This window comes from Roseateles noduli (assembly GCF_050626985.1).
In the GTDB taxonomy this organism is placed as follows: Bacteria; Pseudomonadota; Gammaproteobacteria; order Burkholderiales; family Burkholderiaceae_C; genus Roseateles; species Roseateles noduli_A.
This window is the reverse complement of the sequence record NZ_CP192463.1, coordinates 168,336-222,983: the sequence shown is the minus strand read 5'-3', so window position 1 is coordinate 222,983 and position 54,648 is coordinate 168,336. Positions and strand designations below refer to the sequence as shown.

Genomic DNA, 54,648 nt, shown 5'->3' with positions numbered 1-54,648 from the left:
TCTGCACCTGTGCGTTGAACCACGCGCGCACCTTGGCCTTGCTGCGCTGGCTCTGCAGATAACCGAGCTCCGGGTTCAGCCAGTCCATCGACGGGCCGCCCTCCTTGAGCGCGACGATCTCCACCGTCTGGCCGCTCTGCAGCGGCGTGTTCAGCGGCACCATCTGGCCGTCGACCTTCGCGCCGCGGCAGCGGTGCCCCAGGTCGGTGTGCACCGCGTAGGCGAAGTCGATCGCGGTCGCGCCCGCGCAGAGCTCGACCACATTCGCCTGCGGCGTGAACACATAGATGCGGTCGTCGAAGTTCGAGTCGGTCTCGGCGACGTAGTCGCGTTCCCACGCCAGCAGTTGCCGCAGCACCGCCTTGCGGGCCTGCGCGACCTGCTCCTCGAACTCGCCCGCCGCGCTCACGCCGGCGTAGCCCTTGGTGCCCGCTTCCTTGTAGGCCCAGTGCGCGGCGACGCCGTGCTCCGCATGCTCGTGCATGGCACGCGTGCGGATCTGCACTTCCATCGGCCGGCCGTCCGCCGCGATCACCACCGTGTGCAGCGACTGGTAGCCGTTGGGCTTCGGACGCGCGATGTAGTCGTCGAACTCGCCGTCCACCGGCAGGTAGCGCTCGTGCAGTTGCGCCAGCACCGCGTAGCAGTCCGCGACCTCCGGCACGACGACGCGCAGCGCGCGCAGGTCGAAGACGCGTTCCAGCGTCAGGCCCTTGCCGCGCATCTTCTTCCAGATGCTGTACAGGTGCTTGGGCCGGCCCTGCACCTGCGCGTCGATGCCATGCGCCTGCAGTTCGCGCTCGAGCGCGGCCCGCACCGTCTCCACCGACTGCTCGCGCTCGACGCGCTTCTCGTGCAGGCCCTTGGCGAGCTGGTGGTAGTGCTCAGGCTCCAGGAAGCGGAACGCCAGGTCCTCCAGCTCCCACTTGATCTGCCAGATGCCGAGCCGGTTGGCCAGCGGCGCGAAGACCTGCAGCGACTCCGCCGCCAGCTCGCGCGGACACGGCGTCTTGCTCGCCGCGAACCAGCGCAGCGATTGCAGCCGCGACGCCAGCCGCAGCAGCACCACGCGCAGGTCGCGTGAGAACGCCAGCAGCATCTTGCGCACGAGCTCGGTCTGCTCCTGCCGGCGTTGCTCCTCGACGCGCGCCTCGCGCGCCGCGCGCTGGATCTGCACCAGCCGGCGCGTGTGCGCGACCAGGCTCGCATCGCTCTCGCCGAAGGCCTTGGCGACGATCTCTTCGGGCTTGTTCAGGTAGTCGCCGGCGTACACCAGGTAGGAGGCCGCCTGCATGGACGGCGCCGCGCCGACCCCGGCCAGGATCGCCGCCACGCCGTCCGCGTGGTCGAGCGCCGGCTCCCCGGTGCCCAGCAGGTGATCGGCCAGCAGCGGCTCCGCGAACGCGCGGGCACGTCGCACCGGATCCGCCGTCTCTTCGGCGCGCGGCTGCGCCGCGGGCAACCGGTGAGGCAGGTCCCCGTCCAGCAGGGCCACGATGGGCGCCGCCTGGTCCTGCCGCAGCCCCAATTCCGTCTTCATTCGTCGTTCATCCGTGTCGTCGGCGGCGCGTGCGCCGCCGCGACGTCATCCGCGGTCGAGGAATTGCTCCACCACGCGGATCTGTTCTTCATGCACCAGCGTCGGCGCATGGCCGACTCCTGGGAACTCGTGCAGCTCGGCGCGCGGGCCGCGCTGCGTCATCAGCTCGGCGGTCGTGCGCGTCAGCAGGTCCGAATCGCCGCCGCGCAGCAGCAGCGTCGGACAGCGCACCGCGTCGTAGGCCGCCCAGAGCTGCGCCTCGCCGGCTTTCGCCAGCTCCGGCGTCAGCCCGGCCAGGCCCTGGCCGATGCGCGGGTCGTAATGCAGCCGGCAGCGATCGCCGTCCGGTTTGAACATCGCCCGCGACAGCGCCAGCCACTGGTCGTCCGTGTGCGGCCCGAAACCTTGCGAGATGCCGCGCAGGTAGTCCGCGCCCTGCTGGCAGTTCTCGAACTGCGGCGCCCGGCCGAGGTAGCTCGCGATGCGCTGCAAGGCGACGAACTCGATCGTCGGTCCCACGTCGTTGAGGATCAGCCGCTTGATCGGGCTGGCCGGCATCGCCGCCAGCGCCAGGCCGATCAGCCCGCCCATCGAGGTCCCCAGCCAGTCCACCTGCGCGGGCCCCAGGCGCGCCAGCAGCGTGACCATGTCCGAGACATATTGGGGGAGCTGGTAGTTGCGAGGATCGCCCAGCCATTCCGACTCCCCGCGACCGACGACATCCGGGCAGATCACCCGGAAACGGTTGCTCAGGCGTCGCGCGATCACGTCGAAGTCGCGACCCTGCCGCGACAGCCCGTGCACACAGACCAGCACCCGAGGGTTGTCGGCCTGCCCCCACTCCCAATACGCGACCCGGTGAAGGCCACAAGGGCTCAGCGCCTGGACTTTTTTCAACAAGGGTTCAGACATCGCTCGTATCCTTTGTCCCCATCCTAACAACCCTGAAGAGGACGCGGCATGTTGAAAGGCAAGACGGCGCTGGTCACCGGCTCCACGAGCGGCATCGGATTGGGGATCGCCCTGACCCTGGCCAAGGAAGGCGCGAACATCGTCCTGAACGGCTTCGGCGACCACGCCGGCCCGAAGGCGGAGGTCGAGGCGCTGGGCGTGAAGGTCGGCTACCACGGTGCCGACATGAGCAAACCCGCCGAGATCGAGGCCATGATGGCCTACATCGACCAGGAGTTCGGCGGCTGCGACATCCTGGTGAACAACGCCGGCATCCAGCACGTGGCCAACGTCGACGAGTTCCCGCCGGAGAAGTGGGACGCGATCATCGCGATCAACCTCAGCTCCGCCTTCCACACGATGCGCCTGGCGCTGCCCGGCATGAAGAAGAAGAACTGGGGACGCGTCGTGAACATCGCGTCGACGCACGGGCTGGTGGCGTCGGCGGGCAAGTCGGCCTACGTGGCCGCCAAGCACGGCCTGGTCGGCCTGACGAAGTCGGCGGCGCTGGAGACCGCCCTCCTCCCCGTCACCGTGAACGCGATCTGCCCCGGCTGGGTGCTGACCCCGCTGGTACAGAAGCAGATCGACGACCGCTCGGCCAAGGAGAAGCTCGATCCCGCCGAGGCCAAACGTCAGCTGCTGGCCGAGAAGCAGCCCTCGCTGCAGTTCACGACGCCTGAGGAACTCGGCGCGCTGACCGTGTTCCTGTGCTCGGACGCCGCGGTCAACGTGCGCGGCCAGGCCTGGGCGATGGACGGCGGCTGGACCGCGCAGTAGCGATCCCTGCGCAGCTCGCGCCATGAACAACGCCCGGTCGACGCCGGGCGTTGTTCATTCAGGCATGCGAGCCTGTCGCGTGATCAGCGCGTGATCAGCACGTGATCAACGTGTCATCACGACGTTGCCGTTCACGTTCACCGTGACGGTGGCCTTGCCGGATTCGACCGGCAGGGCTTCATCGGCCGACGAGGCCATCGTCTTGAAGCGCGCCTGGGCCGCCATCATGACGGGCGCCGGCTGGTCGGCGTTCACGCTGACCTCGCCGATGCGGTAGCCCGAATAACCGAACTGCTTCGCGTACAGGGCCGCCTTGGCTTTGTAGCTGGCGATCGCCTGCGCGACCACGTCGTCCTCGGCCTTCTCGCGCGCCTCGCGCGACAGCCCGTAGCTGACGTTGGCGATGGCCAGCGAGTTGATGCGGCCGCTGAGCTTGGAGATCGCCTCGATGTCGCGGCCCTGCACCAGCAGCTCGACACTGCCTTGCCAGCCGGTGATCTGCGGCGCGGCGCTCGAGCTGCCCTTGGGCTGGCCGTAGCGCGGATAGACCGACAGGTTGCCCGCCTGCAGATCGACCTGCCCCGGCTTGGCGACCTTGCGCGCCTCGGTCAGCGCGGCCTCGAGCGCCTGCTTGAGCTCGTTCTGGACGGCGCCCGCCTCCTTGCCCTCGCGGGTGGTGGAGAAGCGCAGCTGCAGCAGGTCGCGGGTCACTTCGGTGGTGGCCGAGGCATTCAGCGCGAGCACGTCGGTCCGGGCGGCCTGGGCCTGCGCCATCGCGGGCAGGACCGCCACCGCACCGGCGGCGATCAGGGTGCGGGCAAGGATCTTGGAGCTTCGGATCATTCGGGTTCCTACGGAGAGTCCAGGTGGGAACCAGCATAACGCGTGAGGAAAGCGTCACGGTTGACCACCACGGCGCGCCGTCCATCCGCCTTTTTGGGTCATTCATCGACCTCCGGTAGGGATATGGACAGCCCTGTTACAAAAGATGTAACCATCCGGTAAGGACTGATGCATCCCGCAAACAGGTCGAAAAACAGCCCTTACAGTCCCGCTGTTACAAATTCCGGAGTGGCCGCCATGCAAACCACAACCCGCCCCAACCGTGTCCTGGTCGTGGATGACGACGCCCGCATCCGCGACCTCCTTCGCCGCTATCTGGCCCAGGAGGGCTTCGAAGTCCTGCTGGCCGAAGACAGCAAGGCGCTCAACAAGCAGCTGACGCGCGAGACCGTGGACCTCATCGTCCTGGACCTGATGCTGCCCGGCGAGGACGGCCTGTCCATCTGCCGACGGCTGCGCGCCGCGGGCGACAGCACGCCCATCATCATGCTGACCGCCAAGGTCGAGGAAGTGGACCGGATCGTCGGCCTCGAGGTCGGCGCCGACGACTACCTGGCCAAGCCCTTCAACCCGCGCGAACTGCTGGCCCGCATCAACGCGGTGCTGCGCCGCCGTCCGCCGCCGGAAGCGCCGGGCGCGCCGTCCAAGGAACCGATGACGGTCCAGTTCGGCCCGTTCGAGTTCGACCTGGCGCTGCGCCGCCTGGCCAAGAACGGCGATCCCGTGCCGCTGACCACCGGCGAGTTCTCGATGCTGAAGGCCCTGGTGCGCCACCCGCGCCAGCCGCTGTCGCGCGACAAGCTGGCCATGCTGGCCCGCGGCCGCGAGTTCGAGCCCTTCGACCGCAGCCTGGACGTGCAGGTCTCGCGCCTGCGCAAGCTGTTGGAAGAAGATCCGGCGCAGCCGCGCTTCATCCAGACCGTGTGGGGGGTAGGCTACGTGTTCGTTCCGGACGAGGCGGCCTGATCCCGTGGCTCCCCCGCGTCTGGCGCTGAACCTGTTCTGGCGCACCTTCGCGCTGCTGGCGCTGCTGCTGGCGGCCGGTGTGCTGGCGTGGCAGCAGACCTTCAAGGCCCTGGAGGCCGAACCCAAGGCCCTCGAAGCGGCGCAGCAGCTGGCCGGCCTGGTCAACCTCTCGCGCGTGGCGCTGTCCAGCACCGACGCGATCAACCGCGTGGCGGTGGTCAAGTCGCTGGCGCGCAGCGAGGCGGTGTCGGTCGAGGTCGCCGAAGCGACCGACCGCTGGCTGCCCTACGAGAACTCGCCCTTCGCGCAGCGTCTGCGCAAGGAGCTGGTCTCGCGGCTCGGACCGCAGACGGTGCTCGCGAGCGGGCTGAACGGCGTGCCGGGGTTGTGGGTGAGATTCGATGTCGGCCCGGACCAGTTCTGGCTGCAGACCAATCCGGCGCCGCTGCAGGCCAACATCTCCAGCAACTGGTGGTGGATCGCGATCGCGCTGGGCGCGTCGCTGCTGGGCGCCGCGGCCATCGCGCGGCTGATCAACCAGCCGCTGCGCGAGCTGTCGATCGCCGCGAGCCGCATCCGCGAGGGCGAGTACGACTCGCGCCTGGACGAAAGCACGCTGACCAGCGAGATCCGCGAGGTCAACATGGGCTTCAACCGGATGGCGCGCGAGCTGGCCAAGATGGAAGAAGACCGCAGCGTGATGCTGGCGGGCATCTCGCACGACCTGCGCACGCCGCTGGCGCGACTGCGGCTGGAAGCGGAGATGAGCGTCAACGACGAGCAGGCGCGGACCTACATCGCGCAGGACATCGACCAGCTCGACGCGATCATCAACAAGTTCATGGACTACGCGCGGCCGAGCGAACTGCAGCTGCAGGCGCTCAACCTGCGCGAGCTGGTGGAGCGCGAGGCGCAGGGCTTCCGCGACCCGCAGCAGATCCAGATCAGCGTGCGGCTGTCCGCGGCGCTGCGCATCTGGACCGACCCGACCGAGCTGGGCCGCATCCTGCTGAACCTGTTCGAGAACGCGCGCCGCTACGGCCACCACGGGGACGAGCCGACGCGCGTCGAGGTGACCGCCGAGGCCGACAGCGCCTGGGTGCTGCTGACGGTGCGCGACCACGGGCCCGGCGTGCCGCCGGACAAGCTCGCGAAGCTGACGACGCCCTTCTACCGCGGCGACACGGCGCGCACGGCGGCGACCGGCGCGGGCCTGGGCCTGGCGATCGTCGAGAAGTCGGTGCAGCGCCTGGGCGCGCAACTGCGGCTCGCGAATGCCGACGACAGCGGCTTCGTCGCGCAGCTGAGACTCAAGCGCGCGAGCGTCTGACCGCGGTCAACATCCCCGCGGTCAACGTGCCTCACTGGGCCCGGAACAGGGCTTGAGGGTCCTGGAGGGAGCCCTCATGCCCTGTGATGGGCCGCGCTCGGCGGTGATGGGGAGTCAGTCTCCGCGCACCAGCAGGCAGACGGCGCGTGCCTCGATCGCCTTGAGTTCGCCGACCGGCCCCATCTTCTCGGCCGTCTTGGCCTTCACGTTGATCTGGCCGGGGTCGATGCCCAGCACTTCGGCGAGCCGCTGGCGCATCGCCGGGATATGCGGCGCCATCTTGGGCTGCTGCGCAATGATGGTGCTGTCGAGGTTGCCGATCACCCAGCCCAGGTCCTTCACGCGCCGGTAGGCCTCTTCGAGCAGCACCATCGAATCGGCGCCCTTGAACTCGGCGGCGGTGTCGGGGAACAGCTTGCCGATGTCGCCCAGCGCGGCCGCGCCGAGCAGCGCGTCGGTGATCGCGTGCGCGAGCGCGTCCGCGTCCGAGTGGCCCAGCAGGCCGTGCGTGTGCGGGACCGTGATGCCGCCGAGGATCAGCGGGCGGCCGGTGACGAGCTGGTGGGTGTCCCACCCCTCGCCGATGCGGAAATTCAGGACCATGAGGATGTGGCGTTGACTGCGGTGAACAAGCGGGTCGGCGGTCGAAAAAGCAGACGCGACGGAAGGAGCGGACGATGCCGCGCCCAGTGCGGAAGGGCCCAGTGCGGCAGCGCTCAGTGCGCAAGCACTCAGTGCGGCAACGCGTTGGTGACGACGAGCGGACCGTTGCGGGTGACGATCATCGTGTGCTCGAACTGCGCGGACAGGTTGCCCTTGACGCCGGAGAGGGTCCAGCCGTCGGCCTCCTCGTCGACCCAGCGGCTCTTGGTCGACAGGAAGGGCTCGATGGTGATGACCATGCCTTCGGTCAGCACGCGCGTGTCGTTCGCGTCGTAGTAGCCGGGGATGCTCTTGGGCTCCTCGTGCAGCGAGCGGCCGACGCCGTGGCTGCAGAGGTTCTCGATGATCTTGAACTTGTGCGCCTTGGCCACGCGTTCGATCGCGTGACCGATGCGGTTGATCTTCGCCCCGGGTCTCACTTCCTTCATCGCCTGCTCCAGCGCGTACTGCGCGGCGAAGACCAGCTGCGTCTTCGTCGGCGTCGTCGGCGGGACGATGCGCGTGCCGCCGGTGTCGCCGAAGTAGCCGTCCAGCTCGGCCGAGACGTCGACGTTGACGACGTCGCCCTTCTGGATCACGCGGTCGCCGGGGATGCCATGCGCGGCCTGCTCGTTGATCGAGATGCAGGTGGCGCCGGGGAAGTTGTACATCACGCGCGGCGCGGACTTCGCGCCGAATTCCGTCAGCCAGCGCTCGCCCATCTGGTCGAGCTCGAGCGTGGTCATGCCGGGCCGGATCGCGTCCAGCATGCGGCGCAGCACGGTGGCGACGGCTTCGCCGGCGGCCTTCAGGCCCTGGATATCGTCATCGGATTCGACAGTCATGCGCGGCTCCTGAGCAGGCGTTCGGCCAACGCGAAGTCGGCGGGATAGGTGACCTTGAAGTTTTCCATGGAAGCTTCGACCAGACGCGGCGAATGGCCCAGCGCCTCGACGGCGCTGGCCTCGTCGGTGATGCCTTCCATCGGGCCGGCCAGCGCGGGCATCAGCAGGCCGAGGCGGAACATCTGCGGCGTCTGCGCGGCCCACTTGCCGCGGCGGTCGACGGTGGCGGCGACGCGCGTCGACGGCGCCGCGCCGGGATCGGTGCCCGGGCTCGCGACCACCGCGTCCTTGAGCGTGTCGGCCACGGGCAACGCGAGCAGACCGCCGACCTCGTCGTCGTCGCAGGCGTCGATCAGCGCATCGACCCATTCGGGACGGAGCAGGCAACGGGCGGCGTCGTGGACGAGCACCCAGTCGTGCGGCTGGGCACCGCGTTCGCGCAAGGCCTGCAGGCCGGCGGCGACGGTGTCGGCGCGTGTCGCGCCGCCGGTGCGTGCGATCCAGCCGTGCTCGCCTTCGAAGCCGGGGACGGCGGATTCGAACTGGTCGTCGTCCGGCGAGAGCACGACCAGCGTGGCCTCGACCCGCGCGACGGCGCCGAGCGCCGCCAGCGTGTGCGCGATCAGGGCGCGGCCGGCGAGCGGGACGTACTGCTTGGGGCGGTCGGCGCCGGAGCGGCTGCCGACGCCCGCGGCCGGCACCAGCGCGAAGCAGCGCGGCGTCAGGCCGATGGGAAAGGAACTCATGGGGTCGATTGTAGGGAGCGCCTTGCAGGGAGCGCCAACCTCGGCATGAACGCCCTCTCCCGCACGGCGGGAGAGGGCGGGGGGAGAGGGCGGGGGCTGAGGGCCAGCGGCGGTGGACGTGCGGCCCGACGCGGGGACGCCGATTCGATCGGCGAAAATCCCGTCTCCTGCCCTCCCCTGTTCCGAATGCCGTGTTCGCCATCGCCGACATCCACCGCCGCCTGACCGCGCTCGGCGCCAACGAGGCGCACGCGGGACGCGTGCTGCGGCACTGGGTCCAGGCCCGGCCGCTGACCGAGGGCCGGCGCCAGCTGGTGCACTACCTGCCGCTGGCGGTGCGCGACGCGCTGCCGGCGCTGATGGACGAGCTGCACGGGCTGGCGACGCTGGTCGAGCGGCATCCGGGCGAGGACGGCTCCGCGCGACTGCTGGTGCGGCTGCAGGACGGCCAGACGGTCGAGAGCGTGCTGCTGCCGCGCGACGGCCTGTGCGTGTCGAGCCAGGTCGGCTGCGCCGTGGGTTGCCGCTTCTGCATGACCGGCAAGGACGGGCTGCTGCGGCAGGTCACCAGCGCCGAGATCGTCGCGCAGGTGGCGCTGGCGCGGCGCGAGCGGGCGGTGAAGAAGGTCGTGTTCATGGGCATGGGCGAGCCGTCGCACAACCTGGAGGCCGTCATGGAAGCGATCGAGCTGCTCGGACTCGAAGGCAACATCGGCCACAAGAACCTGGTGTTCTCGACGGTCGGCGACCTGCGCGCGTTCGAGCGGCTCGCCTCAGGTCCCGTCAAGCCGGCACTGGCCCTGTCGCTGCACACGACCAAGCCCGACCTGCGCCGCGAGCTGCTGCCGCGTGCACCGCGGCTCACGCCGCGCGAACTGGTCGAGGCCGGCGAGCGCTACGCCCGCCAGACCGGCTATCCGATCCAGTACCAGTGGACGCTGCTGGCGGGCATCAACGACGGCGAGGACGAACTCGACGGCATCGTCGACCTGCTCAAGGGCCGGTACGGCGTGCTGAACATGATCCCGTACAACAGCGTGCCCGAGCTGCCCTACGTGCGGCCCGACTGGGACAAGGCGCGCGACATCGCCCGCCGGCTGCATCAGCGCGGCGTGCTGACGAAGCTGCGCGACTCCGCCGGGCAGGATGTGGACGGCGGCTGCGGGCAGTTGCGGGCGCGCAGCCTCGATGTCCAGCCGACGTCGATGCGCGAGGCCCGCCGGTCGATTCCCATCGCCTCGGCGGACTGAGCATCAGCGCGCCTCGACCTCGACCTCGACGTCCGTCGGCGGCGGTTGGCGCCTCTCAGCGGACGTCGGCGGACGTCGGCGCACGTCAGCGCGCCTCGACGCGCAACAACGTGCATCAACGCGCCTCGCTCACAACGCATAGGCGACGCTCACCCACAGCTGCGGCATCCGCGCCTTCGGCGCCGACAAGGACCGCCGATGCATCGCCGTGCCGAGGCGCCATCCCGCCGCGCCGTCCGCGCTCCAGGGTCCGTGCTGCCAGCGCAAGCCGACGCCAGCGCCGGCAAGCGTGCGACCCTGGGGCAGGACGCGCGCACGAGCGCTCGTCTCCCACGGCGTGTGGCTGAACCTCACCCGCCCGGCGTCGACGAACCCGAACGGCTCCAGGGCCTTCCACCGGTATCGCAGCTCCATCTGCGCCAGGACACCGTGGTCGCCCGAGGCCTCGCCCAGCGGCCACGCCCGCACGCCGTGCGCGCCGCCCAGGGGGAACTTCTTCGAGGCATCCAGGTTCTTGTTCGCGATCTGCCCGCTCCCGCGCAGCAGCAGTCCCCACGCGTTCCACTGCTTGAGCAGCGCCAGGTCGCTCGACAGCAGCAGGTATTCACCCGCCGAGCGCGCGCTCGCGGCATCAGCCACCGCCGCCGCCGCATCGCGCAGGCGCACATCGCCGACCTCCATCCACACGCCGCCCCAGGCGGCACTGCCCGCCGACGGAACCATCGCCGCCTGCAAGCCCGTGGTCACCGCCACCGCCCGTCGCGAATCGGTGAACGCCATCGCCTTGCGCGCGTAGGACGCGTTGGAGGCGTTGGAGGCGTTGGAGGCGTTGGAGGCGTTGGACATGGTGGATGCCTTGGACGTATTGGGCGCGTGGCCCATGCGCCGCAGCTCCACGCCGATCTGCCAGCTCAACCGCCCGTTCCCCGTCGTGGTCAGCGGAACGTCCACCGCCGCCCCCAACGCGTCGACCTGCCCCTGCGCGCCGGACCGCGCGAGCGCCCTGCCCAGCCCGTAGTGGTGATGGCTGGCCGCCACCGCGCCCCGCGTGCCACGCGAGCCCAGCGGGAACCGGTAGGCCGCGATGCCATCCCAGCCCTTGGCGCCCGGCCCCGCACCCGAGGCGATCGAGACACCCGGCGGGCTTGACAACGCCTGCACCTGTGATCCCGTCGACAGCGACGCGGGTGATCCAGTCGGCGCCGACGAGGGCGTCGGGGCCTGACCGAGGACCGGCGCCACGCCCGCCAGACAGGCGAGGCCAACCGCAACGGACATCGCGTGCCGCCAGGCACCGGGAGAACACACGGATCGCCGCGACGACCGTCCGGTCGCTGGCGCCCCTTCGATGAATGAACTCTGCATGCTGGAGAAATGCTCAATGAGAGACCTCCATTCTTCGAAGCGCGGGCGTTCTCACCAATCGCCGCGGATCACCAACGCGGCGTCACCACCAGCCTCATCGCGGCACCTCGACCCTGGAATGCATCAGGAACCGCGCGCCGGGTACGCCGACTGCTCCCGGGATGGTCCGCACAACGCCCCTGCGCCTCCTTGCACCTCCGCCTTCTTGCGTCCCCTTGCGTCCCTTCGCGCCCCCTTGCGCCCACTTGCGTCCCTCTTGCTTCCCTCTTGCTTCCCCCCTTCCGCGCCCCTTGTCGCTCCTGTCACGCCGTGTCGCGGCGGGCTCCCTACAATTCCCCCGAGCCCCTTCCCGGGGCTGTTCTCATTTGTGCGCCATGCAGCTGTCCACGATCTCCCCCGGCAAACGCTTCACCCTGCCCCGCCCCACCGGCTCCGCCGACGCGCTGCTGCTTGCCCGCTTCGCGCGGCAGCAGCAGGCCGCCGGCCGGCTGACGCTGATCGTCACCGCCGAACCCGGCGACACGCAGCGCCTGGAGGACGAGCTCAAGTTCTTCGCGCCCGAGCTGCGCGTCGCCGTCTTCCCCGACTGGGAGACCCTGCCCTATGACAGCTTCAGCCCGCACCAGGACCTGATCTCCGAACGGCTGGCCACGCTGTGGCGGCTGCTGCAGGCCAACGGGAAGCCGGTCGCCGAGCGCGACCTCGACGTCGTGCTCCTGCCCGCGACCACCGCGCTGACGCGGCTGGCGCCGCCGTCCTTCCTCGCCGCGACGACCTTCAACTTCCGCCAGAAGCAGCGCCTGGACGAGGCCGGCCTGAAGCGCCAGCTGACGCTGGGCGGCTACCAGCACGTCAGCCAGGTCGTCTCGCCCGGCGAATACGCCGTGCGCGGCGGCCTGATCGACCTCTACCCGATGGGCTCGCTGGTGCCCTACCGCGTCGACCTGTTCGGCGACGAGGTGGACTCGATCCGCGTCTTCGATCCGGACTCGCAGCGCTCGCTGTACCCGGTGCCCGAGGTCCGCCTGCTGCCCGGGCGCGAGTTCCCGATGGACGAGGCCTCGCGCAAGGCCTTCCGCGCCCGCTGGCGGGAGAAGATGGACGGCGATCCGACCAAGTCCCGCATCTACAAGGACATCGACACGGGCCTGGCCACCGGCGGCATCGAGTACTACCTGCCGCTGTTCTTCGACGAGGTCGCCAGCGTGTTCGATTACGTGCCGGCGGAGGCGGGCCTCGTGCTGCACGGCGAAGTGGACGAGGCGCTGCAGCGCTACTGGACCGACACGCGCGAACGCCACCGTTTCCTGCAGCACGACCCGGACCGGCCGATCCTGGCGCCCGAGGAGATCTTCCTGCGGCCCGAGGAGTTCTTCACCGCGACGCATCGCCACGCGGTGCTGGCGGTGCGGGGCCACGAGGCCGTCGACTACGCGCGTCCGCTGCCCGACGTCAGCGTCGAGCGCGGCGCGCAGGAGCCGCTCGCGCGCCTGGCCGCGCACCTGAAGTCCACCGACTTCCGCGTGCTGCTGCTCGCCGAGAGCGAAGGCCGCCGCGAGAGCCTGCTCGAGCTGCTGCGCGACAACAAGATCGATCCGCCGTCGGTGAAGGACCTCGCCGAATTCGAGGCGAACAAGCACGAGCGCTTCGCGATCACCGCCGCGCCGCTGGCGGCGGGCTTCTTCTGGTTCGAACCGGACGAGGGGCGCCAGATCCAGCTCTTCACCGAGACCGAGCTCTTCGCGACCACGCCCACCACGCGCCGGCGCCGCAAGCAGGAGCAGGTCAGCGACGTCAACGCGCTGATCAAGGACCTGTCCGAGCTGAAGGTCGGCGATCCGGTGGTGCACACCAACCACGGCATCGGCCGCTACCTGGGGCTGATCAACATCGACCTCGGCGACGGCCCCAGCGAGTTCCTGCACCTGGAGTACGCGGACAAGGCCACGCTCTACGTGCCGGTCGCGCAGCTGCACCTGATCAGCCGCTACACCGGCGTCAGCGCCGAGGAGGCGCCGCTGCACCGCCTGGGCTCGGGCCAGTGGGACAAGGCCAAACGCAAGGCCGCCGAGCAGGTCCGCGACACCGCCGCGGAGCTGCTCAACCTCTACGCCCGCCGCGCCGCGCGCGAGGGCCATGCGTTCCGCTACTCGCCGCACGACTACGAGGCCTTCGCCGCGAGCTTCGGCTTCGAGGAAACGCCCGACCAGCGCGCCGCGATCCACGCCGTCATCCAGGACATGATCAGCCCCAAGCCGATGGACCGGCTGGTGTGCGGCGATGTCGGCTTCGGCAAGACCGAGGTGGCGCTGCGCGCCGCCTTCGTCGCGGTGATGGGCGGCAAGCAGGTCGCGCTGCTGGCGCCGACGACGCTGCTGGCCGAGCAGCATTACCAGAACATCGCCGACCGCTTCGGCCGCTGGCCGGTCAAGGTCGCCGAGATGAGCCGCTTCCGCTCCGCCAAGGAGATCAAGGCGGCGATGGAGGGCCTGGCCGACGGCTCGATCGACATCGTCATCGGCACGCACAAGCTGCTGTCGGCGGAGGTGAAGTTCAAGCGCCTGGGACTGCTGGTCATCGACGAGGAGCACCGCTTCGGCGTGCGGCACAAGGAGGCGATGAAGGCGATGCGCGCCGAGGTCGACGTGCTGACGCTGACCGCCACGCCGATCCCGCGCACGCTGGGCATGGCGCTGGAGGGCCTGCGCGACCTGAGCGTCATCGCCACCGCGCCGCAGCGGCGCCTGGCGATCAAGACCTTCGTGCGCAGCGAGACCAGCGGCACGATCCGCGAGGCCATCCTGCGCGAACTCAAGCGCGGCGGCCAGGTCTACTTCCTGCACAACGAGGTCGAGACGATCGAGAACCGCCGCATGAAGCTCGAGGAGCTGCTGCCGGAGGCGCGCATCGTCGTCGCGCACGGCCAGATGCCCGAGCGCGAGCTGGAACGCGTGATGCGCGAGTTCGTCGGCGGCAAGCACAACGTGCTGCTGTGCTCGACCATCATCGAGACCGGCATCGACGTGCCCAGCGCCAACACCATCGTCATCAGCCGCGCCGACAAGTTCGGCCTGGCGCAGCTGCATCAGTTGCGCGGGCGCGTCGGGCGTTCGCACCACCAAGCCTATGCCTACCTGATGGTGCCGGACGTCGAGGGCCTGACCAAGCAGGCGGCGCAGCGGCTGGAGGCGATCCAGGCGATGGAAGAGCTCGGCTCGGGCTTCTACCTCGCCATGCACGACCTGGAGATCCGCGGCGCCGGCGAAGTGCTGGGCGAGCACCAGAGCGGCAACATGATGGAGATCGGTTTCCAGCTCTACAACGAGATGCTGTCGGAAGCCGTGCGCTCGCTCAAGGCCGGCCGCGAGCCGGACCTGCTCAGCCCGCTGTCGGCGACCACCGAGATCAACCTGCATGCGCCCGCGCTGCTGCCGGACGCCTACTGCGGCGACGTGCACCAGCGGCTGTCCTTGTACAAGCGGCTCGCGACCGCGGATCGCACCGAGCAGATCGACGCGATGCTCGAGGAGATCACCGACCGCTTCGGCAAGCTGCCGGCGCAGGGACAGACCTTGTTCGACACGCACCGCCTGCGCGTGCTGGCCAAGCCCTACGGCGTGATGAAGATCGACGCGGCGCCCAGCGTCATCAACATCAACTTCCGGCCCAATCCGCCGATCGATCCGATGCGCGTCATCGAGCTGGTGCAGAAGAACCGCAACATCAAGCTGGTGGGCAACGAGAAGCTGCGCATCGACAAGGCACTGACCGATCCGAAGGACCGCGCGCAGGCGGTGCGCGAGGTGCTGCGGCTGCTCGGCGCGCCGGTGGCGCAGGCCTGATCGAAGGCCTGCTTCGCAGCGGTGACACGGCGGCTCCGGCCGCCGTTTTCAATGGCAATCCGCAGGAATCATTGGCCCTCACTCGAACTGCTGGAAGACGACCGGCACGTCCACCAGTTCGAGTCAATGACCGCGGAGGAACCGCTTCCTAGACTGACGGCTTCTCAACTTCTGGGGATGCCGATGCATCAACACACGCCACTGTTACCCCTGATCGAAGCAAGCCTTCGGATCGATGCAGTCGAATCGATCGATGTCATGGCCGCCCGCCAAGCACAGGAAGACGCGGAAGAGGCGGCCTGGGATGCCGCACGCGAAGCCGAGTTCGCTGCCAAGGAGAGGGGATGCGCCTACGCGATGACTTGCTTCAAGTGCCGGCACCTGCCGCCGGACGACCGGCTGACCGATCCGGATTCGCTCATCCGCGCGATCTCCGAAAGCAAGCGCATCTCTCGCCTTATCCTGCATGCGCGCGAGGGCTGCGAGACCTGCCCGTACCTGCCGGAGAACTACGGTAAGCCGGTGCGGGCCCGGGTTCTCGGGCTGGACGACTGGGAGGACGATGCTGAAGTCGACAGGATCCGTCGCGCGCGCTTCGACGCCTGGGAGGCGCAACATGGATCGCGTTGAACCGCTCTACATGCTCGACACGAACATCATGAGCTACCTGATGGAGCGTCCCGGATCGGAACGGCTGGCTCACTGCCAGAAGCGCCTCGATTCACTCACCGGACGTGTCGCCATCAGCGTCATCGTGCAAGCCGAGATCTTCGCCGGGCTTGAGAAGAAGAACTCCAACCGCAAGGAGCTGCGCCTGCGGGAGCTGATGCGAGAGATCCGGGTCGAGTATCTCGATCGAGGACTCTGGTTTTCCGACCTCTACGCTTGCATCAGGTCCGCCAGCGAGCAGCGCGGCCAACGCATCGAACAGTTCGACGCAGCCATCGCCGCGCACGCGATGGCGCTGGGCGCAACCTTGATCAGCAAGGACAAGGGCCTGGCGCGTGTGGAAGGCCTGAAGCTGGAGTCCTGGGATGTTCCTGGCATCAGTGACCGGCAGCACGCCCCTCGCGTCTCGGAGCCGGCCGCCGCATACCTCTCGCGCTTGAGCGATACCCGCTTCGGTTGGGCCGAAACGCCGACATTCTGGATGACCGGCACTCGCGGAGCGACCTACGTCGGCGCGCATGCGCGCTGAGGCTTGCCTCGGCGAGTGCGCTAAGCTCCCGCCCGTCCCCGCCGACTGATCCAAGTGATCATCGGCGGGGACCTTCCGCATTCCAGACCGCGCTCGCATGACCTCCTCGTCGCTCTTCACGGCATCCCCCTCCCCGCTCGTCCTGCAAGGCTTCACGCCTCCGCTGGCGCTGAGCGACTTCAAGCTCGCCGCCTTCGACATGGATTCGACGCTGATCTCGATCGAGTGCATCGACGAGATCGCCGCCGCCGCGGGCCGCAAGGCCGAGGTCGCCGCGATCACCGAGGCCGCCATGCGCGGCGAGATCACCGACTTCAAGGACAGCCTGCGCCGCCGCCTCGCGCTGCTCAAGGGCGTCGGCGAGGACGCGCTGGCACAGGTGCTGCGCGAGCGGCTCAGCTTCAACCCCGGCGCGCGCGAACTCTGCGCCGCGCTGAAGACGGCCGGCCTGAAGCTGGTGCTGGTCTCCGGCGGCTTCACCTACTTCACGCGCTTCGTCGCCGCCGAGCTGGGCATGGACTTCGTCCGCAGCAACGAGCTGGAGATCGTCGACGGCCGCCTGACCGGCGCCCTCGTGATGCAGGACTGGGGCGACATCTGCGACGGCGAGGAGAAGCGCCGCATGATGCTGGCCTGCGCCGGGCACATCGGCGCGACCTCCGCGCAGTGCATCGCCGTCGGCGACGGCGCCAACGACCTGCCGATGATGGGCGCCGCCGGGCTCTCGGTCGCCTATCACGCCAAACCCAAGGTCCGCGAGCAGGCCATGGTGGCAATCAACGACGGCGGCCTCGACCGGCTGCTGACAGTGTTGCGCTGAGGTTCTTGCCGACCGGCGTCGAGCCTGCGATGCTCCCGGCAAACAGGGAGCAGCGATGCAAGAACAGCACGCGACAAGGACGGACGAGCAGGCCGACATCGATCACCTGCAGCGCGACGTGCTGGAAGCCGTCGCGCTCGGTCGCCCGCTGGCGGCGGTGATGGACCTGCTGTGCCGGGCCGTGGAGGCGCTGGCACCGGAGGTGATCTGCTCCGTGCTGGCGGTGGACGAGGACGGTCGCGTGCACCCGCTGGCCGCCCCCAGCCTGCCGACCACGTTCAGCGGCGCGCTGGAAGGCCTCATGATCGGTCCGCAGGCCGGCTCCTGCGGCACGGCCGCCTGGCGCCGCCAGCCGGTCGAGGTCACCGACATCGCCAACGACCCGCTGTGGGCCGACTTCCGCGCACTCGCGCTGCCGCACGGGCTGCATGCCTGCTGGTCCACCCCCATCCTGCTGGGCGCCGACCAGGTCGTCGCCACCTTCGCGCTGTACTACCGCGAACCGCGCGGTGCGGCGCCCTTCCACCGCCGCATGGTGCAGGCCTGTGCGCAGCTGTGCCAGATCGCGTTCATGCACGACCGCCACCAGCGCGAGATCGAGCGCCTGGCCTACTTCGACGGCGTCACCGGCCTGCCCAACCGCACGCTGCTGGCCGACCGCGCCCGGCAGACGCTGATGCAGGCCTCGCGCACCGAGGCGCCGGCCGCGCTGCTGCTGCTCGACATCGACCGCTTCAAGACCGTCAACGATTCGCTGGGCCATGCCGTCGGCGACCAGGTGCTGAAGCACATCTCCGAGCGGCTGCTGGGCGCGCTGCGCGACAGCGACACCCTGGCGCGCCTGGGCGGCGACGAGTTCGTCGCCCTGCTGCCGGGCTGCTCCGCGGACGACGCGATGCATGTGGCCGGCAAGCTGCGCGCGGTGCTCGAGGCCCCGCTCCCGCTCGCCGGCAGTCATGCGCGCGTGCAGATGACGGCCAGCATCGGCGTCTGCGCCTATCCGCGCGACGGGCTCGACCTCGACCAGTTGCTGAAGAACGCCGACATCGCGATGTACGAGGCCAAGCGCGCCGGCCGTGACTGCGCGCGCTTCTTCCTGCACGCGATGAACCAGGCGCTGGACGAGCGGCTCGACATCGAGGCCGCGCTGCGTCACGCGCTGTCCCACCAGCTGCTGCAGCTGCACTTCCAACCCAAGGTCCGGTTGACCGACCGCGCGCTGGTGGGCGTGGAAGCCCTGCTGCGCTGGCACGACGCCGAACGCGGCTGGGTGTCGCCGGACCGCTTCATCCCGGTCGCCGAGGAGAGCGGCCTGATCAATGCGCTGGACGCCTGGGTGCTGGCGCAAGCCTGTGCGCAGCTGGCACGCTGGCGAGCCGAGGGGATCGCCGTGCCGGGCATGTCGGTCAACGTCTCGCCGCAGCGTTTCCATCAGGATGACGTCGCCGCCCATGCGCGGGCGCTGCTCGCGAAGCACGGACTGTCGGCGAATGATCTGACGCTGGAGGTCACCGAACGGCTGATGCTCGACGACACCAGCCGCCCGCGCGAACAGCTGCAGCAGTTGCACGAGATGGGCGTCGGCGTGTCGGTCGACGACTTCGGCACCGGTTATTCGAGCCTGAGCTACCTGAAGCGCTTGCCGGTGACCGAGCTGAAGCTCGACAAGAGTTTCGTGCGCGACCTGGAACAGGACGCCGACGACCGCGCGTTGTCGAGCGCGGTGATCGGCATCGGGCGTTCGCTCGGACTGACGGTGGTCGCGGAAGGCGTGGAGACCGAGGGGCAGCGCGCCGTCCTCGTCGCGATGGGCTGCGACGCGGCGCAGGGCTGGCTGTTCGGCAGACCGATGGCGGCGGAGGCGCTGGCCGGCTGGATCGCCGCCCAGGGGTGAGATCCGGGCCCGGCGCAGGCCTCGCTCAGCCGGCCGCGTGCACGGCCTTGGGCGTGACGACGATGCCGTCCTCGTCGGCGTAGAGCCAATCGCCTGGACGGATCCAGACGCCCTCGATCTGGACGGGCAGGTCCGCGAGGCCCTGCTCGCGGCGCTCGGTCGGCATCGGCACATGGCCCAGCGCGAAGATGCCGACGGCCGCCGCGCGCAGCTCCTCGAGGTCGCGCACCGCGCCATGGACCACCACGCCGGCCCAGCCGTTCTTCGCCGCGCTGACGGCGAGGTTGCCGCCCAGCAGCGACCGCCGCAACGAACCGCCGCCGTCGACCACGAGCACGCGTCCGGCGCCGAAGCTCTCGACGGCCGCCTTCACCTGCGAGTTGTCGTCCAGGCATCTCACCGTGGCCACCGGGCCGGCGAAGCGCGGATGTCCGCCGTAGCTGCGATACAGGCTGCCCGGCAGCCAGCGCGTGTCGCCGCTGGTGTCGGCCTTCAGCGAGTCGCAGAGGTCGCAGGTCGAGAAACGGATCGCGGCGCGGGTCGCGGCGCTGGGACTGGTCATCGGGTCACTCCTCCGGGTCGTTCAGGATCTCGATGCGTTGGCCGTTGAACTCGACCACCTGGCCGGCGCGGATCTTGGCGGTCTTGCGCAGATCGACCTGACCGTCGACGCGCACCTGGCCCTCGGAGATGAAGTGCCGGGCCTCGCCGCCGCTGCTGGCCAGCGAGGTGGCCTTGAGCAGCTTGTCGAGTTCGATGTATTCGCCGCGCAGGGCGAAGGGGATGGCGGAAGCAGTCATGGCGTGATTTTCCGTCATCCGGCTTTCCGCTTCAGCGCCGCCTCGCGGATGCTGCTGAGCGTCGCGCGGCTGGTGGAGATCTCGACCGGCAGCTTCAGGTGGATCAGGGTCGGGACCTGCGCCGAGAGGGCCTGCCGCAGCGCGGGCTCGACGTCCTCGGTGCGGGCCGCGCTGAACGCGAGCCAGCCGTAGGCGCGGGCGAGCGCGGCGAAGTCCGGGTTGTGCAGGTCGCTGCCGCTGACGCGGCCGGGATACTCGCGCTCCTGGTGCATGCGGATCGTGCCGTAGCTGCCGTTGTCGACCACCAGACAGATCAATCGCCGCGCGCCATGGGCCATCGCGGTGGACATCTCCTGGCCGGTCATCAGGAAGTCGCCGTCGCCGGCAATGTTGACGACCCAGCGCTCGCGCTGCAGCAGCGCCGCCGCCACGGCGGCCGGGAAACCGTAGCCCATCGCGCCGCTGGTCGGCGCCAGCTGCGTGCGACCGCCCTGATGCAGCGCCGTGTAGCGGTGGAAGCGATGCAGCCAGCCGCTGTAGTTGCCCGCGCCGTTCGTGAAGATGGTCTCCGCGGGCAGCAGCCGGTCCAGCAGATGCATGACCTCGGCCAGGTCCATCGGGCCGACCGGCAGCGCCTGCTGGTTGCGCTGGTAGTCGGCATGCGCGTCGCGCGACCACTGCAACCACGGCAGCTCTTCGACGTCGGCGGGCGGGCGCAGCTGCTGCAGCGCCAGCGCGGCGCCGCTCATGCTGGCCTGGATCATCTGGTCGGCCGCGTAGACGCGGCCCAGTTCCTCGGACCCGGCATGGATGTGCACCAGTTGCTGGGCAGGCCGCGGCGCCTTCAGCAGCGTGTAGCCGCCGGTGGTCATCTCGCCCAGGCGCGGGCCGATGGCGATGATGAGGTCCGCCTCGCCGACGCGTTTGGCGAGCGCCGGATTGATGCCGATGCCGACGTCGCCCGCGTACAGCGGATCGCGGTTGTCATAGAGGTCCTGGAAGCGGAACGCGCAGCCGACCGGCAACTGCCAGGCGTGGGCGAAGTCCTGCAGCGCGGCGCAGGCCTCGGCGGTCCAGCCGCCGCCGCCGGCGATGACGAACGGCCGCTGCGCGCCTTCGAGCCGCGCCTGCAGTTCGACCAGGTCCGCCGGTGCCGGCCACGCGACGGCGGGCTTGGCGCGGGGGAGCACCGGCGCGTCGGTGAGCTGCGTGAGCATGTCCTCGGGCAGCACGAGGACGACCGGACCGGGGCGTCCCTGCATGGTCGTGTGGAAGGCCCGCGCGACGTATTCCGGCAGGCGATGCGGGTCCTGCACCTCGCCGACCCATTTCGCCATGCCCAGCGTGCCCGGGCCGAACATCTGGCGGTAGTCGACTTCCTGGAAGGCTTCGCGATCGCGCTGGTCGGAGGCCACCTGTCCGATGAACAGGATCATCGGCGTCGAGTCCTGGAAGGCCGTGTGCAGCCCGATGCTGGCGTTGGTGGCGCCGGGTCCGCGAGTCACGAAGCACACGCCGGGGCGACCGGTCAGCTTGCCCTGGGCATCGGCCATGAAGGCGGCGCCGCCCTCCTGCCGGCAGCCGATGAAGCGGATGCGCTCGCGGTGCTCATGGAAGCCGTCGAGGACCGCGAGGTAGCTCTCGCCTGGAACTCCGAAGACCTCCGTGATCCCTTGCTCGATCAGGGCCTCGACGAGGACGTGCCCGGCGGGGCGGCTGACGGTGCGGTGCTGATCCATGACGGACGACTGTAGCGAGCGGCCCCGCCATTGCAAGCGGGTGGGATGTCCCCTGTTGCGGCGCGGATGCGGGTTGCGAAATCCAGGACTTCGGGGTCAAGTGTTGCCCGGGCTATTTCCTGGGTTCGAACACGCGTTCCAGCGCGTTGGCGAACTTGTCCGCGACCGTGGTGAAGACCGTGTCCGGCAGCGGCTCCCTCTTCGGTGAAGCCATCCGCAGGATGGCGATCAGCAACACCGTCGGAACGGAAAACAACGCCAGCATCACGCCCGCGACGCCGTGCCAGGCATCGCCCTGGATCATCGGGTTCGTGCACTCCACGATGCGCGCGAAGGAATCGGTGATCTCCGCCAGCGGCGAGCAGTTGAAGGGCCAGATGGTCATCAGCTTCAGAATGACCAACACACCGACGATGTACAGAGTGCCGGCGACGCTCAGTCCACCGAAGGTGCTCGCGCGCTTGATCTTGTAGTCGAGCACTTCCGAATCGAACTTCTTCAACTCCCCCGCTGCCGGTTCATCGACCGGTGGGACCGGCATCAGCGGCGGCTCCACCATCGGGAAGGACGACTCGTTCATTGCAGCTTCTCCCGATAGAAGGAGCGGATGCTGTCGTCGGGAATGACGGCCTGTTTGGCGGCTCGCGCAGTTGACCAGGGACCGCCCGGTTCATGCCCTAGCGTCGACAACTGCGACGCGCTGAGCCCGCCATACCGGTCCATCACCTGATCGAGAATGCGCCAGAACGCCGCATCCTCGATGGACGGCATCAGCGCCTGGTACGCATTGGTCCGCGCCTCGACCGTCTCGATGTACTGGCAGATCGCCTCATGACCGAGGTTCTTCAGCCGGTGAAAGAGCGTCTCGAAAACGGGGCCGTATTCCCACGCCTCCGGTCGTTCGTCGACCGCGGGCAGCCCCTGCAGCGCGAGGCGCCACGCGTGGATGAAGAAGATCAGCTTCTGCAGCTTCAGATGACTGATGCGAATGCCACGCTGTTTCGCTCGATAGAGCACGGCATTGGCGACGATGGCGGGTGAGTAGGGCATGGTTTGCGGACTCCAGAGCCAACGACTCTAGATCCGCCGCATGCCGCTGCAAACGAAGGTCGCCGCGCTGTTGCGTCCACGACGCGATGCAAGTTCCGGGACCAGCCTCGATTGCTATGACGACCTCGGATGACCACCTATGCCAGTCACCCGGCACCTCGCATTGACTTCCCCCTGAGGGGTGTCAGCGCTTCCCTTGCCGCACCAGGCTCGCCGCGCCGATGCCGAGCAGCAACGCGAACGAAGCACCGAAGAACACGGCGTTGTTCCAGTGCCGGTCCATCAGCGCGCCGAAGATCGGCGCCGCGACGGCGAAGCCGGTGTCCAGGCCGGAGTACACCGTGCCGTACACGCGCCCCGTCGCTCCGGGCGGTGCGGCGCGCTTGATGAGCATGTCGCGCGACGGGCCTGCGAGACCCGTGCCGAAGCCCGCCGTCGCCGCCGCGATCAACGCTGCCGTGGCCGGCAGCCAGCCCGTCGCCGTCAACGCCAGCAGCGCCGCGGCGACGAACATCGCGCCGGCGATGTTGCGCTCCAGGTTCTGCGACTTCGCCACAAGGAAGCCGCCGACGATCATCCCCGCCGCGCCGGCCAGCATGTAGCCGGTCACGACGAACGCGGTGCTCGCCAGGCTCACGCCGTACATCGCCGACAGCGCCGGCGACGCGAAGCTCTGGATGGCGCTCAGCGCCGAGGTCGTGAAGAAGAAGAACGAGAAGCACAGCCACACCGACGGCAGCTTCAGGAAGGCCATCGGATGCTCGTCGGCGGGCGCCTTCGCCGCGCCGGCCTTTTCATGGCCCCACGAGCCCTGCGTGTCGTCGATCGCGTCGCGCTTGAAGACCAGCAGCGCGATCACGAACAGCGCCCACGCCGCCGTCGCCGCGTAGCCCAGACGCCATTGGCCGGTCGCCTCGTGCATCGAGATCAGCAGCACCGGCGCCACGGCCCAGCCGAGATTGCCCGTGATGCCGTGCACCGAGAACGCATGGCCCAACCGCTGCTGCGACACCCGCTTGTTCAGGATCGTGAAGTCCACCGGGTGGAAGGGCGAGTTGCCCAGCCCCGCCAACGCCGCGGCCAGCGCCAGCCCGACGAAGCTCTGGGCCGTGCCCGCCGCCAGCGACGCCAGCACGAAACAGCCCAGCGCCGCGAACAGCACCGGCCGCGCGCCCGTCTTGTCGACCAGGAAGCCCGACAGCGCCTGCCCCACGCCAGAGATCACGAAGAAGATCGTCACCAGCAGGCCGAGCTCGGAATAGCTCAGCCCGAACTCCCGCATGAACACCGGGAACAGCGGCGGCAGCAGCATGTGGAAGAAGTGCGAGGTGCCGTGCGCCAGGCCGATCAGGCTGATGGTCTGGATGTCTCGGTGCCTGGTCTGTGCGGCGCTCTGTTCGGGGCTCGGCGACAGGCCGGCCCCGTCGGCGGTGGTGGTGGCGGTGTTCATGGACGGAATGGTGACAGGGCCTTTACGTCGGAATTACGATAGCCGGACAAGTTCTGTCGAGTTTCCGCCATGGATCATCCGACCCCTCCTTCGACCCCTCCTTCGGCCTCTCCTCCGGCCTCTCCTTCAAGCGCTCGCCCGACGCCGCATCCCACGCCGACGCTCACCCGTCGCACCAGCCTGCCGCCGCTCGATCCGCGCCGCTATGCGCCCAGCGCCGAGCGCCCGGTGCGGGCCAAGTCGCGCAGCCTGGACGGGTTCATGGACATCCAGGCCCACCACCACACCTGGGGCCAGTTCGTCTTCTCGGTGACCGGCGTCGTGCGCGTCAGCACCGACCGCGCCACCTTCCTGGTCCCGCCCTCGCGCGGCGTCTGGATCCCCGCCGGCGTGATCCACGCGGTGACCGCCGTCGAGCGCTGCGAGCTGCGCACGCTCTACCTGCTGGATCCGCCCGACGACGGCGAGGTCTGGGCCGAGAACCGCGTCCTCGAGGTCTCGCCGCTGCTGCGGGAGCTGGCGGTGCAGCTCGCGCGCGACGAGATCGAACCCGCTGGAACGGTGGCCGAGGCCGTGGCCGACCGCGAGGGCTGGATCGGCAAGCTGATCCTCGACGAGATCCGCCGCGCGCCCAGCCTGCAGCTCGGCGTCGCGCTGCCCACCGACAAGCGCCTGCGCCGCCTCTGCGAGGCCGTGCTGGCCGAGCCGATGCGCCATGCCAGCCTGGACGACTGGGCGGCGGAAGTCGGCGCGAGCGCGCGCACCGTTTCCCGCCTGTTCCGCCAGGAGCTCGGCAGCAGCTACGCGCAATGGCGCCAGCAGGCGCTGCTGGCCGAGGCGCTGCGGCTGGCGGCGCATCGAAAGCCGATGCAGGTCATCGCCGCGGAGCTCGGCTACGCCAGCGCCAGCGCCTTCACCGCGATGGTCACAAGGACGGTCGGCATGCCGCCGAGCCGGTTTTTCGGCCAGACCTAGAATTCCTCCCCTATGGAACAGGTTCTCTACGACTTCGCCCGCCAGGATGCGGACGGCGCCACCTGCACCGCCCATGCGTGGGCCAAGGTGCCGGCACCGTTGACGCCCAGCCAGCGCTCGCAACTCAAGGCGCGTGCCGCCGAACTGCTCAAGGCCAAGGGGGCGGTGCTCGTCGCCCATTACTACGTCGACGGCGACCTGCAGGACCTCGCGCAGGAAAGCGGCGGCATCGTGTCCGATTCGCTGGAGATGGCGCGCTTCGGCCGCGACCACGCGGCGCAGACCCTGGTGGTCGCCGGCGTGAAGTTCATGGGCGAAAGCGCCAAGATCCTCAGCCCCGAGAAGCGCGTGCTGATGCCCGACCTGGACGCGACCTGCTCGCTGGACCTGGGCTGCCCGGCCGAGGACTTCGCCGCCTTCTGCGACGCGCATCCGGACCGCACCGTCGTCGTCTACGCCAACACCAGCGCCGCGGTGAAGGCGCGCGCGGACTGGATGGTCACCAGTTCCTGCGCGCTGGAGATCGTCAGCGAGCTCAAGGCCCGCGGCGAGAAGATCCTGTGGGCGCCCGACCGCCACCTGGGCCGCTACATCCAGGAGCAGACCGGCGCCGACATGCTGATGTGGAACGGGGCCTGCATCGTCCACGACGAGTTCAAGGGCCTGGAGCTGGAGCTGCTGCGCGAGCAGCACCCCGACGCGATGATCCTGGTCCACCCGGAGTCGCCGGCCTCGGTGGTCGCGCAGGCGGACGTCGTGGGATCGACCTCCGCGCTGATCAAGGCCGTGGTCGAGGGCACGGCGCGCGAGTACGTCGTCGCCACCGACAACGGCATCCTGCATGCGATGCGGCAGATGGCGCCGGGCAAGGTCCTGATCGAGGCGCCGACGGCGGGCAACAGCGCCACCTGCAAGAGCTGCGCGCACTGCCCCTGGATGGCGATGAACGGCCTGCAGGGCCTGGTCGACTGCCTGGAGCGCGGCACCGGCGAGATCTTCGTCGAGGAGACGATCCGGGTCGAAGCGAAGTCGTGCATCGACCGCATGCTGGACTTCACCGCGAAGCTCAAGGCGAAGAAGGCGGCGGAAGCGGGCGCGATGGTGCCGGGCATCGGCGCGGCCTGATCGCACGTCGACGGCCGCCGGCCCTCACCCTGCCCTCTCCCGCAAGCGGGAGAAGGCGTCTCGTGAGGGCGTCTCGTGAGGGCGCCCCGCGTGAACGGGTGTCCGCGGGGGCTTTCCATCCGCGCGGGGGGCGGCCTATGCTGTGGCCATCCCAGTTGCCCACGGCAGGACGTGCTCATGGACTTCACCTCGCTCTACAACCATCACGAACGCGAAGTGTTTGCCGCGGTGATGGAGAACGCTCCGCAGTTCCCCGAGATCCACCGCGAAGCCGAGCTGCTGGCCGACGTGGCCTGCGTCGCGCTGAACCGGCTGCCTCCGCGCTACATCCGCCATGCGGTGGACTACTCGTTCTACCTGACCGAGCAGGAGCGCCTGGACGTGGATGCCGCGATCAAGGAAGCGGTCAGCTACGCCTTCAACTTCGTGCAAGCGCGCAGCGTGCTGCGCACGAAGCAGCGCTGAGCGCCAACGCAGACTCAGGCCAGGGCTCAGGCCCATGGTCCACGAGGCTCACTGGGGCCGGAATGGGGCTTGGGGTCCCTGGAGGGGCGCCCCATGCCCCGTGGAGAGCCCGCGCTTGACGACGGCAGGCATCGACGCAGTCCGCGACGTCCTGCTCAGCGCGTATTCCCGTTGCGCACCAGCACCGTCGGCAGACTCGCCGGCAGCGTGCGCGGGTAGTCCCGGCTGTAGTGCAGCCCTCGGCTTTCATGCCGCAGCAGCGCCGACCGCACGATGAGTTCCGCGCAATCGACCAGGTTGCGCAGCTCCAGCAGGTCGCGGCTGACGCGGAAGTTGGCGTAGTAGTCGTCGATCTCCGCGCGCAGCAGGTCGATGCGATGCAGGGCGCGCTCCAGGCGCTTGGTCGTGCGCACGATGCCGACGTAGTTCCACATCAGCGAACGCAGCTCGTCCCAGTTGTGGGCGATGACGACCTGTTCGTCCGCGTCCTCGACCTGGCTTTCGTCCCAGGCCGGCAGCGGCGCCGGCGGGAGCACCTCCTGCGCCAGGATGTCGGACGCGCAGCCCTGGCCGAGCACGACGCATTCCAGCAGCGAGTTGCTCGCCAGCCGGTTGGCGCCGTGCAGGCCGGTGTGGGCGGTCTCGCCGACCGCGTAGAGGCCGGGCAGGTCGGCGCGGCCCTGCAGGTCCGACACCACGCCGCCGCAGGTGAAGTGCACCGCCGGCACCACCGGGATCGGCTGGCGCGCGATGTCGATGCCCAGCGCGAGGCAACGCGCGTGGACGGTCGGGAAGTGTTCCTTCAGGAAGTCCTCGCCGAGGTGCGTGGCGTCGAGCCACACGTGGTCGAGGCCGTGCTTCTTCATCTCGAAGTCGATCGCGCGGGCGACCACGTCGCGCGGCGCGAGTTCGAGCCGCTCATCGTGCGCGGCCATGAAGCGCGTCCCGTCCGGCAGCTTCAGGTGGCCGCCCTCCCCGCGCAGCGCCTCGGTGATCAGGAAGCTGCGTTCCTGCGGGTGGTACAGGCAGGTCGGGTGGAACTGGATGAACTCCATGTTGGCGATGCGGCAGCCCGCGCGCCACGCCATCGCGATGCCGTCGCCGGTGGAGGTGTCCGGATTGGTCGTGTAGCGGTAGACCTTGCCGGCGCCGCCGGTGGCCATCACCACGGCGCGCGCCGCGATCGCGTCGACGCGCTGGGCGTCCATGTCGAGCGCGTAGATGCCGTAGCAGCGGGACGGCTCGTCACGCTGCACATGGCGCGAGGTGATCAGGTCCAGCGCCATCCAGCGCTGGCGCAGCTCGATGTTGGGATGGGCCTGCGCCTTGGCCAGCAGCGCGTCGTGGATGGCCTTGCCGGTGGCGTCCGCAGCATGGGCGATGCGGCGCACCGCGTGCCCGCCCTCGCGGGTCAGATGCAGCCCGAGCGGCCCCTGCTCATCGAGCGTGAACGGCACGCCCTGCTCGACCAGCCAGCCGACGGCATCGGCGCTGCGTTCGGCGATGTAGCGGGCGGTGGCCTCGTCGACGAGGCCGGCGCCGGCTTCCTGCGTGTCGCGGACGTGGCTCTCGATGCTGTCGTCCGAGCCGAGCACCCCGACGATCCCGCCCTGCGCCCAGGCGGTGGCGGCCTCGTTGAGTTCGCGCTTGGCCAGCACGATCACCGGCACGCGGTCGGCGAGGTGAAGCGCCACGGTCAATCCGGCCAGGCCGGCACCCACGATCACCACCGGCGCCAGCGCGACGTCGGTCCGAACAGCTGCTGTCATCGTCATCGCCCGGTCATCGGGGCGTCATCGCTTGGGAGTGGGGATTCTAAGCATCGGACCGTGGCGCGCCCCCGCCGCGTCGAAGCAGCGAGGGCGGCAGGCGCTCGTGCTTGTTCCAGTTGGCGCGGAAGGCCTGCACGCTGCCGTAGCCGCAGGTGGCGGCGATGTTCTCCAGCGACAGCCGTGAACTGGTCATCAGCCGGCGGGCCAGGTCCATGCGCAGCGCGATCTGGTACTGCTTGATGCTGACGCCGGTCTCGGCGAGGAACAGCCGGGCCAGATGGCGTTCGCTCAGCCCGGCCTGCGCGGCCAGTTCGTCGATCGTGACGCGGCCACCCAGCTGTGTGGCGATCGCATCCTGGACCGCATGGATGCGCTGGTTGCCGTGGGCGCGGTAACGCGTCGCGGCGGACAGTTCGGGATCGGCGCCGAAGCGGCGGAAGTTCACCACGTTCTCGCGCGCGACCTGGATGGCGACGTCCTCGCCGAAGGCCTGCGCCACCAGGTGCAGCGCCAGGTCGATGCCGGAGGTGACCCCGGCGGACGTGAGCAGGTCCCCGTCCTCGACGAACACGCGGTTCTCCAGCACCGTCGTCTTCGGACTGGCCGCGCGCAGTCGGGCGATGAAGCGGTGATGCGTGGTGCACAGGCGGCCGTCGAGCAGGCCGGCGTCGGCCAGCAGGAAGGTGCCGGTGCAGACGCCGCAGATCCGCAGCCCGTCCGGCCGCTCGCGGCCGAGTCGCGCCAGCCAGTCCACGGCCTTGCGCCAGGCCGACGAGCGCATCAGCGCCGGCGTCAGCTTGCTGCCGACGACGAACAGCACCGCGTCCGGCGGCAGCGTGTGCGGCAGCGGTCGGATGTCGGTCAACGTCAGCGGCTGGAAGGCGCCGACCGAGACCTCCGGCCCGATGCAACGCACATCGACCGTGCCGGCGCCGATCTCGCCGATCGAATGGATGACCTGCAGCGGGCCCGCGATGTCCAGCACATGCGCCGACGGGATCATCAGGAAGTGGACGCTCTTCATCACCGAAAAAGTTCCTCAGGACTTATCCCCTCCCATCATGGCTGGTTTCTTGCCGTTCTGAGCGTGTTTGTTGCCGCATCGGCCGCGGAGGCGTCGCTAATCTGCCCCTCCCGATCAATCGCGAAGGAGACCGCCCGTGAAGTCAGAGCCATCGTTCATTGCCCGTTACGACTGGATCGATCGGATAGACGATCGACTCGCCGGGCAGCTTGTCGAGCTCGTCAACAGCACCGTGGCCGACGGCGGCATGCTGGGCTTCGAGCGGCCGCTGACGCTGCATCAGGAAGTCCAGTTTGTTGCCGCCCTGCGCGTGGGCATCGCCTCGGGCCGGACCCACCTGTTGATGGGACGCGTCGACGCGCGGCCGGCCTTCATGGCGCTGCTGCATCTCAACGGCATGGCCACCTGCCGTCATCGCGCCGAACTGGCCAAGGGCGTGGTGCACCCGGACTTCCGCGGCCTGCGCTTCGTGCAGCTCGCGCTGCGCGAGATCACGCGCCGGGCCGAACAGCTGGGCGTCGAACAGCTGGTCCTCGACGTGCGCGAGAACACCCGCGCCCACCACCTCTGGCAGTTCTTCGGATTCGAGACCTATGGCGTCCTGGAGGACTACGCCCGCGTGGGCGACGCGGTCCATCGGGGCCATTTCATGGCGCAGGCGGTGCAGGCATTGCGCCGCCGCGTCGATGCCCCCGCCGCCCTTTGAGCCCCACCGGAGCACCCCCAATGCCGCAATCCAAGGCCGCCTTCAAGGAACAGCTGCGATCGCTGCTGCACAGCCATCTGACGATGGCGCATCCCCTGTTCGACCGCCTGATGAATCCGGACGGGAAGGACATCGTGCTGCTGCGCCAGGTGGCGCTGCAGGGCTATCAGCTGACGAAGCACTTCCTGGGCTACGTCGAGCACCTGTTCTTCCACTGCCCGCTGCCGACGTTCAAACGCGCGCTGCTGATCAACCTGTACGAGGAGGAGACCGGCCGCCTCTCCAGGACCGACAACCACGTGGTGCTGATGCAGAACTTCCTCCGTGCGCTGGGCATCGGCGAGGAGGAGCGCGACGCCGCGCGTCCGCTGCCCGCGACGCAGGACCTGATCGACTACCGGCTGTACGCGGTGCGAGGCCGCGGCAGCTATCACATCGCCGCCGCCGCGGTGATGATCGCCAGCGAAGGCCAGAACCTGGAACTCAAGGCCGGCGAGGCGCGCCACGAGCTGCTGGGCAAGGTCTACGGATTGACGGAGGAGGACCTGTTGTTCTTCTCCGTCCACCAGGCCGAGGATGTCGGCCATGTGGAACAGGGTTTGAACCTGGTCGCCGAGCTGTGCGACACCGACCGGCTGCAGCAGGAAGCGCTGCACGCGGTCGATCACACCTGCCGCCTGTTCTACACGATGTACGACGGCATGTACCGCGCCTACTGCCTTCCGGCCACGCGCCGCGGCATCCCGGGGCTGGTCGCATGAAGCCGGCAACGCCTTCCCGCAATCTGGTCCACGCCCTCGTGGCGGTGGGCTTCCTGGTGATGTTCTTTTCCACCAGCATCAAGAGCCTCTACCAGGTCTACTTCGCCGACCTGGCGACCCACTTCGGGCGCGGCCGTTCCGACTTCGCCTGGTCGGGCTCCGTGTTCATGCTGGTCACCGGGCTGGCATCGCCGCTGGTGGGGTGGCTGAGCGACCGCCACGGGCCGCTGCGCACCGTGGTGATCGGCTGTCTGGCCGCCGGTGTCGCGCTCGCGGGCACCAGTCTGTTCGACCGGTCGCTCCCGGTCTTCGTCCTCGGCTACGGGCTGTTCGCGGCCTTCGGCCTGGCGGCCATGACCTACGTGCCGATGGGCGTGCTGGTCGATCGCCTCTTCGAGCAGAAGAAATCCGGCCTGGCCTTCGCGGTGGTCACCAACGGCACCTCGATCAGCTTCATCGTGCTGTCGCCGTTCTGGCTGTGGCTGGCGCCGAAGGCGACGTGGGAGACCACCTTCCTGCTGACGGGCGTCTTCCTCGCGGTGCCGCTCGCCGGTCTGGCGTGGTTCGCCGCGGCGAAGTCGAAGGCGGCCGGTCTCGATGCCGCCAACACCGCACCCGAAGCGGAAGCGGAAGCATCGACGTTGAAGGTGAAGCCGCCCCCACCTCGCGCCTGGTCCCTGCTGCGGCGCGACAGCGGCTTCCATGCCCTGGCGATCGGCTTCATGGGCTGCGGCGCGAGCATGGCCTTCATCGATGTCCACCTGGTCGCGTTCTGGCAGGACCATTCGACGCCGCGCGCGCTGATGGGCATCAGCCTGAGCCTGCTCGGCGTGCTGGAGTTGATCAGCGGCCTGCTGACCGGCTGGCTGGCGATGCGGCTGCCCAAGCGCACGCTGCTGGGGGCGTTCTACGTGCTGCGGTCCTGCGCCGTGCTGCTTCTGCTCGGAGCGTCGGAAGACCTTCGCACGCTGGGCTTCGCCGTCGTGTTCGGCGCGACCTACCTGGGCACGGTGGTGCTGACGTCGATGTTCTGCATGGCGCGCTACGGCCCGGCGATCAAGGGACGGGCCTTCGGCTACCTGTTCCTGGCGCACCAGTTCGGCGGCTTCGCCTCGGTGCAGCTGGGCGCGCTCAGCCACGACCTGTGGGGCAGCTACCAGCCCTACATCGTCGGACTGGCAGGCCTGACGGCACTGGGCGGCGTGACGAGCTGGCTGTTCCTGCGCGATCCGGACGTCGACACCGCCCCTCGTCCCGGACTGCAAGCCCGGCCCTCCGCCTGACACGTCGCCGTCCGTCGGCCACGGCCCCACCGAAACGCCTTCGAGAGGAAGCTGCCTTGGATCACCAATCCTTCACCAACGCCGTCCGCACCGGCCAGTTCCAGGACCTCAGCGACGCGCACTGCGAGCCGGTCGCCATGACCTCCGCCTATGTCTTCGCCTCGGCGGCGGACGCGGCGCGCAAGTTCAGCGGCGCGGCCGCGGGCAACGTGTACTCGCGCTTCTCCAACCCGACCGTGCAGGCGCTGGAGCGACGCATCGCGGCGATGGAGCGCGCGGAGGCGGCGGTTGCCTTCGCGTCGGGCATGGCGGCGATCGTGGCCATGGCGCAGGCGTGGGTGGCGACCGGCAGGAACATCGTCTGTTCCCGCGATGTCTTCGGCACGACCCTCACCGCCTTCCGCCATCACTTCGGCAGATTGGGCGTCGACGTGCGCGTCGTCGACCTGACCGACCTGGCGCAATGGGACGCCGCGATCGACGATCGCACCGCCTTCGCGTTCATGGAGACGCCGTCCAACCCGCTGCAGAACGTGGGGGACATCGAGGCCGTCGCCCTGCTCGCCCATGCGCGCGGCGCGCTGCTGGCGGTGGACAACTCGCTGCTCACGCCGTACCAGCAGAACCCCTTGCGGCTGGGCGCCGACATCGTCATCCATTCCGCGGGCAAGTACATGGACGGTCACGGCCGCGTGGTGGCGGGTGTCGCGGTCGGCGCGGAGCGGCTGATGGCCGACCTGCGCGGCGTGCTGCGCGTGACCGGCGCCACCTTGGGCGCGATGGACGCGTGGCTGCTGCTCAAGAGCCTGGAGACCTTGCATCTGCGCATGGCGGCGATCTCCGCCAACGCGATGCAGCTGGCGCGCTGGCTGAAGGCGTCCCCGAAAGTCGCCGCCGTCGTCTACACCGGCCTGGCGACACACCCGCAGCATGCGCTGGCGGCGACGCAGCAGTCGGGCTTCGGCGGCGTGGTGGGCTTCCGCGTCCCGGGGGGCCGCGAGGGCGCGTGGTCGGTGGTGGATGCGCTGCGGCTGATCTCCATCGCCACCAGCATCGGGGACACGCGCAGCATGATCACCCATCCCGCCTCGACCACGCACGGCAGGCTGTCGGCGGCGGAGCGCCGCCAGTCCGGTATCGGCGAGGATCTGCTGCGGATGTCGGTCGGCCTGGAGAACGTGTCCGACCTGATGTGGGACCTGGATCTCGCGATGGCCGGGCTGCCCGATCACGAACCGGCCGGTGAGACCTTGCAAGGTGTCGCGGCGCTGGGCTGAACGGACATCATGGACACCGCCCTGCACGCCCTGTTGACCGCGCTCTTCATGCTCGGCGTCGGCGCGCCCTTCCTCATCTCGGCCTGCCGCCCGCTGCCGCGGTCGGCACGGGCGCTGCGCGTGAGCCTGGGCCTGCTGGCCATGGGGGCGTCGCTGGCGTCGGATCCGCTGTCCGTCGCGCTGCTGCACGTCGACGGCCTGATGGCCATGGCCGGCTGCGGCCCCTGAGCGGCGTCATCCCCGCGATCGCCGCCTTCGGCGCGACAGTCGCTACGCCGCGCGCCTCAGAACAGCGGCTTCTCGCCTGCCAGCACGCGCAGGTCGTCGAGCAGCTGCAGCTGCTCATGCGCCTTGTCGTAGAAGCCGTCGGCGCCGTGCTTCTCGCACAGCGAGCGGTAGAAGTCGGGGTCGCGGCTGCTGAGCACCCACAGCTTGCCGACATAGCCGCCGGCGCGTGCGCGCCGCAGCACATGCATGCCGGAGCCGACCTGCAGGTTCAGGTCGAGCAGCACCACATCGGGTGTGAGCACCGAGATCGCCTGCACGGCGTCTTCCTCGCTGTCCGCATAGCCCACCACTTCCACGAAATCGAGCCCCTCGAACAATCGCAGGAACTGCTCGCGAACAAACTCGGAATCCTCGACGAGCAAGACGCGCATGCCCTTCCCTTCCTCTCACTGAATCGTCCGTCACATTTTGGCGCGGCGCTGATTCACGCGCGGCCGTCAGGGGCGCCGACTTCGCAACGGAGCGTAAAACCGGCGCCTCTGGCGTGCGCTCCTCGCGCCGGCTTCAGGAGCGTTCAGACGACAGCGGCAATCGCCGTGCAGACGCCGCCCAGACCGGCGGCGGAAGCGAGGAAGGTGACGTCTCTCCGCTCGCTGCCGCCCTTCCACGCCATCAGCGCAACCAGGGCCAAGGTGCCGGTGAACAACAGACCGGCGATGACGGGAGTAGTGAGGAAGTCCAAGGCAGTTCGAAGTGGGGTCAACGGGGGCCTCAGTGTGGGCGGACCGCGCACGCGGCTCAAGGTCGAACTTCCTTGCCCGGGCTTCGGCTTTGCCGATCCCGCGAAGGCCGTCCGCCGCGCGGATCGCCTCAGGCGCTAGTGATCGTCTTCGGTTCCAGGAAGGCCTCCATGCCCATCACGCCGAACTCGCGGCCCACGCCCGACTGCTTGACGCCGCCGAACGGCGCCAGCAGGTCCGGCGCGACGCGGTTGATCAGCACCGTGCCCGCCTGCAATCGCGCGGCCACGCGTCGCGCGCGGTCCGCACCGGCGGAGAACACGTAGGCCTGCAGCCCATACGTCGAGTCGTTGGCTACCGCGATCGCCTCGTCCTCCGAGTCCACCGGGAGCACGGACAGCACGGGGCCGAAGATCTCCTCGCGCGCGATGTCCATGTCGTTGCGGACGTCGGCGAAGACCGTCGGCCGCACGAACCAGCCGCGATCGACTCCATCCGGCCGCCCCTCTCCGCCGGCGATCAGCGTCGCGCCCTGGTCGAGACCGCGTCGGATGAAATGCTGGACGCGCTCGTACTGCGCGCGGCTGACCATCGGACCGATCGTCGTCGCCGGATCGCGCGGATCGCCGACGCGCATCGCGGCGACGGCGGACCGGATCCGCTCGACGACCTCAGGCATCCGGGCACGCGGCACCAGCAAGCGTGTGCCGGCCACGCAGGCCTGCCCGCTGTTCATGAAGGCCGCGGCCATCGCGAGGGGGAGCGCCACATCGAGATCCGCGTCGTCCAGCAGCAGCGAGGCCGACTTGCCCGTCAAGGCCAGGCTCACGCGCTTCATCGTGTCGACGGCGCCACGCGCGATCAGCTTGCCGGTCGGCGTCGAGCCGGTGAACGACAGCTTGGCAACGCCCGGATGCGCGCCGATCTCGGCGCCGACGTCGACACCGCGGCCGGTCACGATGTTGACGACACCCGGCGGCAGATCCGCCGCGTGGATCGCGCGAGCGACGACATGCGCCTGCCACGGACTCAGCTCGCTGGGCTTGATCACCGTCGCGCACCCGGCGGCGATGGCGGCCGCGAGCTTGCTGGCCATCGTCCCGGCGGTGCTGTTCCAGGGCGCGAAGAGACCTGACACGCCGACCGGCGCCATCACCACGGTCGATCCGCCGACGCGTCGTTCGAACGCGTAGCTCGGCAGCGCCCGCGCCGCGTCGCCGAAGCACTGCGACGCGTAATTGGCGACCCACTGCGCACGGGCGACCGGGCCGCCGTACTCGTTGATCGTCGCTTCCAGGATGTCTTCGGCATGCGCCAGCATCGCGGCCTGCAGGCGCTCGAGCATCGCGACGCGCTCCGCGACGGAAGTCCGCCCGAAGGCCGGCTGGGCGCGCATCGCGGCTTCGACGGCGCGACGGGCATCGTCGCGATGCGCGAGCCGGGCCTGACCGACCACGGCCTCGGTGGCGGGATCAACGATGTCGACGACCTCGTCGCCGGTCGCGGCAACGAAGGCGCCGTCGATGTAATTCTGGTCGAAGTTCCGCATGGCTTGTCCTTTCGGCATGAACCTCAGCGACACGCCGTGGCTCGTTGAGAGGAATGTAGGCAGCGGCATCCTTTTCGATAAGCCGTCCAATGATGGACGAGTCATCCCGATTCAAAGAACAATGCAGGCATGCAGAAGGACAGCCTGACCGAATTCGAGGTGGTGCTCGCCGTCGCCCGCCGGCGGGGATTCCGGCCGGCGGCGGTGGAGCTGGAGATGTCGACCTCCGCCGTCAGCAACGCGGTCGCCGGGCTGGAGGCGCGCATGGGCGTGCGGCTCTTCCATCGCACGACGCGCAGCGTGTCGCTCACGGAGGCGGGGCGGCGCTTCGTCGACCGGGTCGGTCCGGCGGTGGCGCAGATCCAGGAGGCCGTCGCGGCAGCCGACGATCGTGCAGGAAGGCCCACCGGCACCTTGCGCTTGAACAGCTCGCTGGGCGCGGCGCAGATGGTGTTCCGGCCGATCCTGGCGGAGTTCCTGCGCCGGCATCCGGACGTGACGCTGGATGTGGTCACCGAGGGTCGGCTGGTCGACATCGTCGCCGAGGGCTTCGACGCGGGACTGCGGCTCGCGCCGCAGGTGCCGCGGGACATGATCCGCGTGCCGATCGGTCTGCCGCTGCGGATGGCGGTCGTCGGGTCACCCGATTACTTCGAACGCCACGGCCTGCCGTCGTCGCCCGCCGAGCTCGCGGGACATGCGTGCATCCGCGCGAGGATGCCGAGCGGACTGCCGTCCCCGTGGGAGTTTGCGCGCGCGAAGCGCGGCAAGACGACCGCCGCCGCCAACGGGGCCAAGGCGAGCGAAGCGCTCGACGTCCCCGGTCCGATGGTGCTGGATTCGCCGTTGCTGATGCTGGAAGCGGCACGCGCGGGTCTGGGCCTCGCGCAGATCGCCGAGTGGTACGTGGCCGAGGACCTCGCGAGCGGGCGGCTCCGCCGCGTGCTGGACGCCTGGGCAGCGCCGCTACCGGCGCTGTGCCTGTACTACTCGGGCCACCGCCATATCCCGGCGACGCTGCGCGCGCTGATCGACCTGATCCACGAGATCACCCGTTGAAGGGCACGACGCCACTCGCAGGCGATGGCAGCGAGTGAAAGTGGGGCCGGAATGACGCTGGGGGTTCGCGGAGGCGATGCCCCCTGCGTCGTGGAGTGCCCGCGCTTGGCCATGCGCAGTCGACGGCGCTGCGACCGCCCACCTGCCCCGTTCAGGGCGCGGGCCCTCCCAGGGCATGGGGCGTCCCGTCCGGGAACCCCAAGCCCTGTGCGGACCCCACACGAGCACCGTCCTTTCAAGGTCTGGTGCTCGCTGCCTGCGGGCCTTGGTGTCAGCCCTTCTTCGCGACCAGCGTCAGGATGTCGTAGCTCGCCACGAGTTCGCCGCGCTGGTTGGTGACCTGCACGTCCCAGGCGACGACGCCTTGCGGCGGCTGGTCGGGGCGATTGCCGCGGTCGATGCGGCGCTTGCAGGTGAGCCGCGCCTGGATGGTGTCGCCGATGGCCACGGGGTTCACGAAGCGCAGCGTGTCCAGGCCGTAGTTGGCGAGGACCGGCCCGGGCGCGGGCGACACGAACAGGCCCGCCGCCGCCGACAGCACGAAGTAGCCGTGCGCGATGCGCTGGCCGAATTGCGTGTCCTTGGCCGCGACCTCGTCGAAGTGCATGTAGAAGAAGTCGCCGCTGATGCCGCCGAAGTTGACGATGTCCGCCTCGGACACCGTGCGGCGATGCGTCAGCAGCGAGTCGCCGACCTGGATCTCTTCGAAGTACTTGCGGAAGGGGTGGATCGCGTCCTCGGTGACCTTGCCGCCGCGCACGTACTCGCCGGTGATGGCGGTGAGCATCGTCGGCGAGGCCTGCACCGCGCAGCGTTGCAGGTAGTGCTTGACGGCGCGGATGCCGCCAAGTTCCTCGCCGCCGCCGGCGCGGCCCGGGCCGCCGTGCTTGAGCATCGGCAGCGGCGAGCCGTGGCCGGTCGATTCGCCGGCCGCGTCACGGTCCAGCACCAGCAGCCGGCCATGGAAGGCGGCCGCGTGATAGACGGCCTGCGCGGCCAGCGCGGGCGTCTTCGTGACCACCGAGCCCACCAGGCTGCCGCGGCCCTTGGCGGCGAGCGCCAGCGCCTCGTCGAAGTCGCCGTAGCTCATCAGCGTCGACACCGGCCCGAAGGCCTCGACGTTGTGGACCGCCTCGTTGTTCATCGCGTCGCGGCACAGCAGCAGCGTCGGCGCGAAGAAGGCGCCGTCGCCGACGCCCTCGCCCACCGGCGCGAAGCCGTCGCGCTCGCCGTAGACGATCTCGTTGCCCTGGGTGAGCTGCGCCAGGCGCTCGGCCACGTCGGCCTGCTGCGCCTTGGACGCCAGCGCGCCCATGCGCACGCCCTCGATGGCCGGATCGCCGATCTTGATCTTCGCGAGCCGCTCGCACAGCGCCGCGGCCACCGCGTCGATCTGCGCCGCCGGCACGATCGCGCGGCGGATGGCCGTGCACTTCTGGCCGGCCTTGGCGCTCATCTCCCGCATCACTTCCTTGACGAAGAGATCGAATTCGGGATCCCCGGGCACCACGTCCGGCGCCAGGATCGCGCAGTTGAGGCTGTCCGCCTCGGCGTTGAACGGCACCGAGCGGCGGATCAGGTTCGGATTGACGCGCAGCTGCGCCGCGGTGTCCGCCGAGCCGGTGAAGGTGACGACATCCGTCTCCTCCAACCGGTCCAGCAGATCGCCGGAACCGCCGATGATCAGCTGCAACGCGCCGGCCGGCAGCAGGCCGGACTGCTCGATCAGGCGCACGCAGGCTTCGGCGACGTAGCTGGTCGCGGTGGCCGGCTTGACGATGCAGGGCATGCCGGCGAGGAAGCTCGGCGCGAACTTCTCCAGCATCCCCCACATCGGGAAGTTGAACGCGTTGATGTGCACGGCGACGCCGCGCTTGGGCACCAGCACGTGCGTGCCCATGAACTGGCCGAGCTTGCCCAGCGCCTGCGCCGGGCCTTCATGGACGATGTTGCTCGACGGCAGCTCGCGGCGGCCCATCGACGCGTAGGCGAAGAGCGTGCCGAAGCCGCCTTCGATGTCGATCCACGAATCGGGCCGCGTCGCGCCGGTGTGCGCGGAGATCGCGTAGAGCGATTCCTTGTGTTCCTGCAGATAGGTCGCCAGCGCCTTCAGGATCGCGGCGCGCTGCTGGAAGTCGAGCGCCAGCAGCGCCGGCAGCGCCTGCCTGCGCGCGAAGTGCAGGCTCTCGCCGAAGTCGATCTCTTCCGCATGGGTCTGCGTCACCAACCGTCCGTTGACGGCGCTGTGCAGGCCGCGCGCGGCGGTGGCGCCGATCCAGCGACCAGCAATCAAGCTCTGAAGAACGGGGGTAGCGCTCATAGGATTCTCACAACGTCAATCGCAGGATATTTCGCGGACGAGCGGCGTAGCGAGCGGGTCGAGGTTGGGCCTGAGGCGCGCAGCCATACTCCTGTATGGCGAGCACCGCAGGCCCAAGATCGGCCCGCGCAGTAGCCGAGCGTCGGCGAAATTAGGGTTGGTATTTCCAGGTGCCGTTCTCGATCTTGACCATCACGCGCGCGCGCTGGTCCAGACCCAGATGGTCATTGGGCGACATCGTGAACACGCCGTGCGCGGCCGGCAGTTCCTTGACGCCTTCGAGCGCATCGCGCAGCGCCGCGCGGAACTGCGGCGTGCCGGGCTGGGCCTTCTTGATGGCCTCGGGAATGGCCGCCTGCAGCAGCAGTCCCGCATCCCACGCATGGCCACCGAAGGTCGACACGCTGCCCTTGCCGTACGCGCCTTCATAGGTCGTGACGTAGGCCTTGGCGCTCTTCTTGGCCGGATGGTCCGCGGGCAGCTGGTCGACGACCAGCACCGGGCCTGACGGCAGGAAGGTGCCCTCGACGTCCTTGCCGCCGACGCGCAGGAAGTCGTTGTTGGCCACGCCGTGGGTCTGGTAGTACTTGCCCTGGTAGCCGCGCTCCTTGAGCGTCTTCTGCGGCAGCGCCGCCGGCGTGCCGCTGCCGCCGACCAGCACCGCGTCCGGCTTGGCCGCCATGATCTTCAGCACCTGGCCGGTCACCGACGTGTCGGTGCGGTTGTAGCGCTCGTTGGCGACGATGCTCAGGCCCTTGCTGGCGGCGACCTTGTTGAACTCGCCGTACCAGCCTTCGCCGTAGGCATCGGCGAAACCGACGTAGGCCACCGTCTTCACGCCCTGCGCCTGCATGTGGCTGGCGATGGCCAGCGCCATCATGATGTCGTTCTGCGGCGTCTTGAAGACCCACCGCTTCTTCGCGTCCATCGGCTCGACGATGCGCGCCGAAGCCGCCATCGAGATCATCGGCACCTGCGCCTCCGACACCGCGTCGATCATCGCCAGCGAGTTCGGCGTGACCGTCGAGCCGACCACCACGTCGACCTTGTGCTCGGTGATGAGCTTGCGGGTGTTGGCGACCGCCGTCGTCGTGTCCGACGCGTCGTCCAGGATGATGTAGTTGACCTTCTGCCCGGCGATGGTCTTGGGCATCAGCGAGAAGGTGTTCTTCTCCGGGATGCCCAGCGACGCGGCCGGCCCCGTGGCCGACACGGTCACGCCGACGTTGATGTCGGCCCAGGCGCTGCCGCCCGCGCCCATCAGCGCGGCACCCGTCATGGCCATGGCCAGCAGGGTCTTCTCGATGCGTTTCATGTTGTCTCCTTCGGAATGTGTTTTTCAGGAACGCAAGGTCAATGAGGTACTGCTACTGCGATGACTGCAAGCACTGCTTGGAATGCATGTCGGGGGCGATGGTCCTCCGCGAAGCCTTCATGAGACTTGCGGCGCCGCCGGGTCGAGTTCGTTGCGCTCGTGGCGCGCCGAAGGATCGGTGAGTTCGGTGCGGACCGCGCCGAGCCCGCCGAAGAACAGGTCCGCCACCATCGGCGCGACCGCCTCGTAGGTCAGCGCGCCGTCGGGCCGCAGCCAGGTGAAGGTCCAGTTGATCATGCCGAACAGCAGCATGGTCAGCGGCTTGTGCAGGTGGGCGCCGCGCAGTTCCGGCCGCACCGCGGCCACCGCGTCGGCGAAACGGCCGACCACCTGGCGCTCGACCGCCACCATGCGCTCGCGGTGCTCGTCGTCGAGGAACTTCAGGTCCTCGGTCAGCACGCGGTGCTCGTTCTGCGCCTCGCCGTAGGCCTGCACGAAGCGGTGGATCAGGCCGCGCAGGTGCTCCGGCGGCGGCAGTTGCTGCGCGCTGACCTCGTCGACCAGGTCGACCAGGTGCTGCAGATGGTTCTGGCAGATCTGCGCGAGCAGCTCATGCTTGTCGCGGACGTAGTGGTACAGCGTGGGCTTGCTGACCTCGCAGGCCTCGGCGACCTGGTTCATCGAGGTCGCGGGGTAGCCCTGGTTGGCGAACAGTCGGGCAGCCTGCGCGAGGATCTCCTCGCGGGTGGCATCGAATCCTGGAGCTCGACCTCGGGCCATGGGTGTTGTTTTCCTTGTGAATCAGCGTTCGTCGAACGAGATCACGACGCGGGGGGTCAGGGCATGCGCCTGGCAGCTCAGGATGAATCCCGCCGCCACTTCGTGCTTCTCAAGGGCGAAATTCTTATCCATCCGGACCTCGCCCTCGATCAGCTTGCAGCGGCAGGTCGAGCACACACCGGATTTGCAGGAGAACGGCACGTCCATGCCGGCCCGCGCCGCGGCGTCGAGCAGGCTCGGATCGCTCTTGCGGAACTCGATCTCGCGCGACACGCCGTCGCGGATCACGACGACCTTGGCGGCCTCCGCATCCTCTTCGTGGACCTCGTGCGGCGCCGGGCGGCCGGTCTGCATCTCCGGCGTGCCGAAGCGCTCGATGTGGATGCGTTCCTCGGGCACGCCGGCCGCGCGCAGCGCCGCCTCGGCCTGCTCGTTCATCTCGAACGGGCCGCAGACGAAGACCTGGTCGATGCCGGCCGCGGGGACGGGGCCGCTCAGGAAGTCGCTCAGCTTGGCCTGGTCCAGCCGGCCCGCCATCAGCGGCGAATCGACATGCTCGCGCGAGAACACGTGATGCAGCGTCAGCCGCGTCATGTAGCGGTTCTTCAGGTCCTCGAGCTCTTCCTTGAACATCGTCGACGCCGGCCGGCGGTTGCCGTAGATCAGCGTGAAGCGGCTCAGCGGCTCGCGGGCCAGCACGCTCTTCATGATCGACAGGATCGGCGTGATGCCCGATCCGGCCGCGATGCCGACGAAGTGCCGACCGACGGCGGGCTCGAGGGGCACGTGGAAGCGCCCCTGCGGCGGGAAGACCTGGATCTCGTCGCCGGCCTTCAGGTGCCGGTGGACCCAGGTGGAGAAGGCGCCGCCGTCGACCTGGCGGACGCCGACGCGCAGCTCGCCGTCGTCGATGCCGGCGCAGATGGAGTAGGAGCGGCGCAGGTCCTGGCCGTCGACGTCGCCGCGCAGCGTCAGGTATTGGCCTTGCGTGAAGCGGAAGGTCTCGCGCAGCGCCTCGGGCACGTCGAAGCACAGCACGACGGCGTCGTCGGTGTCCTGGTGCTTGGCGCTCAGGCGCAGCGGGTGGAAATGCAGGCTCATGGCGGTGGCTCGGCGTCTTGTGGTCTGCGGGATCTGGTCGATCGGAACCCGGGCTCAGATCGGTTTGAAATGTTCGAACGGCTCGCGGCAGGCGAGGCAGCGGTACAGCGACTTGCACGCGGTCGAGCCGAAGGCGGACAGCTGCTCCGTATGCGCGCTGCCGCAGCGCGGGCAGGCGATGGCCTCGCGGCGGCGGACGATGCGGATCGGCACGCCCTGCCCCGCGTCCACCGGCCCCGGCGGCGCGATGCCGTACCGGCGCAGCTTCTCGCGGCCTTCGTCGGTGATCCAGTCGGTGGTCCAGGCCGGCGCGCGGCGCATCGTCACGGTGACGGTGCCGAAGCGCGCGAGCGCGTCCCGCACGCTCTGCTCGATGACCTCGGTGGCCGGGCAGCCGGAGTAGGTGGGCGTGAGCACGACCTCGACGCCGTCGGCGGTCTCGACCAGGTCGCGCACGATGCCGAGCTCGACCAGCGACACCGCCGGCACCTCGGGATCGAGCACCTGCGACAGCACCTCCCACGCGGCGGACAGCCGTCCGCAGCCGAGGTCCGTCGCGCCGCCATCGGACGACGGCGAGCGCGGTCCGACCGGCGTCAACGACGACAGCCAGTTCAGATGCGACGGTGTCGGGGCGGCGTTCATGGCGTGTTCATGGGTCTTCGCGGCGATCCGGGGATCACCACACCCCGCCCGGGTAGGTGCGCTGCAGCGACTGCATCGTCGCCAGCATGTGGCCCATGTGCTCGCTGTGGACGCCGCGCACGCCGGTATAGATGTGCGGCGTGTCCTTCGGACGCGCGAGGCGCGCCTCGGCGAGCACCTCGTCCATCGCCGCGTCCCAGTCGGGCTTCAGCGACGACCAGGCGGGGCCCAGGCCGCTGGCCTCCGCGGCGGCATCGATGTCGTCCGACGCGAACAGCTCGTTGACGTAGGGCCACAGCTGCGCAAGCGCGTCCTTCATCCGCTGCGCCGACTCGTCGGTGCCGTCGCCCAGGCGCACGACCCACTCGGCCGCGTGCTGCTGGTGATAGCGGACTTCCTTCACCGCCTTGGCGGCGATGGCGGCGACCTCGGCGTCGCTCGACGCCTGCAGCCGCGTCCACATCGGCATCAGCCAGCAGGCGGCGATCAGGTTGCGGGCCTGCGTGAAGGCGAAGTCGCCGCGCGGCAGCTCCATCATCACCGGGTTCAGGTAGTGACGTTCCTCGCGCAGGTAGGCGAGCTGGTCCTCGTCGAGCGGCTGCTCGTTGAGCTGGCCGGCGCGCGTCAGCAGCGCGCGGGACTGGCCCAGCAGGTCCAGCGCGATGTTGCCCAGCGCGAGGTCCTCTTCCAGGATCGGCGAGTGGCCGATCCATTCGGAGATGCGGTGCGACAGCACCAGGCAGGCGTCGCCGACGCGCAGCAGGTACTGGACGTCCGCGCGTTGGCCGGGTTGGACGGAAGTGCTCATCGTCCGGTCCTCACATGTGGTCGAGCGATTCGGGCAGGTCGTAGAAGGTCGGGTGGCGGTACACCTTGTCCTCCATCGGATCGAAGTACATCGACTTCTCGCCCGGATCGGACGCGACGATCGCCGACGACGGCACGACCCAGATGCTCACGCCTTCCTGGCGGCGGGTGTAGACGTCGCGGGCCATCTGCAGGGCCATCTTCGCGTCGGGCGCGTGCAGGCTGCCGCAATGCTTGTGGTCCAGGCCCGCCTTGTTGCGGACGAAGACTTCCCACAGGGGCCATTCGTTGGCGCCGGTCGTTTGGTTGATGCTCATGATTCGGGTGCTCTGAACGGTTCGTGGCGGAGACAGCGTGATGACGGATGCGCGGGGGCGCTCGATCAGGCCGCCTTGGCGTCGGTGGCGCGCTTCTTCGCGTGGGCGAGCGCGGCGTCGCGGACCCAGGCGCCGTCGTCCCAGGCCTTGACGCGGGTGCCCAGGCGTTCGGTGTTGCAGGGGCCGTTGCCGCCGACGACGCGCCAGAACTCGCTCCAGTCGATCGCGCCGAAGTCGTGGTGGTCGCGCTCGGCGTTCCACTTCAGATCGGGGTCGGGCAGCGTCACGCCGAGCAGCTCGGCCTGCGGCACGGTCGCGTCGACGAACTTCTGACGCAGCTCGTCGTTGGTCAGGCGCTTGATGCCCCAACGCATCGACTGCTCGGAGTTCGGCGAATCCTTGTCCGCCGGTCCGAACATCATCAGCGACGGCCACCACCAGCGGTTCACCGCGTCCTGGACCATCGCCTTCTGCGCGGCGGTGCCCTCGCGCATCATCACCAGCAGGCTCTCGTAGCCCTGGCGCTGATGGAAGGATTCCTCGCGGCAGATGCGGATCATCGCGCGCGCATACGGGCCGTAGGAGCAGCGGCACAGCGGCACCTGGTTCATGATCGCCGCGCCGTCCACCAGCCAGCCGACCACGCCGATGTCGGCCCAGGTCAGCGTCGGGTAGTTGAAGATCGAGCTGTACTTGGCCTTGCCCGTGTGCAGCGCGTCCAGCATCTGGTCGCGGCTGGTGCCCAGCGTCTCGGCGGCGGAGTACAGGTAGAGCCCGTGGCCGCCCTCGTCCTGCACCTTGGCCAGCAGGATCGCCTTGCGCTTGAGCGTCGGGGCGCGCGTGATCCAGTTGCCCTCGGGCAGCATGCCGACGATCTCAGAATGCGCATGCTGGCTGATCTGCCGCACCAGCGTCTTGCGGTAGTGCTCCGGCATCCAGTCCTTGGCCTCGATGAAGTCGCCCGCGTCGATGCGGGCCTCGAAGGCCTCGTTGCGCTGCTGCTCTTCAGCAGACTGCAGCTTGGTCGCCTGGTCCTGCGGACCGACGCTCATGGCTTGCGTGTACATGGATGCTCCTTGCTTCCTGCTTCGAAGCGGCGTCCTTGTGGGACACCGCCGCGTGGCCGTCGGACGCCGTCCGACGGGTTACGAGTTCTTCGGTCGCTGGTCGACAACGCGGCGGGCTTTTCCGACCAGCGTTCTTTCGATTGAATCCGGCGCGCCGACCGTCACCCGGGTCGACACGCCGATCAGCGTCTTGATGCGGTGCTGCAGCGACTTCGACATCGCCGACGCGTCGCCGCCGCCCGCGGCCGACAGCTCGCAACGCACCTCGACCTCGTCGAGGTGGCCGTCGCGGCTGACGACGATCTGGTACTGGCCGGACAGGCCCGGCTCGGCGAGCACCAGTTCCTCGATCTGCGTCGGGAACAGGTTGACGCCGCGGATGATCAGCATGTCGTCGCTGCGACCGACGATCTTGCCCATGCGTCGCATGCTGCGCGCGGTCGGCGGCAGCAGCCGCGTCAGGTCGCGCGTGCGGTAGCGGATCACCGGCAGCGCTTCCTTGCTCAGCGAGGTGAACACCAGTTCCCCTTCGGAGCCCTCGGGCAGGACCTCGCCGGTCTCGGGGTCGATGATCTCGGGATAGAAGTGGTCCTCCCAGATCACCGGACCGTCCTTGGTCTCGATGCATTCGCTGGCAACACCTGGCCCCATCACCTCGGACAGGCCGTAGATGTCGACCGCGTCGATGCCGGCCTTGTGCTCGATCTCGCGACGCATCGCCTCGGTCCAGGGCTCTGCCCCGAAGACGCCGGTCTTCAACGAGGACGCGCGCGGGTCCAGGCCCTGGCGCACGAATTCCTCGACGATCACCTGCATGTAGCTCGGCGTGACCATGATGACGTCGGGCTTGAAGTCCTGGATCAGCTGGACCTGCTTCTCGGTCTGTCCGCCCGACATCGGGATGACGGTGCAGCCCAGCCGCTCGGCGCCGTAATGCGCGCCCAGGCCGCCGGTGAACAGCCCGTAGCCATAGGCGATGTGCACGATGTCGCCCTTGCGGGTGCCGGCGGCGCGCAGCGATCGCGCGACCAGGTCGGCCCAGGTGTCGATGTCCTTCTGCGTGTAGCCGACCACGGTCGGCTTGCCGGTCGTGCCCGACGACGCGTGCACCCGCACCACCTGCTCGCGCGGCACGGCGAAGAGACCGAACGGGTAGTTGTCGCGCAGGTCCTTCTTCGTCGTGAACGGGAACAGGCGCAGGTCGGCCAGGTCCTTCAGGTCATCCGGATGAACGCCCTTCGCATCGAACGCGGCCTTGTAGTGCGGCACGTTGTCGTAGGCATGCTTCAGCGACCACTTCAGGCGCTGGAGCTGAAGGGCGCGCAGCTCGTCCTGGCTGGCGCGCTCGATGGGCTCGAGGTCCTCGGGCCGGAAGGTCTTCACCGTCATGGGGTCTGTCTCCTAACCTGTCTCGTCGTTCCGGGGCGGGCGCGCTCAGCGCGCGGTCGCCAGTTCCGGCACCACGGGCTTGCCCTTGATGCGGTAGGAACGTCCGCGGAAGACCGCGATCAATTCGTCGCGTTGATTGGTGATGCGGATGTCGTAGACGCCGGTGCGGCCGGCCAGCGAGGTCTCGGTGGCGCTCGCCGTCAGGACGTCGCCCACCCGCGACGGCGCGACGATGTCGATCGCGAAGCCCGAGGCCACGGTCACCTCGTTGTGCGAGTTGCAGGCGAAGGCGAAACACGAATCGGCCAGCGTCGTGACGAAGCCGCCGTGGCAGATGTCGAAGCCGTTGAGCATGTCCTCGCGCACTGTCATCGACAGCGTCGCGGTGCCGGGACCGATCGCGTCGATGCGCATGCCCAGGCCTTTGGAGGCCCGGTCGTTGGCGAACATGGTGTCGCGGACCGCTTCGGCCACGCGCTGCGGATCCAGGGTCGCGCTCATCAGCGGTCCTTGAAGGTCGGGGACCGCTTGGTCAGGAAGGCGGCGGCGCCTTCAAGATAGTCGTGCGCATAGCCGAGCTGGCTCTGCAGCCGGGCCTCGAGCTTGAGGGCGTCCTCGAACTCCAGGTCCATCGAGGCGTCGAGCGCCTCGCGCGTCTGCACCAGCGCCTTGGTCGGCATCTTCGCGAGCTTCTGCGCGGTGGCCATCGCCTCGCTCTGCAGGTCGGCATCGGCGACGCAGCGTGCGATCAGGCCCCAGGCCTGCGCGTCGGCGGCGGGCAGCTTGTCGCCGAGCAGCGCCAGCTGCATCGCGCGGGCGCGGCCCACGAGGCGCGTCAGCAGCCAGGTGCCGCCGCAGTCGGGCACCAGCCCGATCTTGGAGAAGGCCTGGATGAAAGACGCCGCCTGGCCCGCCAGCACGAGGTCGCAGCCGAGCGCGAAGTTCGCGCCGGCCCCCGCGGCCACGCCGTTGACCGCGCAGACGGTCGGCACCGGCATGCTGCGCAGGCGCAGCGCGAGCGGGATGTAGTAGTGGTCGAGCAGGTTGCCGATGTCCTTGGCCTTGGGCTTCTTGTGGGCATCGACCTCGCCGGCGTGCTCGTCGAACTCCGGCTTGATGTGGGGATCCGACAGGTCCTGGCCCGCGCAGAACGCGCGGCCGGCACCGGTGATGAGCACCGCCCGCACGGTCTCGTCGTGCGCCGCCTCGTCGAGCGCGACTCGCAACTGGCCGAGCAGGCCGGTCGTGAATGCGTTCAGCGCCTGCGGCCGGTTCAGCGTGAGGACGCGGACGGCGCCCTCGGTGCTGATCAGCAGCGGACTGTCTTCGGCAGCGGTGGATGGGGTCGTGTTGGCGGTGCTCATTCGGCTTGTCTCCTCGGCCGTCGATGGATTCAGCTTTTTCAGCTTTTTTGGGTCGGCTTCTATTTACCGACCGGTCGGTAGATACTACGAGCCATCGCATTGCAAGACAAGGTCGGAAACCTAGGGTTACCACCTAAAAAGGAGCTGTCCCATGCCCTGTTACGCCATTGACGGCCTCTCGCCGGTCGTCCATCCGAGCGCCTACGTCCACCCGACGGCGGTGCTGATCGGGGACGTGATCGTCGGTGCAGGGTGTTATGTGGGGCCTTGCGCCTCGCTGAGGGGGGACTTCGGCCGCATCCGGCTGATGGAGGGCGCCAACGTGCAGGACACCTGCGTGATCCACGGCTTCCCGGATTCGGACACGGTTGTCGAGACCAACGGCCACATCGGCCACGGCGCGGTGCTGCACGGCTGCGTGGTGCGGCACGACGCGCTGGTGGGCATGAACGCGGTGGTGATGGACGAGGCGGAGGTCGGCGCGTACAGCATCGTCGCGGCCTGCGCGTTCGTGCGCGCGGGGCTGAAGCTGCCGGAGAAGTCGCTCATCGCGGGCCTGCCGGCGAAGGTGATGCGGCCGCTGACGGACGACGAGATCCGCTGGAAGCGCGTCGGCACCGAGACCTATCAAGACCTGGCACGGCGCTGTCATGCGAGCCTGGTCGAGGTCCAGCCGCTGGCCGAGGAGGAACCCGGCCGCCCTCGCCTGCAGGTCGGTGGGCCCAAGACCCTGGTCGCGACGAAGCGCGACGGCGACGGCTGATCGACACGCAGCGCCGTCCCGCGACCTCGCACGCGAGGTCCCCCGTTGGTTTCCCTGGGAAGGCGCCGGGCCGCCAGGCCCAGCGCTACGCCATCTCGGCGCGCCTGACCTGCACCTGGTCGATGAGCGAGGTGACCAGCCCGGCCGACAGCCCGTCCACGCCCGCGCCGGCGCAGGCCGCCGCGCCCGCGGCCACGGCCCAGCGCAAGTGGTCCTCGGGATCCTGCGTGCCGCCGTTCATCAGGCTGTAGAGCAGGCCGGCCATGGCGGCGTCGCCGGCGCCGATGGTGTCGACGATCTGGTCGAGCGGCGGCGGCGCGGCGCTGAGGTCGGCTTTCGGATGGAACAGCTGCGCGCCGCGTTCACCGAGCGTCAGCATCACGATCGCGCGCGGGTTCCAGGCCGAGATCTGCGCCAGTCCCAGGTGGTGGTCGCGGCTGCGGAACAGGCCGCGAAGGTCTTCGTCGGAGACCTTGATGACGTCCGCCAGCCGGCACATGCGCTCCAGCGTGCGGTCGTAGCGGGAGTCCATCGACATGCGGTAGTTGGGGTCGTAGCTGATGCGCACGCCCTCGTCCTTGAGGGATTCGGCCAGCGCGATCAGCCGTGCCGCGAGCGGTTCGCGGGTGAGGCTGATCGAGCCGAAATGCGCCCAGCGCACTGCGCGGCGCCATCCGGCGGGCAAGGCGTGGGGGCGGAAGTGCAGGTCGGCGCTGTCGTCGCCGACGAAGGCGTACTCCGGCGGATCGACCTGATGGACGTAGGCCACCAGCGGCGACTTGGCGAACTGCTGGATGAAGCGCAGGTCCAGGCTGGCATCGGCGCTGGCCTGCCAGATCGCCTGGCCGAACGGGTCCTTGCTGATGCCGCCGGCGAAGGCGCTGAGCTGGCCCAGGCGGGACATCCCGATGGCGACGTTCCACGGCGAGCCGCCGCAGCGGCTGCGCCAGTGGTCTTGGCCGACGCGGATCATGTCGGTGAGGGCTTCGCCGAAGGAGACGAAGCTGGCCAGGTCCGCATGGACCACGGTCGTGGGGGTCAAGCTCATCCCGCGATTCGACCCCCACCGGCCCTGTCGTGCAAGTGACAGGTCCTACAGGGTGACGAGGCGGTTTCGGGTGCGTAGCGCACAGTCCCACCCCTGGGGCAGGAGCACAGTGGCTCCCCGAAGGGCCTGCGCGGGCGCGGGCGGGCTGGCGGCGGCACAATCCGCTTCATGACCGATGGTGTGATTCCGCTGCTCGATCTGCGCCAGATCGGGCGGACGCCTCCCGTGCCGCATCCGCTGCCGCCGCCCCGCAGCGGCCCGTGGCTGGATGCGCGCGGCCGGCCGCTGCGCGACCTGCGGATCTCCGTCACCGACCGCTGCAACTTCCGCTGCAGCTACTGCATGCCGAAGGACGTGTTCGACAAGGACTACGCCTTCCTCCCGCACCGCGACCTGCTCTCCTTCGAAGAGATCGCCCGGCTCGCCCGCGTGTTCGCCCAGCTCGGCGTCCAGAAGCTGCGCCTGACCGGTGGCGAGCCGCTGCTGCGTCGCAACCTCGAGGCGCTGATCGCCCAACTGGCCGCGCTGCGCACGCCGGAGGGGCAGCCGCTCGATCTCACGCTCACCACCAACGGCTCGCTGCTCGCCCGCAAGGCCCAGGCGCTCAAGGACGCCGGGCTGAACCGCGTCACCGTCAGCCTGGACGCGCTGGACGACGCCATCTTCCGGCGCATGAACGACGTGGACTTCCCGGTCGCCGAGGTCCTGCGCGGCATCGAGGCCGCGCACGCCGCCGGCCTGGCGCCGATCAAGGTCAACATGGTCGTCAAGCGCGGCACCAACGACGACCAGATCGTCCCGATGGCGCGCCACTTCCGCGGCACCGGCGTCGTGCTGCGCTTCATCGAGTACATGGACGTCGGCATGAGCAACGGCTGGCGCATGGACGAAGTCCTGCCGTCCGCCGAGGTCCTCGCCCGGCTGCGCGAAGACGCCGACCTCGTGCCGCTCGCGCCAACGTCCGACGGCGAGACCGCCACGCGCTGGGGCTACGCCGACGGCAGCGGCGAGATCGGCCTGATCTCCAGCGTCACACAGGCCTTCTGCGGCGACTGCAACCGCGCGCGGCTCTCGACCGAGGGCCGCCTCTACACCTGCCTCTTCGCCGGCGACGGCCACGACCTGCGCGCGCTGCTGCGCGGCGATGCCGCCCACGACGCGCGCAGCGACGACGAGATCGCCGCCGCGCTCGGCGCGCTCTGGACGCGGCGCAACGATCGGTACTCGGAACTCCGCGCCAGCCTGCCCGCGGCCTCGGAATCCGGCCCGGCGCGCCGCGTCGAGATGCACTACATCGGCGGCTGATGCGCGCCACCGCGCTGCTCCTCTGCGGCGGGCGCGCCACGCGCATGGGCGGCGTCGACAAGCCGCTGCAGCCCTTCCAGGGCCGGCCCCTCGTCCACCACGTGCTCGACCGCATCGCCCCGCAGACCGGCGGCCGCGTGCTCATCAGCGCCAACCGCCACCTCGACGACTACCGCCGCCTCGGACATCCGGTCCTCGAGGACACGCTGCCGGACTTCCCCGGCCCGCTCGCCGGGATCCTGGCCGGGCTCCAGGCGATCACCGCCGCCCGCTCGACCACGTCATCGGCAAGCACATCCCCTGCTGCATCCCCCGCCGCATCTCCCCCCGCATCCCCCTTCGAGGCCCCCATCGCTGCCGATGAGGTCGACGACTGGCTGCTCGTGGTCAGCGGCGACAGCCCCTGGTTGCCCGTCGACCTCCTCGCCCGCCTGGCCGAGGGTCTCGCCCCTGACCGGACCGCGGCCATGGCGATGGGCCGCGAGTCGCCGGACGCACCGCTGCGCAGCCAGCCGCTCGCGAGCCTGATCCACGTCGTCCATCGGGCCTCGCTCGACGCCGCGCTACGCGCGGGCGAACGGCGCGTCGAAGGCTGGCTGTCCAGCCTGCCGCTGGCGCGCGTCGCCTTCGATCGACCGGGCGACGACCGCGCCTTCGCCAACATCAACGACAGGAGCGAGCTTGAGCGCCTCGAACGACTCCGATAGTGCGGACCACGGCAGCGCGGACGCTGCTGGCGCGATCACCTTGCGCCTGCTGACCGAGGGTGACCTGGGCGCCTACAAGGCGCTGCGCGATGCGATGCTGGCCCGGCACGAACAGGCCTTCACTTCCGACGCGGAGACCGAACGCGCCCGCGAGGCCGCGAGCTATCGCGTGCGACTGCATCCGCAGGCGGGCGGCAAGTCGCTGTTCACGCTGGGCGCGTGGCGCGGAGAACAGCTGGTGGGTGCGCTGACCTGCGAGCACGAGAACCGCAAGAAGGTGCAACACATCGCGCATCTGATCGGGATGATGGTGGACGACCGGTTCCGCGGACGCGGCATCGGCAAGCGCCTCTTGCAGCAGGCGCTTGCCTTGCTGCGCCGCGAGCCGCGCCTGGAGACCGTGACGCTCAGCGTCACCGCCGGCAATCAAGCCGCCATCGCGGTCTACCGGCAGGCCGGCTTCACCCGCTACGGCCACCTCCCCCGCGCCATCCGTCTCTCCGACGGCCGTTACTACGCCAAGGACTTGATGAGTCTGGATCTCCGCGCCTGACCCCGACCTCCCAAGGCCCCATCACGGCGAGGCACCGGGCCGAAAGACCCAAGGCCCGATCACTGCCAGGCACCGGGCCGAAAGACCCAAGGCCCGATCACTGCCAGGCACCGGGCCGAAAGACCCAAGGCCCGATCACAGCGAGGCTCACTGGGGCCGGAATACTGCTTGGGGGTCCTGGAGGGATCCCCCATGCAGTGTGGAGCGCCCGCGCCAGGCCTCCCGCAGGCGACATCAATCGCAGGCTGCCGAAGGCCGAGCCGCCACATCGACGTCGACCGTCAATTCATCCTGGATGGCGAGCAGCCCCCCGAAGACGGAGAACGGCGTGATCCCGAACTCGCTCTGCCGCAGGACGAGCGCGCCTTGGGCGCGCAGCGGCGCATCCCCTGAAGGTCGGGCGACCCGCACGGGCACGTCGATCTCGCGGACCTGCCCGTGCCATCGCACCGCGAGCTTGACGGCGAGCACCGGGAACGCCCCACCCACCGCCGAGCTGCGCATCGAGATCGCCGGGAAGCGTTCGCCGTCGATGGCGCGGAGCATGTTGGTCCGCGTGCCGGCGACATCGGAGGCCGTGGGCACGCTGGCGAATTCGGGGCCGAGGCTGGCGCGCCATTCGGGCTTGTCGATGCCGATGTCGTCGAGGCGGAATCCGAGTTCGACGCCGGCGCCTGCGATTCCGTCGGCGGGCAGGAAGACCTGGCCGTCGAGCCGTTCGACTCCGAGCACATGGTTGTGGCCGAGCTTGGCGAGCCGACCGGCGCGGAAGACGTGGATCCGGACCTGCGAGCCTGCGGCGTCGACGCGGTAGAGCCGCCCCTCGCCGCGCTGCTGCGCCGCGAGCCAGGTGGGACATGAGGACGGCGGCCCTTCGGCGCCCGGCGCCGCGCCCGATGCGCCCGATGCGGCTGATGCGCCCGCCGCGTCCGATGCGGCCGCTTCACCGCGGCCCGTCGTCGAATCCGCTGTCGCCCCGATTGGTGCACTGCCGCATCCTGCGACCGCCAGCGCCACAGCGACGATCGCCGCGTGGGCCGCCCCCCGTGTCCACGGGGTCCACAACACCGGAGGCACCTCGCTTGCCCGCGTCAACACTTGCATAGGGGTAAACCAAGAGTGGTCAGACCTGCATTCTGAACGGCACAAACAAGCGGGTCGCACTAGCATTGCGACATCACGACGACACCTCGCACGGAGGATAGCCATGGCACGCCAAGCCAACGACCTGATGGCGCAGTACGCCGCCTACCACCGCGACCGCCGCAACATCGCCACCCACTTCGTCGGCATCCCGCTGATCGTCTTCGCGATCGGCGTGCTGCTGGCGCGGGCGCAATTCCACGTCGCCGACTGGACCGTGTCCGCCGCCTGGGTGGTCTGGGGCGCCGCCACGATCTGGTACCTGACGCGCGGCAACTTCGTGCTGGGCCTGTCCACCGCGATCGTCAACGCGGTGCTGATGGCGCTGGCGCATCCGCTGGCGGCGGGTTCCGCCGGCGGCTGGCTCGCCTGGGGACTGGGCAGCTTCCTGGTCGGATGGATCATCCAGTTCATCGGTCATTATTACGAGGGGCGCAAGCCGGCTTTCGTCGATGACCTGATCGGGCTGCTGGTCGGGCCGATGTTCGTTGTCGGCGAAGCGCTCTTCGCGATGGGCTGGGGTCGCGACCTGCTCGCCGAGATCGAACGCCGCGCCGGTCCCACCCATCTGCGCGACTTGACCCACCCCGCCTGAGCCGCGCGGCATCACGACCTCGCTCCTTTGGGGGTCGGGTCTTGATGGGGCTTGCGGCGCGCCGCCAAGGCGCTTATCTTGGACGTCCGAGTCCGTCAGCAATTTGCCAGGATGTCGCCAGGAGGCCCCATGAAACCGGTGTCCGAACTGTTGAAGAGTCGCGGCCCGAGCGTCTGGCGCATCACGCCGGAAGCGACGGTGTTCGATGCGCTGCATCTGCTCGCGCAGCATGATGTCGGTGCGCTGCTGGTGATGGAGGGCGAGCGGCTGCTCGGCATCTTCTCGGAGCGCGACTACACCCGCAAGATCGCGCTGCAGGGCAGAGATTCGCGCAACACGCAGGTCAAGGAGGTCATGACGGCCAACGTGTTCGTCGTGAAGCCCGACACCGAGTGCCGCGAGTGCATGAGCCTC

55 protein-coding genes (2 of these 55 running past the window's edge) are annotated in these 54,648 nt (G+C 69.3%); 24 read left to right on the top strand and 31 right to left on the bottom strand.

Annotation, left to right across the window (positions count from 1 at the left end):
• On the bottom strand, positions 1-1,540 hold the 5' portion of the coding sequence (locus tag ACQ4L4_RS01020; RefSeq protein ID WP_431102381.1) for a RelA/SpoT family protein. Its footprint begins 734 nt before the window's first position; 1,540 of the gene's 2,274 nt are visible here — the first part of the coding sequence; the start codon lies at positions 1,538-1,540; the stop codon falls past the left edge of the window.
• Between the two features lie 45 nt (positions 1,541-1,585).
• The gene (locus ACQ4L4_RS01015) at positions 1,586-2,452 is read right to left on the bottom strand and encodes an alpha/beta fold hydrolase (RefSeq protein WP_431102380.1); all 867 of its coding nucleotides are present in this window, start codon (positions 2,450-2,452) and stop codon (positions 1,586-1,588) included.
• 48 nt (positions 2,453-2,500) lie between these two features.
• Between ACQ4L4_RS01015 and ACQ4L4_RS01010 the strand changes: the two genes are divergently transcribed.
• The gene (locus tag ACQ4L4_RS01010; RefSeq protein WP_431102379.1) at positions 2,501-3,271 is read left to right on the top strand and encodes a 3-hydroxybutyrate dehydrogenase; all 771 of its coding nucleotides are present in this window, start codon (positions 2,501-2,503) and stop codon (positions 3,269-3,271) included.
• A 105-nt stretch (positions 3,272-3,376) separates the two neighbouring features.
• Here the strand turns inward: ACQ4L4_RS01010 and ACQ4L4_RS01005 are convergent, their stop codons facing one another.
• Positions 3,377-4,114 carry an SIMPL domain-containing protein gene (locus tag ACQ4L4_RS01005; RefSeq protein WP_431102378.1) on the bottom strand — a complete coding sequence of 246 codons (738 nt, stop codon included), beginning with the start codon at positions 4,112-4,114 and terminating at the stop codon, positions 3,377-3,379.
• 237 nt (positions 4,115-4,351) lie between these two features.
• Here ACQ4L4_RS01005 and ompR point away from each other — a divergent pair, with 237 nt between their 5' ends.
• Positions 4,352-5,080 carry an osmolarity response regulator transcription factor OmpR gene (gene ompR / locus ACQ4L4_RS01000; protein ID WP_067269272.1) on the top strand — a complete coding sequence of 243 codons (729 nt, stop codon included), beginning with the start codon at positions 4,352-4,354 and terminating at the stop codon, positions 5,078-5,080.
• Between the two features lie 4 nt (positions 5,081-5,084).
• Positions 5,085-6,410 (top strand): ATP-binding protein, encoded by a 1,326-nt coding sequence (locus tag ACQ4L4_RS00995; RefSeq protein WP_331613380.1) that lies wholly within the window; start codon positions 5,085-5,087, stop codon positions 6,408-6,410.
• 114 nt (positions 6,411-6,524) lie between these two features.
• On the opposite strand, the gene ispF is transcribed toward ACQ4L4_RS00995, so the two are convergent.
• From ispF to ispD, 3 genes are all read right to left on the bottom strand, one after another.
• The gene (gene ispF / locus ACQ4L4_RS00990; protein WP_431102377.1) at positions 6,525-7,013 is read right to left on the bottom strand and encodes a 2-C-methyl-D-erythritol 2,4-cyclodiphosphate synthase; all 489 of its coding nucleotides are present in this window, start codon (positions 7,011-7,013) and stop codon (positions 6,525-6,527) included.
• A gap of 128 nt (positions 7,014-7,141) precedes the next feature.
• Positions 7,142-7,897, bottom strand: coding sequence for a type I methionyl aminopeptidase (gene map / locus ACQ4L4_RS00985; RefSeq protein ID WP_431102376.1), 756 nt, complete (start codon positions 7,895-7,897; stop codon positions 7,142-7,144).
• On the bottom strand, positions 7,894-8,643 hold the full coding sequence (gene ispD / locus ACQ4L4_RS00980) for a 2-C-methyl-D-erythritol 4-phosphate cytidylyltransferase (RefSeq protein WP_431102375.1): 750 nt from the start codon (positions 8,641-8,643) through the stop codon (positions 7,894-7,896). Before ispD ends, map begins: the two co-directional genes overlap by 4 nt.
• A 191-nt stretch (positions 8,644-8,834) precedes the next feature.
• Between ispD and ACQ4L4_RS00975 the strand changes: the two genes are divergently transcribed.
• Positions 8,835-9,893: an RNA methyltransferase gene (locus ACQ4L4_RS00975; RefSeq protein ID WP_431102374.1), complete on the top strand. Its 1,059-nt coding sequence runs from the start codon at positions 8,835-8,837 to the stop codon at positions 9,891-9,893.
• 129 nt (positions 9,894-10,022) lie between these two features.
• Here the strand turns inward: ACQ4L4_RS00975 and ACQ4L4_RS00970 are convergent, their stop codons facing one another.
• Positions 10,023-11,171 (bottom strand): ShlB/FhaC/HecB family hemolysin secretion/activation protein, encoded by a 1,149-nt coding sequence (locus tag ACQ4L4_RS00970; RefSeq protein WP_431102373.1) that lies wholly within the window; start codon positions 11,169-11,171, stop codon positions 10,023-10,025.
• A gap of 461 nt (positions 11,172-11,632) precedes the next feature.
• On the opposite strand from ACQ4L4_RS00970, the gene mfd reads away from it, so the two are divergent.
• The 5 genes from mfd (at position 11,633) to ACQ4L4_RS00945 (ending at position 19,012) form a co-directional block, all read left to right on the top strand.
• Positions 11,633-15,100 carry a transcription-repair coupling factor gene (gene mfd / locus ACQ4L4_RS00965; protein ID WP_431102372.1) on the top strand — a complete coding sequence of 1,156 codons (3,468 nt, stop codon included), beginning with the start codon at positions 11,633-11,635 and terminating at the stop codon, positions 15,098-15,100.
• 183 nt (positions 15,101-15,283) lie between these two features.
• Positions 15,284-15,730 (top strand): hypothetical protein, encoded by a 447-nt coding sequence (locus ACQ4L4_RS00960; RefSeq protein WP_431102371.1) that lies wholly within the window; start codon positions 15,284-15,286, stop codon positions 15,728-15,730.
• A complete protein-coding gene (locus ACQ4L4_RS00955) occupies positions 15,717-16,298 on the top strand; it encodes a PIN domain-containing protein (protein ID WP_431102370.1) in 582 nt (193 codons plus the stop codon). The genes ACQ4L4_RS00960 and ACQ4L4_RS00955 overlap by 14 nt, the downstream gene beginning before the upstream one ends.
• Positions 16,299-16,395: 97 nt before the next feature.
• Positions 16,396-17,118, top strand: a complete 723-nt coding sequence (gene serB, locus ACQ4L4_RS00950; RefSeq protein WP_431102369.1) for a phosphoserine phosphatase SerB — start codon at positions 16,396-16,398, stop codon at positions 17,116-17,118.
• A gap of 55 nt (positions 17,119-17,173) precedes the next feature.
• Positions 17,174-19,012, top strand: a complete 1,839-nt coding sequence (locus ACQ4L4_RS00945) for a putative bifunctional diguanylate cyclase/phosphodiesterase (protein WP_431102368.1) — start codon at positions 17,174-17,176, stop codon at positions 19,010-19,012.
• 25 nt (positions 19,013-19,037) lie between these two features.
• Here the strand turns inward: ACQ4L4_RS00945 and rraA are convergent, their stop codons facing one another.
• The 6 genes from rraA to ACQ4L4_RS00915 form a co-directional block, all read right to left on the bottom strand.
• Entirely contained in the window at positions 19,038-19,574 is a 537-nt protein-coding gene (gene rraA / locus ACQ4L4_RS00940; protein ID WP_431102367.1) for a ribonuclease E activity regulator RraA, read from the bottom strand.
• A 4-nt stretch (positions 19,575-19,578) separates the two neighbouring features.
• The gene (locus ACQ4L4_RS00935; protein WP_377156560.1) at positions 19,579-19,812 is read right to left on the bottom strand and encodes an RNA-binding S4 domain-containing protein; all 234 of its coding nucleotides are present in this window, start codon (positions 19,810-19,812) and stop codon (positions 19,579-19,581) included.
• A gap of 14 nt (positions 19,813-19,826) precedes the next feature.
• A complete protein-coding gene (locus ACQ4L4_RS00930; RefSeq protein WP_431102366.1) occupies positions 19,827-21,551 on the bottom strand; it encodes a thiamine pyrophosphate-binding protein in 1,725 nt (574 codons plus the stop codon).
• Between the two features lie 112 nt (positions 21,552-21,663).
• Entirely contained in the window at positions 21,664-22,110 is a 447-nt protein-coding gene (locus ACQ4L4_RS00925) for a hypothetical protein (protein WP_431102365.1), read from the bottom strand.
• Positions 22,111-22,127: 17 nt separating this feature from the next.
• Positions 22,128-22,601, bottom strand: a complete 474-nt coding sequence (locus ACQ4L4_RS00920; RefSeq protein WP_431102364.1) for a Panacea domain-containing protein — start codon at positions 22,599-22,601, stop codon at positions 22,128-22,130.
• A 184-nt stretch (positions 22,602-22,785) separates the two neighbouring features.
• Entirely contained in the window at positions 22,786-24,051 is a 1,266-nt protein-coding gene (locus tag ACQ4L4_RS00915) for an MFS transporter (RefSeq protein WP_431102363.1), read from the bottom strand.
• Between the two features lie 69 nt (positions 24,052-24,120).
• On the opposite strand from ACQ4L4_RS00915, the gene ACQ4L4_RS00910 reads away from it, so the two are divergent.
• From ACQ4L4_RS00910 to ACQ4L4_RS00900, 3 genes are all read left to right on the top strand, one after another.
• A complete protein-coding gene (locus ACQ4L4_RS00910) occupies positions 24,121-25,026 on the top strand; it encodes an AraC family transcriptional regulator (RefSeq protein WP_431102362.1) in 906 nt (301 codons plus the stop codon).
• A 12-nt stretch (positions 25,027-25,038) separates the two neighbouring features.
• Positions 25,039-26,151, top strand: a complete 1,113-nt coding sequence (gene nadA / locus ACQ4L4_RS00905) for a quinolinate synthase NadA (RefSeq protein ID WP_377156567.1) — start codon at positions 25,039-25,041, stop codon at positions 26,149-26,151.
• Between the two features lie 177 nt (positions 26,152-26,328).
• Complete coding sequence (locus tag ACQ4L4_RS00900; protein WP_377156568.1) at positions 26,329-26,616, top strand: late competence development ComFB family protein; 288 nt, start codon at positions 26,329-26,331, stop codon at positions 26,614-26,616.
• A 155-nt stretch (positions 26,617-26,771) separates the two neighbouring features.
• Here ACQ4L4_RS00900 and nadB read toward each other — a convergent pair whose 3' ends face one another.
• Complete coding sequence (gene nadB / locus ACQ4L4_RS00895) at positions 26,772-28,385, bottom strand: L-aspartate oxidase (protein ID WP_431102361.1); 1,614 nt, start codon at positions 28,383-28,385, stop codon at positions 26,772-26,774.
• A 46-nt stretch (positions 28,386-28,431) separates the two neighbouring features.
• A complete protein-coding gene (locus tag ACQ4L4_RS00890) occupies positions 28,432-29,412 on the bottom strand; it encodes a GlxA family transcriptional regulator (RefSeq protein ID WP_431102360.1) in 981 nt (326 codons plus the stop codon).
• A gap of 136 nt (positions 29,413-29,548) precedes the next feature.
• Here ACQ4L4_RS00890 and ACQ4L4_RS00885 point away from each other — a divergent pair, with 136 nt between their 5' ends.
• From ACQ4L4_RS00885 to ACQ4L4_RS00865, 5 genes are read left to right on the top strand one after another with little or no spacing between them, the layout of a single operon-like run.
• On the top strand, positions 29,549-30,118 hold the full coding sequence (locus ACQ4L4_RS00885; protein ID WP_431102359.1) for a GNAT family N-acetyltransferase: 570 nt from the start codon (positions 29,549-29,551) through the stop codon (positions 30,116-30,118).
• Between the two features lie 20 nt (positions 30,119-30,138).
• Positions 30,139-30,879, top strand: coding sequence for a TenA family transcriptional regulator (locus ACQ4L4_RS00880; protein WP_431102358.1), 741 nt, complete (start codon positions 30,139-30,141; stop codon positions 30,877-30,879).
• Entirely contained in the window at positions 30,876-32,162 is a 1,287-nt protein-coding gene (locus tag ACQ4L4_RS00875) for an MFS transporter (protein WP_431102357.1), read from the top strand. Before ACQ4L4_RS00880 ends, ACQ4L4_RS00875 begins: the two co-directional genes overlap by 4 nt.
• 56 nt (positions 32,163-32,218) lie before the next feature.
• Positions 32,219-33,439 carry an aminotransferase class V-fold PLP-dependent enzyme gene (locus ACQ4L4_RS00870; protein ID WP_431102356.1) on the top strand — a complete coding sequence of 407 codons (1,221 nt, stop codon included), beginning with the start codon at positions 32,219-32,221 and terminating at the stop codon, positions 33,437-33,439.
• Between the two features lie 9 nt (positions 33,440-33,448).
• Positions 33,449-33,667, top strand: coding sequence for a hypothetical protein (locus ACQ4L4_RS00865; protein ID WP_431102355.1), 219 nt, complete (start codon positions 33,449-33,451; stop codon positions 33,665-33,667).
• A 56-nt stretch (positions 33,668-33,723) separates the two neighbouring features.
• Here ACQ4L4_RS00865 and ACQ4L4_RS00860 read toward each other — a convergent pair whose 3' ends face one another.
• The 3 genes from ACQ4L4_RS00860 to ACQ4L4_RS00850 all read right to left on the bottom strand — a co-directional run bounded on the left by ACQ4L4_RS00860 (position 33,724) and on the right by ACQ4L4_RS00850 (position 35,956).
• Complete coding sequence (locus ACQ4L4_RS00860) at positions 33,724-34,098, bottom strand: response regulator (protein ID WP_431102354.1); 375 nt, start codon at positions 34,096-34,098, stop codon at positions 33,724-33,726.
• Positions 34,099-34,241: 143 nt separating this feature from the next.
• On the bottom strand, positions 34,242-34,409 hold the full coding sequence (locus tag ACQ4L4_RS00855; protein WP_377156579.1) for a hypothetical protein: 168 nt from the start codon (positions 34,407-34,409) through the stop codon (positions 34,242-34,244).
• Positions 34,410-34,537: 128 nt separating this feature from the next.
• Entirely contained in the window at positions 34,538-35,956 is a 1,419-nt protein-coding gene (locus tag ACQ4L4_RS00850; RefSeq protein ID WP_431102353.1) for an aldehyde dehydrogenase family protein, read from the bottom strand.
• Positions 35,957-36,085: 129 nt separating this feature from the next.
• On the opposite strand from ACQ4L4_RS00850, the gene ACQ4L4_RS00845 reads away from it, so the two are divergent.
• Positions 36,086-37,015, top strand: coding sequence for a LysR family transcriptional regulator (locus tag ACQ4L4_RS00845; RefSeq protein WP_431102352.1), 930 nt, complete (start codon positions 36,086-36,088; stop codon positions 37,013-37,015).
• A gap of 271 nt (positions 37,016-37,286) precedes the next feature.
• Here the strand turns inward: ACQ4L4_RS00845 and paaZ are convergent, their stop codons facing one another.
• The 11 genes from paaZ to ACQ4L4_RS00790 form a co-directional block, all read right to left on the bottom strand.
• The gene (gene paaZ, locus ACQ4L4_RS00840) at positions 37,287-39,335 is read right to left on the bottom strand and encodes a phenylacetic acid degradation bifunctional protein PaaZ (RefSeq protein WP_431102351.1); all 2,049 of its coding nucleotides are present in this window, start codon (positions 39,333-39,335) and stop codon (positions 37,287-37,289) included.
• A 151-nt stretch (positions 39,336-39,486) separates the two neighbouring features.
• Complete coding sequence (locus ACQ4L4_RS00835; RefSeq protein ID WP_377156587.1) at positions 39,487-40,650, bottom strand: ABC transporter substrate-binding protein; 1,164 nt, start codon at positions 40,648-40,650, stop codon at positions 39,487-39,489.
• 117 nt (positions 40,651-40,767) lie between these two features.
• Entirely contained in the window at positions 40,768-41,430 is a 663-nt protein-coding gene (locus ACQ4L4_RS00830) for a TetR/AcrR family transcriptional regulator (protein WP_297530878.1), read from the bottom strand.
• A 21-nt stretch (positions 41,431-41,451) separates the two neighbouring features.
• Positions 41,452-42,531, bottom strand: a complete 1,080-nt coding sequence (paaE, locus tag ACQ4L4_RS00825; protein ID WP_431102350.1) for a 1,2-phenylacetyl-CoA epoxidase subunit PaaE — start codon at positions 42,529-42,531, stop codon at positions 41,452-41,454.
• 54 nt (positions 42,532-42,585) lie between these two features.
• Positions 42,586-43,176 (bottom strand): 1,2-phenylacetyl-CoA epoxidase subunit PaaD, encoded by a 591-nt coding sequence (paaD, locus tag ACQ4L4_RS00820; protein ID WP_431102349.1) that lies wholly within the window; start codon positions 43,174-43,176, stop codon positions 42,586-42,588.
• Between the two features lie 34 nt (positions 43,177-43,210).
• A complete protein-coding gene (paaC, locus tag ACQ4L4_RS00815) occupies positions 43,211-43,984 on the bottom strand; it encodes a 1,2-phenylacetyl-CoA epoxidase subunit PaaC (RefSeq protein ID WP_431102348.1) in 774 nt (257 codons plus the stop codon).
• A gap of 10 nt (positions 43,985-43,994) precedes the next feature.
• The gene (gene paaB / locus ACQ4L4_RS00810; RefSeq protein ID WP_377156593.1) at positions 43,995-44,300 is read right to left on the bottom strand and encodes a 1,2-phenylacetyl-CoA epoxidase subunit PaaB; all 306 of its coding nucleotides are present in this window, start codon (positions 44,298-44,300) and stop codon (positions 43,995-43,997) included.
• Between the two features lie 65 nt (positions 44,301-44,365).
• Positions 44,366-45,367, bottom strand: a complete 1,002-nt coding sequence (paaA, locus tag ACQ4L4_RS00805; protein ID WP_431102347.1) for a 1,2-phenylacetyl-CoA epoxidase subunit PaaA — start codon at positions 45,365-45,367, stop codon at positions 44,366-44,368.
• A 78-nt stretch (positions 45,368-45,445) separates the two neighbouring features.
• On the bottom strand, positions 45,446-46,756 hold the full coding sequence (paaK, locus tag ACQ4L4_RS00800) for a phenylacetate--CoA ligase PaaK (RefSeq protein WP_431102346.1): 1,311 nt from the start codon (positions 46,754-46,756) through the stop codon (positions 45,446-45,448).
• A 45-nt stretch (positions 46,757-46,801) separates the two neighbouring features.
• Positions 46,802-47,257 (bottom strand): hydroxyphenylacetyl-CoA thioesterase PaaI, encoded by a 456-nt coding sequence (gene paaI / locus ACQ4L4_RS00795; RefSeq protein ID WP_431102345.1) that lies wholly within the window; start codon positions 47,255-47,257, stop codon positions 46,802-46,804.
• Positions 47,257-48,120 carry an enoyl-CoA hydratase-related protein gene (locus ACQ4L4_RS00790; RefSeq protein WP_431102344.1) on the bottom strand — a complete coding sequence of 288 codons (864 nt, stop codon included), beginning with the start codon at positions 48,118-48,120 and terminating at the stop codon, positions 47,257-47,259. Before ACQ4L4_RS00790 ends, paaI begins: the two co-directional genes overlap by 1 nt.
• Before the next feature lie 151 nt (positions 48,121-48,271).
• On the opposite strand from ACQ4L4_RS00790, the gene ACQ4L4_RS00785 reads away from it, so the two are divergent.
• The gene (locus ACQ4L4_RS00785) at positions 48,272-48,883 is read left to right on the top strand and encodes a phenylacetic acid degradation protein PaaY (protein ID WP_431102343.1); all 612 of its coding nucleotides are present in this window, start codon (positions 48,272-48,274) and stop codon (positions 48,881-48,883) included.
• Between the two features lie 85 nt (positions 48,884-48,968).
• On the opposite strand, the gene ACQ4L4_RS00780 is transcribed toward ACQ4L4_RS00785, so the two are convergent.
• The gene (locus tag ACQ4L4_RS00780) at positions 48,969-49,931 is read right to left on the bottom strand and encodes a carbohydrate kinase family protein (protein WP_431102342.1); all 963 of its coding nucleotides are present in this window, start codon (positions 49,929-49,931) and stop codon (positions 48,969-48,971) included.
• A gap of 168 nt (positions 49,932-50,099) precedes the next feature.
• Between ACQ4L4_RS00780 and moaA the strand changes: the two genes are divergently transcribed.
• From moaA to ACQ4L4_RS00765, 3 genes are read left to right on the top strand one after another with little or no spacing between them, the layout of a single operon-like run.
• The gene (gene moaA, locus ACQ4L4_RS00775) at positions 50,100-51,236 is read left to right on the top strand and encodes a GTP 3',8-cyclase MoaA (RefSeq protein ID WP_431102341.1); all 1,137 of its coding nucleotides are present in this window, start codon (positions 50,100-50,102) and stop codon (positions 51,234-51,236) included.
• Entirely contained in the window at positions 51,236-51,943 is a 708-nt protein-coding gene (gene mobA / locus ACQ4L4_RS00770) for a molybdenum cofactor guanylyltransferase MobA (protein ID WP_431102340.1), read from the top strand. The genes moaA and mobA overlap by 1 nt, the downstream gene beginning before the upstream one ends.
• On the top strand, positions 51,918-52,496 hold the full coding sequence (locus ACQ4L4_RS00765) for a GNAT family N-acetyltransferase (protein ID WP_431102339.1): 579 nt from the start codon (positions 51,918-51,920) through the stop codon (positions 52,494-52,496). The genes mobA and ACQ4L4_RS00765 overlap by 26 nt, the downstream gene beginning before the upstream one ends.
• A gap of 234 nt (positions 52,497-52,730) precedes the next feature.
• On the opposite strand, the gene ACQ4L4_RS00760 is transcribed toward ACQ4L4_RS00765, so the two are convergent.
• A complete protein-coding gene (locus ACQ4L4_RS00760; RefSeq protein WP_431102338.1) occupies positions 52,731-53,564 on the bottom strand; it encodes a hypothetical protein in 834 nt (277 codons plus the stop codon).
• A gap of 139 nt (positions 53,565-53,703) precedes the next feature.
• Between ACQ4L4_RS00760 and ACQ4L4_RS00755 the strand changes: the two genes are divergently transcribed.
• Together ACQ4L4_RS00755 and ACQ4L4_RS00750 are read left to right on the top strand one after the other, a co-directional pair.
• Entirely contained in the window at positions 53,704-54,234 is a 531-nt protein-coding gene (locus tag ACQ4L4_RS00755; protein WP_431102337.1) for a DUF962 domain-containing protein, read from the top strand.
• Between the two features lie 129 nt (positions 54,235-54,363).
• Positions 54,364-54,648 carry the 5' portion of a CBS domain-containing protein gene (locus ACQ4L4_RS00750; RefSeq protein ID WP_431102336.1) on the top strand. The gene runs 144 nt beyond the window's last position, so 285 of the gene's 429 nt are visible here — the first part of the coding sequence; it begins with the start codon at positions 54,364-54,366; the stop codon falls past the right edge of the window.

What these genes read in the sequence shown, in the direction of transcription:
- ACQ4L4_RS01015 (WP_431102380.1), bottom strand. Translation starts at nt 2,452, where the DNA reads ATGTCTGAACCCTTGTTGAAAAAAGTCCAGGCGCTGAGCCCTTGTGGC.
- ACQ4L4_RS01010 (WP_431102379.1), top strand. Translation starts at nt 2,501, where the DNA reads ATGTTGAAAGGCAAGACGGCGCTGGTCACCGGCTCCACGAGCGGCATC.
- ACQ4L4_RS01005 (WP_431102378.1), bottom strand. Translation starts at nt 4,114, where the DNA reads ATGATCCGAAGCTCCAAGATCCTTGCCCGCACCCTGATCGCCGCCGGT.
- ompR (WP_067269272.1), top strand. Translation starts at nt 4,352, where the DNA reads ATGCAAACCACAACCCGCCCCAACCGTGTCCTGGTCGTGGATGACGAC.
- ispF (WP_431102377.1), bottom strand. Translation starts at nt 7,013, where the DNA reads ATGGTCCTGAATTTCCGCATCGGCGAGGGGTGGGACACCCACCAGCTC.
- map (WP_431102376.1), bottom strand. Translation starts at nt 7,897, where the DNA reads ATGACTGTCGAATCCGATGACGATATCCAGGGCCTGAAGGCCGCCGGC.
- ispD (WP_431102375.1), bottom strand. Translation starts at nt 8,643, where the DNA reads ATGAGTTCCTTTCCCATCGGCCTGACGCCGCGCTGCTTCGCGCTGGTG.
- ACQ4L4_RS00970 (WP_431102373.1), bottom strand. Translation starts at nt 11,171, where the DNA reads ATGTCCGTTGCGGTTGGCCTCGCCTGTCTGGCGGGCGTGGCGCCGGTC.
- mfd (WP_431102372.1), top strand. Translation starts at nt 11,633, where the DNA reads ATGCAGCTGTCCACGATCTCCCCCGGCAAACGCTTCACCCTGCCCCGC.
- ACQ4L4_RS00960 (WP_431102371.1), top strand. Translation starts at nt 15,284, where the DNA reads ATGCATCAACACACGCCACTGTTACCCCTGATCGAAGCAAGCCTTCGG.
- ACQ4L4_RS00955 (WP_431102370.1), top strand. Translation starts at nt 15,717, where the DNA reads ATGGATCGCGTTGAACCGCTCTACATGCTCGACACGAACATCATGAGC.
- serB (WP_431102369.1), top strand. Translation starts at nt 16,396, where the DNA reads ATGACCTCCTCGTCGCTCTTCACGGCATCCCCCTCCCCGCTCGTCCTG.
- ACQ4L4_RS00945 (WP_431102368.1), top strand. Translation starts at nt 17,174, where the DNA reads ATGCAAGAACAGCACGCGACAAGGACGGACGAGCAGGCCGACATCGAT.
- rraA (WP_431102367.1), bottom strand. Translation starts at nt 19,574, where the DNA reads ATGACCAGTCCCAGCGCCGCGACCCGCGCCGCGATCCGTTTCTCGACC.
- ACQ4L4_RS00935 (WP_377156560.1), bottom strand. Translation starts at nt 19,812, where the DNA reads ATGACTGCTTCCGCCATCCCCTTCGCCCTGCGCGGCGAATACATCGAA.
- ACQ4L4_RS00930 (WP_431102366.1), bottom strand. Translation starts at nt 21,551, where the DNA reads ATGGATCAGCACCGCACCGTCAGCCGCCCCGCCGGGCACGTCCTCGTC.
- ACQ4L4_RS00925 (WP_431102365.1), bottom strand. Translation starts at nt 22,110, where the DNA reads ATGGTGGAGCCGCCGCTGATGCCGGTCCCACCGGTCGATGAACCGGCA.
- ACQ4L4_RS00920 (WP_431102364.1), bottom strand. Translation starts at nt 22,601, where the DNA reads ATGCCCTACTCACCCGCCATCGTCGCCAATGCCGTGCTCTATCGAGCG.
- ACQ4L4_RS00915 (WP_431102363.1), bottom strand. Translation starts at nt 24,051, where the DNA reads ATGAACACCGCCACCACCACCGCCGACGGGGCCGGCCTGTCGCCGAGC.
- ACQ4L4_RS00910 (WP_431102362.1), top strand. Translation starts at nt 24,121, where the DNA reads ATGGATCATCCGACCCCTCCTTCGACCCCTCCTTCGGCCTCTCCTCCG.
- nadA (WP_377156567.1), top strand. Translation starts at nt 25,039, where the DNA reads ATGGAACAGGTTCTCTACGACTTCGCCCGCCAGGATGCGGACGGCGCC.
- ACQ4L4_RS00900 (WP_377156568.1), top strand. Translation starts at nt 26,329, where the DNA reads ATGGACTTCACCTCGCTCTACAACCATCACGAACGCGAAGTGTTTGCC.
- nadB (WP_431102361.1), bottom strand. Translation starts at nt 28,385, where the DNA reads ATGACAGCAGCTGTTCGGACCGACGTCGCGCTGGCGCCGGTGGTGATC.
- ACQ4L4_RS00890 (WP_431102360.1), bottom strand. Translation starts at nt 29,412, where the DNA reads ATGAAGAGCGTCCACTTCCTGATGATCCCGTCGGCGCATGTGCTGGAC.
- ACQ4L4_RS00880 (WP_431102358.1), top strand. Translation starts at nt 30,139, where the DNA reads ATGCCGCAATCCAAGGCCGCCTTCAAGGAACAGCTGCGATCGCTGCTG.
- ACQ4L4_RS00875 (WP_431102357.1), top strand. Translation starts at nt 30,876, where the DNA reads ATGAAGCCGGCAACGCCTTCCCGCAATCTGGTCCACGCCCTCGTGGCG.
- ACQ4L4_RS00865 (WP_431102355.1), top strand. Translation starts at nt 33,449, where the DNA reads ATGGACACCGCCCTGCACGCCCTGTTGACCGCGCTCTTCATGCTCGGC.
- ACQ4L4_RS00860 (WP_431102354.1), bottom strand. Translation starts at nt 34,098, where the DNA reads ATGCGCGTCTTGCTCGTCGAGGATTCCGAGTTTGTTCGCGAGCAGTTC.
- ACQ4L4_RS00850 (WP_431102353.1), bottom strand. Translation starts at nt 35,956, where the DNA reads ATGCGGAACTTCGACCAGAATTACATCGACGGCGCCTTCGTTGCCGCG.
- ACQ4L4_RS00845 (WP_431102352.1), top strand. Translation starts at nt 36,086, where the DNA reads ATGCAGAAGGACAGCCTGACCGAATTCGAGGTGGTGCTCGCCGTCGCC.
- paaZ (WP_431102351.1), bottom strand. Translation starts at nt 39,335, where the DNA reads ATGAGCGCTACCCCCGTTCTTCAGAGCTTGATTGCTGGTCGCTGGATC.
- ACQ4L4_RS00835 (WP_377156587.1), bottom strand. Translation starts at nt 40,650, where the DNA reads ATGAAACGCATCGAGAAGACCCTGCTGGCCATGGCCATGACGGGTGCC.
- ACQ4L4_RS00830 (WP_297530878.1), bottom strand. Translation starts at nt 41,430, where the DNA reads ATGGCCCGAGGTCGAGCTCCAGGATTCGATGCCACCCGCGAGGAGATC.
- paaE (WP_431102350.1), bottom strand. Translation starts at nt 42,531, where the DNA reads ATGAGCCTGCATTTCCACCCGCTGCGCCTGAGCGCCAAGCACCAGGAC.
- paaD (WP_431102349.1), bottom strand. Translation starts at nt 43,176, where the DNA reads ATGAACGCCGCCCCGACACCGTCGCATCTGAACTGGCTGTCGTCGTTG.
- paaC (WP_431102348.1), bottom strand. Translation starts at nt 43,984, where the DNA reads ATGAGCACTTCCGTCCAACCCGGCCAACGCGCGGACGTCCAGTACCTG.
- paaB (WP_377156593.1), bottom strand. Translation starts at nt 44,300, where the DNA reads ATGAGCATCAACCAAACGACCGGCGCCAACGAATGGCCCCTGTGGGAA.
- paaA (WP_431102347.1), bottom strand. Translation starts at nt 45,367, where the DNA reads ATGTACACGCAAGCCATGAGCGTCGGTCCGCAGGACCAGGCGACCAAG.
- paaK (WP_431102346.1), bottom strand. Translation starts at nt 46,756, where the DNA reads ATGACGGTGAAGACCTTCCGGCCCGAGGACCTCGAGCCCATCGAGCGC.
- paaI (WP_431102345.1), bottom strand. Translation starts at nt 47,257, where the DNA reads ATGAGCGCGACCCTGGATCCGCAGCGCGTGGCCGAAGCGGTCCGCGAC.
- ACQ4L4_RS00790 (WP_431102344.1), bottom strand. Translation starts at nt 48,120, where the DNA reads ATGAGCACCGCCAACACGACCCCATCCACCGCTGCCGAAGACAGTCCG.
- ACQ4L4_RS00785 (WP_431102343.1), top strand. Translation starts at nt 48,272, where the DNA reads ATGCCCTGTTACGCCATTGACGGCCTCTCGCCGGTCGTCCATCCGAGC.
- ACQ4L4_RS00780 (WP_431102342.1), bottom strand. Translation starts at nt 49,931, where the DNA reads ATGAGCTTGACCCCCACGACCGTGGTCCATGCGGACCTGGCCAGCTTC.
- moaA (WP_431102341.1), top strand. Translation starts at nt 50,100, where the DNA reads ATGACCGATGGTGTGATTCCGCTGCTCGATCTGCGCCAGATCGGGCGG.
- mobA (WP_431102340.1), top strand. Translation starts at nt 51,236, where the DNA reads ATGCGCGCCACCGCGCTGCTCCTCTGCGGCGGGCGCGCCACGCGCATG.
- ACQ4L4_RS00755 (WP_431102337.1), top strand. Translation starts at nt 53,704, where the DNA reads ATGGCACGCCAAGCCAACGACCTGATGGCGCAGTACGCCGCCTACCAC.